Source organism: Dyadobacter sp. 676, from assembly GCF_040448675.1.
Classification (GTDB): domain Bacteria; phylum Bacteroidota; class Bacteroidia; order Cytophagales; family Spirosomataceae; genus Dyadobacter.
Genome location: NZ_CP159289.1, coordinates 2,419,087 through 2,475,238, shown reverse-complemented (window position 1 = coordinate 2,475,238; position 56,152 = coordinate 2,419,087). Strand labels below are relative to the sequence as shown.

General features: G+C 49.0%; 63 protein-coding genes and 2 pseudogenes (2 of these 65 running past the window's edge). 53 read left to right on the top strand and 12 right to left on the bottom strand.

What is annotated here, in order from left to right:
* The 32 genes from rplB to ABV298_RS10965 all read left to right on the top strand — a co-directional run.
* Positions 1–426 carry the 3' portion of a 50S ribosomal protein L2 gene (gene rplB, locus ABV298_RS11120; protein ID WP_353722176.1) on the top strand. The gene continues 399 nt to the left of window position 1, outside the view, so only the last 426 of its 825 coding nucleotides appear in the window; the start codon falls outside the window, past its left edge; it ends in the stop codon at positions 424–426.
* A gap of 10 nt (positions 427–436) precedes the next feature.
* Positions 437–715 carry a 30S ribosomal protein S19 gene (rpsS, locus tag ABV298_RS11115; RefSeq protein WP_353722175.1) on the top strand — a complete coding sequence of 93 codons (279 nt, stop codon included), beginning with the start codon at positions 437–439 and terminating at the stop codon, positions 713–715.
* 50 nt (positions 716–765) lie between these two features.
* Positions 766–1,140 carry a 50S ribosomal protein L22 gene (rplV, locus tag ABV298_RS11110; protein ID WP_090152025.1) on the top strand — a complete coding sequence of 125 codons (375 nt, stop codon included), beginning with the start codon at positions 766–768 and terminating at the stop codon, positions 1,138–1,140.
* Between the two features lie 19 nt (positions 1,141–1,159).
* The gene (gene rpsC / locus ABV298_RS11105) at positions 1,160–1,987 is read left to right on the top strand and encodes a 30S ribosomal protein S3 (RefSeq protein WP_353722174.1); all 828 of its coding nucleotides are present in this window, start codon (positions 1,160–1,162) and stop codon (positions 1,985–1,987) included.
* A 44-nt stretch (positions 1,988–2,031) separates the two neighbouring features.
* Positions 2,032–2,460 carry a 50S ribosomal protein L16 gene (gene rplP, locus ABV298_RS11100; protein WP_015813795.1) on the top strand — a complete coding sequence of 143 codons (429 nt, stop codon included), beginning with the start codon at positions 2,032–2,034 and terminating at the stop codon, positions 2,458–2,460.
* Between the two features lie 39 nt (positions 2,461–2,499).
* Positions 2,500–2,694: a 50S ribosomal protein L29 gene (gene rpmC / locus ABV298_RS11095; RefSeq protein ID WP_015813796.1), complete on the top strand. Its 195-nt coding sequence runs from the start codon at positions 2,500–2,502 to the stop codon at positions 2,692–2,694.
* Between the two features lie 14 nt (positions 2,695–2,708).
* Positions 2,709–2,972, top strand: coding sequence for a 30S ribosomal protein S17 (gene rpsQ, locus ABV298_RS11090; protein ID WP_353722173.1), 264 nt, complete (start codon positions 2,709–2,711; stop codon positions 2,970–2,972).
* 2 nt (positions 2,973–2,974) lie between these two features.
* Positions 2,975–3,343 carry a 50S ribosomal protein L14 gene (gene rplN, locus ABV298_RS11085; RefSeq protein WP_015813798.1) on the top strand — a complete coding sequence of 123 codons (369 nt, stop codon included), beginning with the start codon at positions 2,975–2,977 and terminating at the stop codon, positions 3,341–3,343.
* Positions 3,344–3,384: 41 nt separating this feature from the next.
* Entirely contained in the window at positions 3,385–3,726 is a 342-nt protein-coding gene (gene rplX, locus ABV298_RS11080; protein WP_353722172.1) for a 50S ribosomal protein L24, read from the top strand.
* A gap of 72 nt (positions 3,727–3,798) precedes the next feature.
* Positions 3,799–4,353 carry a 50S ribosomal protein L5 gene (gene rplE, locus ABV298_RS11075; protein WP_353722171.1) on the top strand — a complete coding sequence of 185 codons (555 nt, stop codon included), beginning with the start codon at positions 3,799–3,801 and terminating at the stop codon, positions 4,351–4,353.
* A gap of 29 nt (positions 4,354–4,382) precedes the next feature.
* Positions 4,383–4,652, top strand: a complete 270-nt coding sequence (rpsN, locus tag ABV298_RS11070) for a 30S ribosomal protein S14 (RefSeq protein WP_015813801.1) — start codon at positions 4,383–4,385, stop codon at positions 4,650–4,652.
* Positions 4,653–4,729: 77 nt separating this feature from the next.
* Positions 4,730–5,128 carry a 30S ribosomal protein S8 gene (gene rpsH / locus ABV298_RS11065; protein WP_026350532.1) on the top strand — a complete coding sequence of 133 codons (399 nt, stop codon included), beginning with the start codon at positions 4,730–4,732 and terminating at the stop codon, positions 5,126–5,128.
* Positions 5,129–5,149: 21 nt separating this feature from the next.
* Positions 5,150–5,707 carry a 50S ribosomal protein L6 gene (gene rplF / locus ABV298_RS11060; protein ID WP_353722170.1) on the top strand — a complete coding sequence of 186 codons (558 nt, stop codon included), beginning with the start codon at positions 5,150–5,152 and terminating at the stop codon, positions 5,705–5,707.
* 47 nt (positions 5,708–5,754) lie between these two features.
* Positions 5,755–6,108 carry a 50S ribosomal protein L18 gene (rplR, locus tag ABV298_RS11055; RefSeq protein ID WP_353722169.1) on the top strand — a complete coding sequence of 118 codons (354 nt, stop codon included), beginning with the start codon at positions 5,755–5,757 and terminating at the stop codon, positions 6,106–6,108.
* Positions 6,109–6,122: 14 nt separating this feature from the next.
* Positions 6,123–6,638: a 30S ribosomal protein S5 gene (gene rpsE, locus ABV298_RS11050; protein WP_015813805.1), complete on the top strand. Its 516-nt coding sequence runs from the start codon at positions 6,123–6,125 to the stop codon at positions 6,636–6,638.
* A gap of 33 nt (positions 6,639–6,671) precedes the next feature.
* The gene (gene rpmD / locus ABV298_RS11045; protein ID WP_015813806.1) at positions 6,672–6,851 is read left to right on the top strand and encodes a 50S ribosomal protein L30; all 180 of its coding nucleotides are present in this window, start codon (positions 6,672–6,674) and stop codon (positions 6,849–6,851) included.
* A 12-nt stretch (positions 6,852–6,863) separates the two neighbouring features.
* Positions 6,864–7,310 (top strand): 50S ribosomal protein L15, encoded by a 447-nt coding sequence (gene rplO / locus ABV298_RS11040; RefSeq protein ID WP_353722168.1) that lies wholly within the window; start codon positions 6,864–6,866, stop codon positions 7,308–7,310.
* 60 nt (positions 7,311–7,370) lie between these two features.
* Positions 7,371–8,684: a preprotein translocase subunit SecY gene (secY, locus tag ABV298_RS11035; protein ID WP_353722167.1), complete on the top strand. Its 1,314-nt coding sequence runs from the start codon at positions 7,371–7,373 to the stop codon at positions 8,682–8,684.
* 2 nt (positions 8,685–8,686) lie between these two features.
* Positions 8,687–9,484 carry a type I methionyl aminopeptidase gene (gene map, locus ABV298_RS11030; RefSeq protein WP_353722166.1) on the top strand — a complete coding sequence of 266 codons (798 nt, stop codon included), beginning with the start codon at positions 8,687–8,689 and terminating at the stop codon, positions 9,482–9,484.
* Positions 9,485–9,497: 13 nt separating this feature from the next.
* Positions 9,498–9,716: a translation initiation factor IF-1 gene (gene infA / locus ABV298_RS11025; protein ID WP_015813810.1), complete on the top strand. Its 219-nt coding sequence runs from the start codon at positions 9,498–9,500 to the stop codon at positions 9,714–9,716.
* Positions 9,717–9,755: 39 nt separating this feature from the next.
* Complete coding sequence (gene ykgO / locus ABV298_RS11020) at positions 9,756–9,872, top strand: type B 50S ribosomal protein L36 (RefSeq protein WP_015813811.1); 117 nt, start codon at positions 9,756–9,758, stop codon at positions 9,870–9,872.
* 5 nt (positions 9,873–9,877) lie between these two features.
* On the top strand, positions 9,878–10,255 hold the full coding sequence (gene rpsM, locus ABV298_RS11015) for a 30S ribosomal protein S13 (RefSeq protein ID WP_353722165.1): 378 nt from the start codon (positions 9,878–9,880) through the stop codon (positions 10,253–10,255).
* Between the two features lie 41 nt (positions 10,256–10,296).
* Positions 10,297–10,692: a 30S ribosomal protein S11 gene (gene rpsK / locus ABV298_RS11010; protein WP_015813813.1), complete on the top strand. Its 396-nt coding sequence runs from the start codon at positions 10,297–10,299 to the stop codon at positions 10,690–10,692.
* An 87-nt stretch (positions 10,693–10,779) separates the two neighbouring features.
* Entirely contained in the window at positions 10,780–11,385 is a 606-nt protein-coding gene (gene rpsD / locus ABV298_RS11005) for a 30S ribosomal protein S4 (RefSeq protein WP_353722164.1), read from the top strand.
* A gap of 134 nt (positions 11,386–11,519) precedes the next feature.
* Positions 11,520–12,509: a DNA-directed RNA polymerase subunit alpha gene (locus tag ABV298_RS11000; protein WP_019941751.1), complete on the top strand. Its 990-nt coding sequence runs from the start codon at positions 11,520–11,522 to the stop codon at positions 12,507–12,509.
* Between the two features lie 70 nt (positions 12,510–12,579).
* The gene (gene rplQ / locus ABV298_RS10995; protein ID WP_353722163.1) at positions 12,580–13,134 is read left to right on the top strand and encodes a 50S ribosomal protein L17; all 555 of its coding nucleotides are present in this window, start codon (positions 12,580–12,582) and stop codon (positions 13,132–13,134) included.
* 151 nt (positions 13,135–13,285) lie between these two features.
* Positions 13,286–14,392, top strand: a complete 1,107-nt coding sequence (gene carA / locus ABV298_RS10990; protein WP_353722162.1) for a glutamine-hydrolyzing carbamoyl-phosphate synthase small subunit — start codon at positions 13,286–13,288, stop codon at positions 14,390–14,392.
* Between the two features lie 167 nt (positions 14,393–14,559).
* On the top strand, positions 14,560–15,831 hold the full coding sequence (eno, locus tag ABV298_RS10985) for a phosphopyruvate hydratase (RefSeq protein WP_353722161.1): 1,272 nt from the start codon (positions 14,560–14,562) through the stop codon (positions 15,829–15,831).
* Between the two features lie 59 nt (positions 15,832–15,890).
* Positions 15,891–16,223 (top strand): septum formation initiator family protein, encoded by a 333-nt coding sequence (locus ABV298_RS10980; RefSeq protein ID WP_353722160.1) that lies wholly within the window; start codon positions 15,891–15,893, stop codon positions 16,221–16,223.
* A 39-nt stretch (positions 16,224–16,262) separates the two neighbouring features.
* Positions 16,263–17,795 (top strand): 2,3-bisphosphoglycerate-independent phosphoglycerate mutase, encoded by a 1,533-nt coding sequence (gene gpmI / locus ABV298_RS10975; RefSeq protein WP_353722159.1) that lies wholly within the window; start codon positions 16,263–16,265, stop codon positions 17,793–17,795.
* Positions 17,796–17,871: 76 nt separating this feature from the next.
* Positions 17,872–18,447, top strand: a complete 576-nt coding sequence (locus ABV298_RS10970) for a hypothetical protein (RefSeq protein WP_353722158.1) — start codon at positions 17,872–17,874, stop codon at positions 18,445–18,447.
* A 330-nt stretch (positions 18,448–18,777) separates the two neighbouring features.
* A complete protein-coding gene (locus ABV298_RS10965) occupies positions 18,778–19,731 on the top strand; it encodes a hypothetical protein (protein WP_353722157.1) in 954 nt (317 codons plus the stop codon).
* A gap of 63 nt (positions 19,732–19,794) precedes the next feature.
* Here the strand turns inward: ABV298_RS10965 and ABV298_RS10960 are convergent, their stop codons facing one another.
* The 4 genes from ABV298_RS10960 to ABV298_RS10945 form a co-directional block, all read right to left on the bottom strand.
* The gene (locus ABV298_RS10960) at positions 19,795–20,688 is read right to left on the bottom strand and encodes a polyphosphate kinase 2 family protein (protein WP_353722156.1); all 894 of its coding nucleotides are present in this window, start codon (positions 20,686–20,688) and stop codon (positions 19,795–19,797) included.
* Between the two features lie 30 nt (positions 20,689–20,718).
* Positions 20,719–21,294, bottom strand: a complete 576-nt coding sequence (locus tag ABV298_RS10955) for a non-canonical purine NTP diphosphatase (protein ID WP_353722155.1) — start codon at positions 21,292–21,294, stop codon at positions 20,719–20,721.
* A gap of 131 nt (positions 21,295–21,425) precedes the next feature.
* Positions 21,426–22,334: an FKBP-type peptidyl-prolyl cis-trans isomerase gene (locus tag ABV298_RS10950; RefSeq protein ID WP_353722154.1), complete on the bottom strand. Its 909-nt coding sequence runs from the start codon at positions 22,332–22,334 to the stop codon at positions 21,426–21,428.
* Positions 22,335–22,381: 47 nt separating this feature from the next.
* Complete coding sequence (locus ABV298_RS10945) at positions 22,382–23,416, bottom strand: bifunctional oligoribonuclease/PAP phosphatase NrnA (protein WP_353722153.1); 1,035 nt, start codon at positions 23,414–23,416, stop codon at positions 22,382–22,384.
* 205 nt (positions 23,417–23,621) lie between these two features.
* Between ABV298_RS10945 and ABV298_RS10940 the strand changes: the two genes are divergently transcribed.
* Positions 23,622–24,041: a nucleoside-diphosphate kinase gene (locus ABV298_RS10940; RefSeq protein WP_353722152.1), complete on the top strand. Its 420-nt coding sequence runs from the start codon at positions 23,622–23,624 to the stop codon at positions 24,039–24,041.
* Positions 24,042–24,116: 75 nt separating this feature from the next.
* On the opposite strand, the gene ABV298_RS10935 is transcribed toward ABV298_RS10940, so the two are convergent.
* On the bottom strand, positions 24,117–24,695 hold the full coding sequence (locus ABV298_RS10935) for a fasciclin domain-containing protein (RefSeq protein WP_353722151.1): 579 nt from the start codon (positions 24,693–24,695) through the stop codon (positions 24,117–24,119).
* Positions 24,696–24,724: 29 nt separating this feature from the next.
* Between ABV298_RS10935 and ABV298_RS10930 the strand changes: the two genes are divergently transcribed.
* The 10 genes and pseudogenes from ABV298_RS10930 (at position 24,725) to ABV298_RS10885 (ending at position 37,482) form a co-directional block, all read left to right on the top strand.
* On the top strand, positions 24,725–25,360 hold the full coding sequence (locus ABV298_RS10930; RefSeq protein ID WP_353722150.1) for a DUF1080 domain-containing protein: 636 nt from the start codon (positions 24,725–24,727) through the stop codon (positions 25,358–25,360).
* 128 nt (positions 25,361–25,488) lie between these two features.
* Positions 25,489–27,648, top strand: a complete 2,160-nt coding sequence (locus ABV298_RS10925; RefSeq protein WP_353722149.1) for a TonB-dependent receptor — start codon at positions 25,489–25,491, stop codon at positions 27,646–27,648.
* Positions 27,649–27,683: 35 nt separating this feature from the next.
* The gene (locus ABV298_RS10920; protein ID WP_353722148.1) at positions 27,684–28,340 is read left to right on the top strand and encodes a hypothetical protein; all 657 of its coding nucleotides are present in this window, start codon (positions 27,684–27,686) and stop codon (positions 28,338–28,340) included.
* Positions 28,341–28,394: 54 nt separating this feature from the next.
* On the top strand, positions 28,395–29,813 hold the full coding sequence (locus tag ABV298_RS10915) for a histidine kinase (protein WP_353722147.1): 1,419 nt from the start codon (positions 28,395–28,397) through the stop codon (positions 29,811–29,813).
* A complete protein-coding gene (locus ABV298_RS10910; RefSeq protein WP_353722146.1) occupies positions 29,797–30,579 on the top strand; it encodes a response regulator in 783 nt (260 codons plus the stop codon). The genes ABV298_RS10915 and ABV298_RS10910 overlap by 17 nt, the downstream gene beginning before the upstream one ends.
* A 317-nt stretch (positions 30,580–30,896) precedes the next feature.
* A pseudogene (locus ABV298_RS10905) lies at positions 30,897–31,650 on the top strand (isoprenyl transferase).
* An 84-nt stretch (positions 31,651–31,734) separates the two neighbouring features.
* Positions 31,735–34,256: pseudogene (bamA, locus tag ABV298_RS10900) on the top strand (outer membrane protein assembly factor BamA).
* Positions 34,257–34,310: 54 nt separating this feature from the next.
* On the top strand, positions 34,311–34,946 hold the full coding sequence (locus ABV298_RS10895; RefSeq protein WP_353722145.1) for an OmpH family outer membrane protein: 636 nt from the start codon (positions 34,311–34,313) through the stop codon (positions 34,944–34,946).
* An 11-nt stretch (positions 34,947–34,957) separates the two neighbouring features.
* Positions 34,958–35,602, top strand: coding sequence for an OmpH family outer membrane protein (locus ABV298_RS10890; protein WP_353722144.1), 645 nt, complete (start codon positions 34,958–34,960; stop codon positions 35,600–35,602).
* Positions 35,603–35,880: 278 nt separating this feature from the next.
* A complete protein-coding gene (locus ABV298_RS10885; protein ID WP_353722143.1) occupies positions 35,881–37,482 on the top strand; it encodes a hypothetical protein in 1,602 nt (533 codons plus the stop codon).
* Here the strand turns inward: ABV298_RS10885 and ABV298_RS10880 are convergent.
* Together ABV298_RS10880 and ABV298_RS10875 are read right to left on the bottom strand one after the other, a co-directional pair.
* A complete protein-coding gene (locus tag ABV298_RS10880; protein WP_353722142.1) occupies positions 37,445–38,266 on the bottom strand; it encodes a lipoprotein signal peptidase in 822 nt (273 codons plus the stop codon). The two genes, ABV298_RS10885 and ABV298_RS10880, sit on opposite strands and share 38 nt — an antisense overlap.
* 51 nt (positions 38,267–38,317) lie before the next feature.
* On the bottom strand, positions 38,318–39,520 hold the full coding sequence (locus tag ABV298_RS10875; RefSeq protein WP_353722141.1) for a proline dehydrogenase family protein: 1,203 nt from the start codon (positions 39,518–39,520) through the stop codon (positions 38,318–38,320).
* A 188-nt stretch (positions 39,521–39,708) separates the two neighbouring features.
* Here ABV298_RS10875 and ABV298_RS10870 point away from each other — a divergent pair, with 188 nt between their 5' ends.
* Positions 39,709–40,803 (top strand): chorismate mutase, encoded by a 1,095-nt coding sequence (locus tag ABV298_RS10870; RefSeq protein ID WP_353722140.1) that lies wholly within the window; start codon positions 39,709–39,711, stop codon positions 40,801–40,803.
* A 74-nt stretch (positions 40,804–40,877) separates the two neighbouring features.
* On the opposite strand, the gene ABV298_RS10865 is transcribed toward ABV298_RS10870, so the two are convergent.
* Both ABV298_RS10865 and ABV298_RS10860 read right to left on the bottom strand, forming a co-directional pair.
* A complete protein-coding gene (locus tag ABV298_RS10865; RefSeq protein ID WP_353722139.1) occupies positions 40,878–41,519 on the bottom strand; it encodes a GDSL-type esterase/lipase family protein in 642 nt (213 codons plus the stop codon).
* On the bottom strand, positions 41,516–42,121 hold the full coding sequence (locus tag ABV298_RS10860; RefSeq protein ID WP_353722138.1) for a thymidine kinase: 606 nt from the start codon (positions 42,119–42,121) through the stop codon (positions 41,516–41,518). Before ABV298_RS10860 ends, ABV298_RS10865 begins: the two co-directional genes overlap by 4 nt.
* A gap of 103 nt (positions 42,122–42,224) precedes the next feature.
* Between ABV298_RS10860 and ABV298_RS10855 the strand changes: the two genes are divergently transcribed.
* Positions 42,225–43,340, top strand: a complete 1,116-nt coding sequence (locus ABV298_RS10855; RefSeq protein ID WP_353722137.1) for a hypothetical protein — start codon at positions 42,225–42,227, stop codon at positions 43,338–43,340.
* A 57-nt stretch (positions 43,341–43,397) separates the two neighbouring features.
* On the opposite strand, the gene ABV298_RS10850 is transcribed toward ABV298_RS10855, so the two are convergent.
* Complete coding sequence (locus tag ABV298_RS10850) at positions 43,398–44,243, bottom strand: hydroxymethylglutaryl-CoA lyase (RefSeq protein WP_353722136.1); 846 nt, start codon at positions 44,241–44,243, stop codon at positions 43,398–43,400.
* 494 nt (positions 44,244–44,737) lie between these two features.
* Positions 44,738–45,799 (bottom strand): NAD-dependent epimerase/dehydratase family protein, encoded by a 1,062-nt coding sequence (locus tag ABV298_RS10845; RefSeq protein ID WP_353722135.1) that lies wholly within the window; start codon positions 45,797–45,799, stop codon positions 44,738–44,740.
* Between the two features lie 239 nt (positions 45,800–46,038).
* On the opposite strand from ABV298_RS10845, the gene ABV298_RS10840 reads away from it, so the two are divergent.
* Genes ABV298_RS10840 through ABV298_RS10815 form a run of 6 tightly spaced genes read left to right on the top strand, consistent with a single transcriptional unit; the run spans position 46,039 to position 54,301 of the window.
* Positions 46,039–46,767, top strand: coding sequence for a hypothetical protein (locus ABV298_RS10840; RefSeq protein ID WP_353722134.1), 729 nt, complete (start codon positions 46,039–46,041; stop codon positions 46,765–46,767).
* Positions 46,764–49,535, top strand: a complete 2,772-nt coding sequence (locus ABV298_RS10835) for a TonB-dependent receptor (protein WP_353722133.1) — start codon at positions 46,764–46,766, stop codon at positions 49,533–49,535. Before ABV298_RS10840 ends, ABV298_RS10835 begins: the two co-directional genes overlap by 4 nt.
* Before the next feature lie 15 nt (positions 49,536–49,550).
* On the top strand, positions 49,551–49,886 hold the full coding sequence (locus ABV298_RS10830; protein WP_353722132.1) for a DUF4249 family protein: 336 nt from the start codon (positions 49,551–49,553) through the stop codon (positions 49,884–49,886).
* Positions 49,876–50,682 carry a DUF4249 domain-containing protein gene (locus ABV298_RS10825; RefSeq protein WP_353722131.1) on the top strand — a complete coding sequence of 269 codons (807 nt, stop codon included), beginning with the start codon at positions 49,876–49,878 and terminating at the stop codon, positions 50,680–50,682. The genes ABV298_RS10830 and ABV298_RS10825 overlap by 11 nt, the downstream gene beginning before the upstream one ends.
* A gap of 14 nt (positions 50,683–50,696) precedes the next feature.
* A complete protein-coding gene (locus tag ABV298_RS10820; protein WP_353723171.1) occupies positions 50,697–51,872 on the top strand; it encodes a DUF4249 domain-containing protein in 1,176 nt (391 codons plus the stop codon).
* Positions 51,873–51,898: 26 nt separating this feature from the next.
* Positions 51,899–54,301: a hypothetical protein gene (locus ABV298_RS10815; protein WP_353722130.1), complete on the top strand. Its 2,403-nt coding sequence runs from the start codon at positions 51,899–51,901 to the stop codon at positions 54,299–54,301.
* On the opposite strand, the gene ABV298_RS10810 is transcribed toward ABV298_RS10815, so the two are convergent.
* The gene (locus ABV298_RS10810; RefSeq protein WP_106594330.1) at positions 54,298–54,759 is read right to left on the bottom strand and encodes an Lrp/AsnC family transcriptional regulator; all 462 of its coding nucleotides are present in this window, start codon (positions 54,757–54,759) and stop codon (positions 54,298–54,300) included. The two genes, ABV298_RS10815 and ABV298_RS10810, sit on opposite strands and share 4 nt — an antisense overlap.
* A 172-nt stretch (positions 54,760–54,931) precedes the next feature.
* On the opposite strand from ABV298_RS10810, the gene ABV298_RS10805 reads away from it, so the two are divergent.
* Positions 54,932–55,885: an NAD-dependent epimerase/dehydratase family protein gene (locus ABV298_RS10805; RefSeq protein WP_353722129.1), complete on the top strand. Its 954-nt coding sequence runs from the start codon at positions 54,932–54,934 to the stop codon at positions 55,883–55,885.
* A gap of 134 nt (positions 55,886–56,019) precedes the next feature.
* A protein-coding gene (gene kbl, locus ABV298_RS10800; RefSeq protein ID WP_353722128.1) for a glycine C-acetyltransferase crosses the window boundary here: on the top strand, positions 56,020–56,152 show its 5' portion. It continues 1,055 nt past the right edge of the window; the window shows 133 of its 1,188 coding nt (coding positions 1–133); it begins with the start codon at positions 56,020–56,022; its stop codon lies beyond the right edge, outside the window.

Sequence of the window (56,152 nt, the reverse complement as noted above, 5' to 3'; positions counted from 1 at the left end):
GCGATGCCAATCGGTACGATCGTACACAATATCGAATTGACGCCTGGTAAAGGTGGTCAGTTTGCAAGAAGCGCCGGTGCTTACGCGCAGCTGGTTGCAAGAGAAGGTAAATATGCGGTACTGAAAATGCCATCGGGCGAAATGCGCATGGTACTTTCAACCTGTATCGCAACGGTTGGAGTTGTTTCCAATGCTAGCCACATGAACGTTTCGCTTGGGAAAGCGGGTCGCAGAAGATGGTTGGGACGTCGTCCACGCGTACGTGGTGTTGCTATGAACCCTGTTGATCACCCGATGGGTGGTGGTGAGGGCCGTTCGTCAGGAGGTCAGCCTCGTTCTAGAAATGGTCAGTTCGCGAAAGGTCTCAAGACACGTAACCGCAACAAGCATTCTGAGAAATTGATTATCAGCCGTCGTAAAAAATAAGCAGTAAAACATGGCACGCTCATTAAAAAAAGGACCATATATCGACTTCCGTCTTGAAGCCAAAGTTGAAGCGATGAACAACTCTTCGCGTAAATCGGTGATCAAGACATGGTCGCGGCGCTCAATGATTTCGCCTGATTTTATCGGGCACACATTCGCAGTTCATAACGGGAACAAGTTCATCCCGGTTTATGTGACTGAAAACATGGTAGGACACAAACTGGGCGAGTTCTCTCCAACCCGTAACTTCCGTGGCCACACCGCAAAAAAAGATAAAGGAAGAAAATAATTTGTCGACGTAGCTGGTCCTAACGGACGAGCCGATATCTGAAAAGAAACATGGAAGCAAGAGCTATATTAAAGGATGTGCCTACTTCTCCTCGTAAGATGAGATTGGTGGCCGACATGATTCGCGGACAGAAGGTCAGCAAAGCGTTGGCACTTTTGAAATTCCAACCGAGAGCTTCATCGCCGGTTTTGCACAAAGTGCTTCTTTCGGCTGTTGCCAACTGGCAGCAACTGAACGAGGGAGCGAAACTGGAAGACGCTGACCTGATCGTTAAAACCGTATTCATCGACGGTGGACGTATGTTGAAGCGTTTGCGCCCTGCACCTCAGGGAAGAGCACACAGAATCCGTAAGCGTTCCAACCACATCACAATCGTGGTGGACGACGCGTCGGTGTCAGTAAATGAAGCAGTAATCGAATCATAAGTAAAACGATCTATTTCGAATGGGACAAAAGGTTAATCCGATAGGTCTGAGACTAGGAATTGTTAGAGGATGGGAATCTAGCTGGTACGGAGGAAAAGACTTCTCTGACAAACTGGTTGAAGACGAGAAAATCCGTAACTACATCAAAGCACGTATCCCGAAAGGATCGATTTCAAAAGTAGTTATTGAACGTACATTGAAACGCATCACATTGACGATCCACACTGCCCGTCCGGGTATCGTGATCGGAAAAGGTGGTAGCGAAGTTGATAAAATCAAAGAAGAGCTTAAAAAGATTACAGGCAAGGATGTTCAGATCAACATCTACGAAATCAAACGCCCTGAAATCGATGCGAAACTGGTAGGTGAAGCTATCGCTCAGCAATTGCAGGCTCGTATTTCTTACCGTCGTGCGATGAAGCAATCGATCGCTTCTGCAATGCGTGTAGGAACACAAGGAATCAAAATCCGTTTGGCAGGTCGTCTGGGTGGTGCTGAAATGGCCCGTACAGAAGAATACAAAGAAGGACGTATTCCTTTGCATACATTGAGAGCGGACATCGATTACGCTATCTCCGAAGCACAAACTATCTACGGTAAGATCGGTATTAAAGTATGGATCTTCAAAGGTGAATTGTACGGAAAGCGTGACCTTACTCCAAGTGCAGCAACCGCAGCATCAGACAGAGCTGAAAGAAGCGCGCAAGGTGGCGACCGTGGCGGTAACGACCGTGGCGGACGTGGCGACAGAAGAGGTGGTCGTGACAGAAACGACGGTGCTCCACGTGGGGAAGGCGGTGGCGGAGACGCAGATCGTCGCAAACGCAACAAGAACAAGAAGAAGTAATCAGATACTTTCCGGTATCACACCGGTTCAAATAGATTAGAATCATGTTACAGCCGAAAAGGACAAAATTTCGCAAACAACAGAAGAACAAAGGTTCGCATCGTGGTCTGGCGACCCGCGGACATGAGATCGCTTTTGGATCGTTTGCAATAAAAGCACTGGAACCAGGTTGGTTGACTGCCCGTCAGATCGAAGCAGCTCGTATCTCGGTAACACGTGCGATGAAACGCGAAGGTCAGGTATGGATCCGTGTATTCCCTGACAAGCCGATTACCAAAAAACCTGCTGAGGTTCGTATGGGTAAAGGTAAAGGTGCGCCTGAGTATTGGGTAGCTCCTGTTAAGCCTGGAACTATCATTTTCGAAGCGACTGGTGTAGCGCTGGATACTGCAAACGAAGCATTGCGTTTGGCTGCACAAAAGTTGCCAATCAAGACAAGGTTCGTCGTACGCCGGGATTATCAGGAAGCATAATAGTCCGAACGTATTTAGAACCGCTAATTATCAAAAGCAATGACTAGTAAAGAAATAAAGAATCTGTCGCAGGATCAGCTTAAAGAGCAGATCGCCCAAGAGAGAGAGCGCTTACTCCGGTTGAAATTTGCGCATGCTATTTCTCCAATTGAGAACCCTCTGCGTATTCGCGCCTCACGTAAGGAAATTGCAAGACTCTTAACCGAGCTGTCGGCTAAATCTAACCAACAGTAAACAGTTTAGAAATTATGGAGGCAACAGTAAGAAATTTACGTAAAGAGAGAATTGGCAAAGTGGTGAGCAACAAAATGGACAAGTCCTGCGTGATCACCGTAGTGCGTAAAGTGAAGCACGAGAAGTATGGTAAGTTTATGACTAAAACTACCAAACTGATGGTTCACGACGAAACAAACGATGTGGGTATTGGCGACACTATCCGTGTAATGGAAACTCGTCCGCTTAGCAAAAACAAGCGTTGGAGAGTAGTAGAAATCCTTGAAAGAGCGAAGTAATCATGGTACAACAAGAATCAAGACTGTCAGTAGCCGATAACAGTGGCGCGAAAGAAGTACTCGTAATCCGGGTATTGGGCGGAACTGGAAAGCGTTATGCTTCGGTGGGCGATAAGATCGTCGTGACGGTGAAATCCGCTCTGTCTTCGAGCAACATGAAAAAAGGAACGGTTTCCAAAGCCGTGGTTGTACGTACTAAAAAAGAGGTACGTCGCAAAGATGGAACTTACATCCGGTTTGAAGATAATGCGGCAGTTTTATTGAACAACAACGATGAGCCACGCGGTTCACGTATTTTCGGACCGGTTGCCCGCGAATTGCGCGAGAAGCAGTTCATGAAGATCGTATCGCTGGCACCAGAAGTGTTGTAAGAAACATCAGTATTTCTTTAAACTGTTAAGAGAATACCTCAATGGAAAGTACAAATAAAAAGGCACCGGCCAAATTGCACGTTCGCAAAGGTGATACCGTGAAAGTGATTTCAGGTAACGCAAAAGGCGAAACAGGCGTAATCACCAAAGTGCTTGTAGAAAAACAGAGAGCAACCGTGGAAGGTGTGAATATGATCACCAAGCACATTAAGCCAAATGCGCAAAATCCACAGGGAAGCATCGAAAAACGCGAAGGCGCTATTCACATCAGCAACCTGATGGTAGTGGACCCTAAAACAGGAGAAGCTTCAAGAACAGGCCGCAAAGCGAACGACAAAGGAAAACTGCAGCGCTATTCGAAAAAATCCGGAAACCTTTTATAATCCGGATTTTCAAGAAAGCTGCCGAATTTATATAAGCCAGTGGGTCGGCAATCCACATAATCACTTTCAAACATGGCAACGCCCAGATTAAAAGAGAAATACGTTAGCGAAATCGTTTCGCAATTGAAGGGGAAATTCCAGTACAAATCAAGCATGCAGGTTCCCCGCCTGACAAAGATTGTAATCAATAAGGGAATCGGAGCTGCTGTTGCAGATAAGAAACTTGTTGACACCGGTGTGGAAGAACTTAGCCTCATTACAGGACAGAAAGCGGTAGCTACACTTTCCAAAAAGGCGGTTTCTAACTTTAAGTTGCGTGAGAATATGCCAATCGGAGCGAAAGTAACGCTTCGCGGCGACCGGATGTACGAATTCCTTGACCGCCTTACTACCGTTGCAATGCCACGTGTACGTGACTTCAAAGGTATCAGCGATAAAGGATTCGATGGACGTGGAAATTATACTTTCGGTGTGAAAGAGCAGATTATTTTCCCTGAAATCAGCATCGAGAAAGTAAGCAAGATCAGCGGTATGGACATCACCTTCGTGACATCCACCGACTCTGACGAAGAGAGCTACGAATTGCTGAAAGCATTAGGAATGCCTTTCACCAACGCGAATAAATAAGAAAATACTACAAAGATTATTTACCGACAATGGCAAAAGAATCAGTAAAAGCACGGGAGAGAAAAAGACAAGCGCTAGTAGAGCGCTACGCTGAAAAACGTAGCAAGTTGAAAGCTGCCGGTGACTGGGTTGGTCTTGACAAGTTACCACGTAACTCTTCTCCTGTACGCCTGCACAACCGGTGCAAAATCACCGGAAGACCTCGCGGTTATATGCGTAAATTCGGAATTTCCCGGGTACTCTTCCGCGATATGGCGTCAGATGGAAAAATTCCAGGAGTTACAAAATCAAGTTGGTAAGAATACTTTCAATTCTGATTTCAATTACTTAACTTTGCACTCCCGTTTAAAAGGGGGTGTTTAAACTTGGCATAAACATGTTAACGGATCCCATAGCAGACTATCTGACGAGACTCAGAAACGCTATCAAAGCGAAGCACCGGGTTGTTGAGATACCTGCATCCAACATAAAAAAAGAGATTACAAAGGTACTTTTTGACAAGGGGTACATTCAAAGCTATAAATTCGACGAGGTTGGCCCTCAGGGAGTTATCAAGATCGCTTTGAAATACAATCCTGTGACAAAGCAATCTGCAATTGTAAAATTGGAGAGGGTTAGTAAGCCTGGACTACGTAAATATTCAGGTTCATCAACATTGCCACGTGTATTGGGCGGCTTAGGAACAGTGATTATCTCTACATCGAAAGGTGTAATGACAGATAAGGAAGCTAAGACACTGAATGTGGGTGGTGAAGTGTTATGTTTCGTGTATTAATATTTAAAAGTTATTCAGGAAATGTCACGAATAGGAAATAAAGTTATCACTTTGCCCGCGGGAGTATCCGTAACGGTTGCAGAAGATAACGTAGTATCTGTAAAAGGCCCGAAAGGCACACTTACCCAGGCTGTTGACAGCGACATCACTGTTGAGGTTGAAGGAAGCGAGCTGAAAGTAAAGCGCCCTACAGAACAGAAGCGTCATAAAGCATTACACGGCCTGTACCGTTCCCTGTTGAACAACATGGTGATCGGTGTAGGCGAAGGTTACAAGCGTGAGCTTGAAATTATCGGGGTAGGTTACAAAGCGAGCTCGACGAACAATGTTCTCGAACTTCAATTGGGTTACTCACACAATATTTTCATGGCGATCCCGTCAGAGATCAAGGTTTCTACGACTTCGGAAAAAGGTCAGAATCCTAAGGTGATCCTCGAAGGTATCGACAAGGAACTGATAGGTGCAGTAGCAGCGAAAATCAAATCCCTTCGTAAAGTTGAGCCTTACAAAGGAAAAGGTATCCGTTTTGTTGGTGAAGTGGTCCGTCGTAAGGCAGGTAAGTCTGCTTCTAAGAAATAGTGCGTAGCCACCGATCAATGTTATAAACAAGTAAGATAAGATTAAAGATGGCTAACGTAAAAGCAGATAGAAGACAGCGCCTGAAACTTCACATCCGTAAAAGAGTGAAGGGAAGCGCGGAGCGCCCGAGACTTTCGGTCTTCCGTTCCAACACAAGCATCTACGCACAGATTATCGACGATATCAAAGGGATTACCCTGGTAAGTGCGTCGTCGGTAGAGCTGGGAGGCAGAAAAGAGAATGCAAATATTGCTGTTGCTGCCCAGGTAGGTAAGAAAATCGCTGAAAAAGCGCAGGAAGCAGGTATCCAGGCAGTAGTTTTTGACCGTAACGGATATTTGTATCATGGTAAGGTAAAAGCATTGGCCGACGGAGCTCGTGAGGGTGGCCTGAAATTCTAAGTATAACAAAGACTATGTCTACAAATACAAGACCTTCAAAGGTTAACGAATCTGACCTGAAAGAGCGCGTTGTAGCGATCAACCGGGTAGCAAAAGTAGTAAAAGGTGGTCGCCGTTTCTCCTTCTCTGCCATCGTGGTAGTGGGAGACGGAAACGGAGTTGTAGGTTACGGATTGGGCAAAGCCAACGAGGTAACCGACGCGATTGCCAAAGGAATTGACGATGCTAAGAAAAACCTGATCCAAATTCCGATGCTTAAACATACCGTTCCACACGAAATGGAAGGTAAGTTCAGCGGTGGTTTCGTTCTGATCAAGCCGGCTGCTCCTGGTACGGGAGTACTGGCTGGTGGCCCGATGCGCGCAGTGCTGGAAAGCGCAGGTATCAAAGACGTACTTGCGAAATCCAAAGGTTCATCGAACCCGCACAACGTAATCAAGGCTACAATTGACGCTCTTTTGAAAATGAGAGCTCCGCATCAGGTTGCTTTCCAACGCAGCGTTAAATTGGAAAAAGTATTCAACGGATAATCCTTCGGGATTATCCTCAATCTGAGAGTAATCATGTCAAAAGTACGTATTACACAAGTTAAGAGCACAATTGACCGCCCTGAGAAGCAAAAACTGACGATCAAAGCGTTGGGTCTTGGTAAACTGAACCGGTCTGTTGAGAAAGAAAACAGCGATGCCATCGCGGGAATGATCCGCAAGGTAAGCCACTTGGTTAAAGTTGAAGAAATTTAATATACGAATAGTATGAATTTAAGTTCATTAAAACCGGCTGCTGGTTCCGTTAAGGTAGGAAAGCGGGTTGGACGTGGCCAGGGCTCCGGTAAAGGAGGCACTGCTGCACGTGGACACAAAGGAGCGCAGTCGCGTTCAGGTTACAGCCGCAAGCTGGGCTTCGAAGGTGGTCAGATGCCTCTGCAAAGACGTTTGCCTAAATTCGGTTTCAATAACATCAACCGCGTTGAATATAAGGCGTTGAACCTGGATGCGATCCAGGCGTTAGTTGAGAAAACCGGAGCTGCGGTAGTAACGTTGGATCTGATTCGTGAAAATGGTCTCAGCGCAAAGAACGACCTGGTTAAGATCCTTAACAGAGGTCAGATCACTTCTGCGGTTGAAGTTCAGGCTCATGGGTTTTCCGCTTCGGCTATCGAGTCGATCGAGAAGGCAGGTGGTAAAGCAGTTAAATTGTAATTTAGCTGCGATACCCGACAGAATTTGTTTACTTTGAACAGAGCGTTGTAAGCCCAGAAGATGAAACGATTTTTAGAGACTATAAAACACATATTTGCGATTGAGGAGTTGAGAACACGTATTCTCAACACTCTTTTGTTTATAACGATCTTCCGGTTGGGGTCTTACGTTGCGTTGCCAGGTGTAGAACCTGATCAAATGAATGTATCCTCCGCAGGGTTGTTGGGGTTGCTGGATACTTTCTTAGGTGGCGCTTTTAGCAAAGCGTCCATTTTTGCGTTGGGTATCATGCCTTACATCTCCGCTTCCATTGCGATCCAGCTGTTGACTATGGCGCTGCCATATTTCCAGAAGATGCAGAAGGAGGGGGAATCAGGCCGTAAAAAGCTGAACCAGATTACCCGGGTTCTGACTATCGTTGTTACACTTGTTCAAGGTACTGCTTATTTGAATACGACCGTACCTGACGAGGCTCTTCTGGTTTCCAGAAGCATGTTCACCGTTTCGTCGGTATTCGTGCTGACGGCGGGTACAATGTTCTGTATGTGGCTCGGTGAGAGAATCACGGACAAGGGTATCGGTAACGGTATTTCGATGCTGATCATGATCGGTATCGTTTCGCGTTTCCCGGGTGCGATCTACAAGGAATTCGTATCAAGGGGTAGTGGTCAGATCCTATTGTTCGTATTGGAAATCGTTGCCCTTTACTTTGTAATTATGGGCGCGGTAATGTTGACCCAGGCCGTTCGCCGGATTCCTATTCAGTATGCGAAGCAGGTGGTAGGTAACCGCGTGATGGGTGGTCAGCGTCAATATTTGCCATTGAAATTGAATGCGGCAGGTGTAATGCCGATCATTTTTGCGCAGGCTTTGATGTTCATCCCTTCACTGGGTGCATCTTATTTCGCTGAGAAAAGTGACTTCGCCAGCAACGTAGCAACGATTTTCGCTAATTACACGACCTGGCAATACAATCTCCTGTTCGCAGTATTGATTATTGTATTTACGTTCTTCTATACCGCGATCTCGGTAAACCCTCAGCAGATTGCTGATGATATGAAGCGTGGAGGCGGGTTTATCCCGGGTGTGAAACCAGGTCAGCAGACATCTGAGTATATCAGCTCTGTGCTCGACCGTATCACCTTCCCTGGTGCATTGATGCTGGCAGTAGTGGCTACTTTGCCTGCATTCGCAAGCCTTCTGGGTATCTCGACCGACTTCGCTCACTTCTTCGGAGGAACTTCGTTGCTGATCATGGTAGGGGTGGTTCTGGATACCTTGCAACAGGTTGAAAGCTACCTGCTGATGCGCCGCTACGAAGGTTTGATGAAGTCGGGACGTGTAAAAGGACGTACCGAGAGCGTAGCAATCTGATAATGATTTATCTTAAAACAGAAGAGGAAATCAACCTGATAAAGGTTAGTGCTCAACTGCTCGGCAAAGCACATGCGGAAGTAGCTACCTGGGTAAAGCCGGGAGTTACAACCGGGAAGTTGGATGCGGTTGCCGAGGAATATATCAGAGATAACGGTGGAATCCCTTCGTTCAAGGGATTCAACAAATTTCCGGCCTCTCTTTGTATATCGGTCAATGAAGTAGTAGTCCACGGGATTCCCGGGGGCTACGTGCTAAAAGAGGGGGACATCGTTTCCATCGATTGCGGGGTTAAGCTGAATGGCTATCACAGCGACAGCGCGTACACTTACCCGGTAGGTGAAGTTTCCAAAGAGGTGATGAACCTCCTCACGGCCACCAAACGTTCGCTTTACAAGGGAATCGAACAGGCGGTAGACGGACTTCGGATCGGGGACATTGGCCATGCGGTACAAAGCTATGTCGAGGAACGCGGTTACACTGTAGTAAGAGAGCTCGTTGGGCACGGAGTAGGAAGAGATTTGCACGAAGCGCCAGAGGTACCCAACTATGGAAAGCGTGGAAAGGGGATCCGGTTGAGAGAAGGCATGGTTCTTGCTATCGAGCCGATGATTAACCTGGGAGCGAAAGCAGTAGTGCAGGAGCGCGACGGCTGGACGATCCGGACTAACGACAGAAAGTATTCCGCGCATTTCGAACATACCGTGGTAGTGAGAAAGGGAAAGGCAGAGATTCTGACAACATTCGATTACATTGAAAAAGTGACGGCCAACACCAGCCTTATGGTTGAAGTACAGTAACAGAAAGCTACGAATGGCAAAACAAGCATCAATCGAACAAGACGGAGTAATTCTCGAAGCATTGTCAAACGCAATGTTTCGTGTTGTATTAGAGAACAAGCATGAAGTGATAGCGCACATCTCGGGTAAAATGAGAATGCACTATATCAAAATATTGCCGGGTGACAGAGTAAAGCTGGAAATGTCTCCTTACGACCTATCGAAAGCCCGGATTACATATCGGTACAAGTAAGGGGATCGATTACCTTAAATTAACACTTAGTTTAATCAGATGAAAGTCAAAGCATCAGTAAAGAAACGCAGCGAGGACTGCAAGGTTATCCGCCGGAAGGGTAAAGTGTACGTTATTAACAAGAAGAACCCACGGTATAAACAAAGACAAGGATAATAATTATGGCACGTATTGCAGGAGTAGACATTCCAGATCGCAAAAGAGGCGAAATCTCATTGACTTATATTTTCGGGATCGGCCGTAGCTCGGCTAAGAAAATCCTCGAAAAGGCGGGTGTTGATTTGAATAAAAAAGTGATCGACTGGACCGACGAAGAGTCTGGTGCGATCCGTGGGGTTATTGCCGGGGAATACAAAGTAGAAGGCGCTCTTAAGTCTGAGGTTCAGTTGAGCATTAAGCGTCTTATGGATATCGCTTGTTATCGTGGCCTCCGTCACCGTAAAGGATTGCCTTTGCGTGGTCAGAGAACGAAAAACAACTCACGTACTCGTAAGGGTAAACGCAAAACAATCGCTAACAAGAAAAAGGCTACTAAATAAATAGTGAGCGGTGGAGTGATCCACTACTTATTCGAAGAGCAATGGCACAGAATAAAAGAAAAGATAAAGCAAAAAAGAGAGTGGTTGTTGTCGAGCCTGTTGGTCAGGTTCACATCAAGGCTTCTTTCAATAATATCATCATCTCGATTACCAACAGCAACGGGCAAGTTATCTCCTGGGGTTCTGCCGGTAAAATGGGATTCCGTGGTTCTAAAAAGAACACACCATACGCAGCGCAAACTGCTGCACAGAGCGCAGCTCAGGTTGCGTTCGACCTCGGAATGCGTAAAGCTGAGGTTTTCGTAAAAGGACCGGGATCGGGCCGTGAGTCGGCGATCCGTACCATCCAGAATGCAGGTATCGAAGTGACCACTATCCGTGACATCACTCCGCTTCCGCACAACGGATGCCGTCCTCCAAAACGTCGTAGAGTATAGTAGTTAGTACCGTAACGGTACCCATTCGTAATTTGGACACTGGGGTTACAGAATGGTTTTTATCAATTTAGTAAACAAATAGTTTTAATGGCACGTTATACAGGTCCCAAAACCAAAGTCGCAAGACGTTACGGAGAGCCCATCATGGGCCCAAGCAAGGCGCTTGCAAAGAAAAATTACCCTCCTGGAATGCACGGAAAGGGTCGTCGGTCAAAGAAATCGGAGTACGCTCTGCAATTGGCTGAGAAACAAAAAGTGAAATTCATCTACGGTATCCTCGAAAGACAATTCCGTAGCCTGTTTGAGAAAGCTTCTGTAAAAGACGGAATCACCGGTGAAAACCTTTTGAAATTCTGTGAAGCCCGTCTGGATAATACAGTTTACCGTTTGGGTATCGCTCCTACACGTCGTGCTGCCCGCCAGCTCGTGTCGCACAAGCATATCCTGGTTGACGGTGAAGTGGTGAACATCCCTTCTTACTCATTGCGTCCAGGACAGGTTGTTACCGTTCGTGAGAAATCAAAATCGCTCGAAGCTGTAACAGATAGCCTGGCAGGACATAGTTCCAAAGGTTTTAACTGGTTGGAATGGGACGGTCAGCAATTGTCTGGCAAGTTCGTTACATTCCCTGACCGCGAGTCAATTCCGGAAAACATCAACGAGCAGCTGATCGTTGAATTGTATTCTAAATAATAATCTTCATATTACATGCACTCCCCGAATATTCGGGGTAGTGCTTTTTTGCTGGCAACAGCACAATTTTTGCGATCGCAAAGGTAAGGTAGCGTGATCAACTATCATTTACTACTATAAAAGGAGCAAGGACTATGTCAATATTAGCTTTCCAAATGCCTGATAAGGTCGTCATGGAGAAAGCAGACGACTTTCACGGGTTGTTTGAGTTTAAGCCTTTAGAGAAAGGATACGGCGTAACCATTGGTAATGCGTTGCGTAGAATTCTCCTTTCGTCTTTGGAAGGCTATGCCATCACGAGTGTGAAGTTCCCAGGCGTGCTTCACGAATTTTCTTCTATCGAAGGTATAGTTGAGGATGTTACGGAAATCATCCTGAACCTGAAAATGGTTCGTTTTAAAAAAGTTTCTGACCTGAGTGAAAGTAGGATAGTTGTAAACCTCAAAAATGTATCGGTAATCACTGCCGGGGACATTGGCAAGTTTACAAGTGCATTCGAGGTTTTGAACCCGGATCTGGTCATTTGCCACATAGATGATCAAAAGGAGTTCGAAATGGAACTTCTCTTGGATAAAGGTAGAGGTTACGTACCGGCAGACGAGCCACGGGCCAATGAGCTTCCGTTCGGCTACATCGCGGTAGACTCGATTTATACGCCTATTAAAAATGTGAAATACAGCGTTGAAAACACGCGTGTTGAACAGCGTACCGACTACGAACGTCTTTTGATCGACATTCAGACCGATGGTTCCATCCACCCGGAGGATGCGTTGAAAGGCGCTGCCAATATTCTGATCCAACACTTCATGCTGTTCTCTGACCAAACGATGACGTTTGAGAAGCAGAAAGCTGAGGAAGACAATCAGGTTGATGAGGAAATGCTGCGTATGAGAAAACTGTTGAAGACGTCATTGTCCGAACTGGATCTCTCGGTACGCGCTTACAACTGTTTGAAATCCGCTGACGTGAAAACGCTGGGTGATCTGGTAAGACTTGAAATTTCGGATATGATGAAATTCCGGAACTTCGGTAAGAAATCGCTCACCGAGCTGGAACAACTCGTGGCCGACAAACAGCTCACTTTTGGAATGGACGTGTCAAAGTACCGTCTGGACGAGGATTAATTAAATTCCATCATAAGTATGTATTCTGTAGCGCGCCAGTCGCAGCTCGAAGCAACTAAACAACAAAACAATGAGACACGGTAAAAAGGACAATCACCTGGGAAGAACCGCATCACACCGCAAGGCGATGCTTTCAAACATGGCTTCCTCGTTGATCCTTCACAAAAGAATTGAAACAACCCTCGCAAAGGCGAAAGAACTCCGCAAGTTCGTTGAGCCTCTGCTGACTCGTGCGAAAGAAGATACTACTCACAACAGAAGGGTAGCATTCTCTTACCTGAACGACAAAGAATCTACAAAAGAGCTTTTCGGTGTCGTTTCTGATAAAATCGCATCCCGCCCCGGTGGTTACACCCGTATCATCAAACTCGGTAACCGTTTGGGTGACGCGGCTGAAACCGCATTGATCGAGCTGGTTGATTTCAATGATGCACTGTTGCTTGCCAACGCCGATAAACCTGCCAAGACTCGTCGCAGCAGAAGAGGCGGCAAGAAAGCCGAGGGCGCCGTGGAAGCTGCTCCGGTGAAAAAAGAAGATCATCCGATCGTAGCGGAAACTGAGGCTCCGGCTGAGGAAGAAGCTTCGAAAACAGAAGAAACACCAGGCGAAACTGAAAAGGAATAGTTTTGGTAATCGGAAATTGAAATATATGAAAGGGTTGAACGGTCTCGTTTAACCCTTTTTTTATGAGTGAAAAATCGTATTTTTGCACCAAAATTGAACCGGCCGCCTCGAAATATCGCAAAACGGCCCGGAAAACAGATTAAACCATAATATGAATCAGAAAAAGGAAGCTCTGTTGTTGCTAGAAGACGGAACAGCATACAAAGGACTCGCTTTGGGTAAAAGTGGAACCACAGGTGGCGAAATTTGCTTTAATACGGGCATGACCGGCTACCAGGAAATTTACACAGACCCTTCCTATTACGGTCAGATCATCGTGAATACCAACTCGCACATCGGTAACTACGGCGTGCAGCTGGAAGACGAGGAGGAATCTGGCTCGGTTAAGATCCGCGGGATGGTTTGTAACACTTTCTCACAGATCTATTCACGCGACACCGCTGATTTCTCTCTGCAAGAGTATTTCGAAAGGGCTAATATCGTCGGCATCAGCAACGTGGACACACGTCACCTCGTGCGTCACGTGCGCGAGAAGGGAGTAATGAACGCCATTATCTCGACCGAGATCCTCGACGAGGTGGAGCTCATGAAAGAACTGAAGAAAATCCCTTCGATGGATGGATTGGAGCTTTCATCGGAAGTAACAACGGAGGAGCCTTACTATATGGGCGATGAGGCTACCGCCAAATGGCGCGTTGCCGTAATGGATTATGGTATTAAAAAGAGCATTCTGCTCAACCTGACTTCAAGAGGTTGCTACTGTAAGGTCTTCCCTGCCAAAACACCTTATGAAGAGGTAATGAAATGGAACCCCGATGGCTTCTTCATCTCGAATGGTCCGGGCGATCCCGCGGCGATGCCTTATGCGGTTGAGAACGTATCTCAAATGGTGGAAACGGCCAAGCCGCTTTTCGGTATCTGTCTTGGCCACCAGTTACTCGCATTGTCAAGTGGAATCAATACTTACAAAATGCATCACGGCCACCGCGGTTTGAACCATCCGGTGAAGAACCTGATTACGGGGCTTTGCGAGATTACTTCACAAAACCACGGCTTTGCGGTAAAGCCCGACGAGATCGAAAGCCACCCGGACATCGAGGTTACACACATTAACCTGAACGACAAGACCATCGAAGGTATCCGTAGAAAGGATTATCCGGCATTTTCGGTGCAATACCACCCGGAAGCGTCGCCCGGCCCGCACGATTCGCGGTACTTGTTCGACGAGTTTATCAAATTGCTAAGCGAAGCGAAATAAGAATATATTAAATCCCTCTGCCTGAGCGCGGAGGGATTTTCTTTTGGCAAGACTTAACGCATTGTTGATCCACCGAAAATCAAGGGGAGTCTATGGATGACGATTTTTTTTGCGTTATTTTGTACCGTTAACCATATTCCAATTTTTAATCAAACCACAAGCTGCAAATGAGTACGATTCAGTCAGTACATGCAAGACAAATTCTGGATTCAAGAGGAAACCCCACAATAGAAGTTGATATTCGTACCGAGAATGGTTATCTGGGACGTGCTGCTGTCCCTTCCGGAGCTTCAACCGGTAAGCACGAGGCCGTTGAGCTTCGCGATAACGACAAGAGCGTTTACGTTGGAAAAGGAGTTTTGAAAGCGGTTGAGAATGTAAACGACATCATTTTCCCTGAACTGATCGGTTGCTCCGTATTCGAGCAGAACCTTATCGATAAAATTATGCTGGAACTGGATGGTACGCCTAACAAAGGTAAGTTGGGTGCGAATGCTATCCTTGGTGTTTCACTGGCTGCTGCGAAAGCCGCCGCACAGGAAGCAAACCTTCCATTGTACCGCTATGTAGGTGGTACTAATGCCAACACATTGCCCGTACCGATGATGAACATCCTCAATGGCGGTAGCCACGCGGACAATTCCATCGACTTCCAGGAATTCATGATCATGCCTGCCAAAGCGGATACATTCTCGCAGGCATTGCGCATGGGCGTGGAGGTTTTCCATACTTTGAAAACCGTACTGAAAAGCAAAGGCTACTCGACCAACGTAGGTGACGAAGGTGGTTTTGCTCCCAATATCAAATCCAACGAAGAGGCTATCGAGGTTGTGCTTCAGGCGATCGAAAAAGCAGGCTACAAGCCAGGTGAAGAAATCTTCATCGCGATGGACGCCGCCGTTTCGGAATTCTACGAAGACGGTCTGTACCACTTCAAAAAATCGGACGGCCGCAAGCTGAGCTCCGACGAAATGGCTGACTACTGGACTCAGTGGGTAGCTAAATATCCTATCATCTCGATCGAAGACGGTATGGACGAAGACGACTGGGCCGGCTGGAAGACTTTGACAGATTCGATCGGCAAAAAATGCCAGCTGGTGGGCGACGATTTGTTCGTAACCAACGTAAACCGTCTGCAACAAGGCATCGAATCTCAAATCGCGAACGCGGTATTGGTGAAAGTAAACCAGATCGGTTCTCTGACGGAGACAATCGATACGGTAAACCTTGCAAAACGCAACAGCTACAAGAGCATCATGTCGCACCGCTCAGGTGAAACGGAAGATGCGACCATCGCTGACCTCGCGGTTGCATTGAACACCGGCCAGATCAAAACCGGCTCGGCTTCACGTTCCGACCGTATGGCGAAATACAACCAGCTTCTCCGCATCGAAGAAGAACTGGGTGAAAGCGCATACTTCCCAGGATTGAAATTCTAATTCAAACCATATAAGAGCCGGAGCCCAGTGCTCCGGTTCTCGTTTCAGGGCATTTCGAGATGAAAAACCACTCATTCTGGTCTCTGCACACATTAAAGAACTTCTATATCGCTACGTTCGTCGTGTGGCTCGTATGGGTATTGTTCCTCGACAACAACAATATCCGGATCGTGATGGCGAACCGCATGAAGATGAAAGACCTCGAAAAGGAGAAGGCGATTCTTCAGGAAAAGATCCGCGAGGTCAAAAAAGAGCGGAACGAAGTTTTCGGAAATCCGAAAATGCTTGAAAAATGGGCGCGCGAAAAATTTATGATGCGCCGGCCCAACGAAGAAGTATATGTGATTGTGGACGAAAACAATCAGCCTGTCGAAAGTAAAAAGGAAGAGTAGCGCATTACTCTTTGAAATAACATCTTAATTACGAATACATTGAGCAAGAAAGTCATCCTCATTATTATGGACGGCTGGGGGATCGCCAAAGCAGGCGAGGAAAACCGTTCCGCGATTCTAGCGGCAAAAACCCCATTCTACGATTCCATTCTTCAAAAATACCCGCATAGCAAACTCGAAGCGAGTGGCCTGGCGGTGGGTTTGCCCGACGGACAAATGGGTAATTCCGAAGTTGGCCATACCAACCTCGGCGCAGGTCGGGTAGTTTATCAGGATCTGGTAAAAATCAACCTGGCCGTATCCGAGGGCACACTCGCGCAGGAGCCCGTGCTCACGCAGGCGCTCGACTACGCGGAAGCCGAAGGAAAGAAGGTCCATTTCATTGGTCTGGTGTCGGATGGCGGCGTGCATTCGCATATCGATCATTTGAAAGGCCTTTGCAAAATCGCGGCAGACCGCGGCCTTAGCAATGTATTCGTCCACGCATTCACCGACGGCCGCGATACCGATCCGAAAAGCGGGTTGGGATTCCTGACCGAACTGAACGAGTCGATGGCGCAAAGCACGGGACGCATTGCCAGCATTACCGGCCGCTATTATGCAATGGACCGCGATAAGCGCTGGGAACGCGTGAAGCTCGCCTACGACGCGATGGTACACGGCGAAGGCAAGCATGTGCCTGCGGCCGATGTATTGAAAGCCGTACAGGCTTCGTATGAAGAAGGTGTTACCGATGAGTTCATTACACCTATCATCGCCACCAATGCGGACGGTTCGCCGCTTGCATTGATCCAGAACGGCGATGTGGTGCTTTGCTTCAACTTCCGTACCGACCGCGGCCGCGAAATCACCCAGGCGCTTACCCAGCAGGATTTCCACGAGCAGAATATGCATAAGCTGAATTTGAAATACATCACCATGACCAATTATGATGATACTTTCAAAGGCGTGGATGTGATTTTTGATAAAGACAATCTGAACAATACGCTCGGCGAAGTGCTCGAATCGGCTGGTAAAAAGCAGATCCGCATCGCTGAAACCGAGAAATACCCGCACGTTACATTCTTTTTCTCGGGCGGCCGCGAGAAGCCTTTCGAAGGTGAGAGCCGCTTGCTTTGCCCTTCCCCGAAAGTGGCGACTTACGATTTGCAACCAGAAATGTCGGCGTTCGACATCCGCGACGCGATCGTCCCCGAACTGGAAAAGGAAGAAGTGGATTTTGTGTGCCTCAATTTCGCTAACCCTGACATGGTAGGCCATACGGGCGTTTTCGAAGCGGCTGTAAAAGCTTGCGAAACGGTGGATCAATGTGTGGAGGCTGTGGTAACAACCGGCTTGAAGCACGGCTATTCGTCGATTATCATTGCGGACCACGGTAACTCCGATTACATGATGAATGACGACGGCTCGCCGAACACCGCGCATTCGCTGAACCTCGTTCCCTGCGTCCTGGTGGATAACGAATACCGGAAGCCCATCAGAAATGGAAAGCTCGCCGACGTAGCGCCGACCATTCTGGCATTGATGGGCATTGCGCAGCCGGCGGAAATGACAGGAACGAGCATTCTGTAAAACTTTCATACATCGATTGATGTTAACCGACAGAGGGCCCGCGGGCTCTCTGTTTTTTTAGCCACATCCGAAATCCATGCATTACCGATTCTCTACGATCGTCGCAACCGCACTGTTCCTTTCTTTGATTTCCTGTACACCGGAAAAGTCGGGTGACGATGCGCCCGGATTATATTACGATTTAAAAGGCTTTATCGAAAACCAGATCGTGTATTTGAACGATAAAAGGCCGGAGGTAAATAAAACGGCGGTTTTGGGTAGTAAGCGCGAAATTTCGAAAACACGGGAAGTGGATTGGGAAAAAGAGCTCGAACTTTTCTTACAAGCCGACATCAATAAACCTTCTTACCGGCAGAGTTACGAAATAGTACAAAACGGTCCGGTACGTTATGAATACCACCTCAAATCAGGCAACGATCTGCCTGTGGCCTATCTGAAAATCGAAACCGATTCGGTTTTGAAGCAGCCGCTATATGTCGAGGCATTGCTTCGCGCGAAGAACAAGATATACGATTCCGAGAAAAAGATAGTGCTCAGGTCTGTAAAACGCGACAATCTGCTGGAAGTAAGCAGCTATGAGATAGACGGCTATCAGAAACTTATTTTTGTGGAGAAGAAACTATTTGATATTCGCGGGCAAATAGGATTTTAACAGGATAATTGCATTATTTTCTCTGTACCCTTACACCATATTTTGTGGTAACATTACCCAATTTCCCAACCGCAAGTTTGAGATAGCCAGCGGTTTGAAAGAATTTTCAAATTCCGGAAATACCATTCTGAAAGAGCCAAATTTGTGAAAATGAGGCTCTTTTTTTGTATTTCAGGAGGATGCGCCGAATGTGACGGCCTACCGGGATAGTGCCGTTGATATCGAGCGGCACAGAATTGTTTGATGTGAAACCAGAATTACATGTAGACCCGGATTTGATTTTTAACCTGTCTCATGAGAAACTAAATCACACAAGTAAACTTAATATCAATGCAACAAGAACAGAAAAATAAGCAGAGCATAGCCTGGGCAATGGTAGTTGTCCTGGGGCTTGCGACAGCCATGTTTGGCTACCTGTTTACAACTCAGAAACAGGAGTTGACGCAACAAGAAGCGATGGTGGTCGAAAAGGCAAGAGAGTTGGCTGTAACCAAAACTAAACTGGATTCTATTTCGACCGTATTGGATGCGAAAATTGCGGAAGTTGAGAAATTGGGCGGCGACATTACCGAGCTGACCAAGATGAAGGAAAAACTTGAAGCTGACAAGGTAGCGTTCAGCCGCAGCAGAAGAGTGGAAACCAACAAGTATCTGACGAAAATCAAGGAATATGAAAAATTCCTGACCGAGAAGGACGAGATGATCGCGCAGCTGAAAGCTGAAAACGAACAACTGGTGGCTACCAATGACTCCCTGCACACACACGTAGGAGCGCTTACCAGCGAACGCGAGAGACTGGTGCAACGCCAGGCCGAGTTGACGGACTCCGTGGTAACATTTACCGCCGCCAACAAGGAACTGAGCGCAAAAGTGAATAAAGCTGCCGCTTTGAAAGCACAGAACCTGAAAATCCTGACAGTAAACTCACGTGGCAAAACCAAAGAGAAAGACGAATACAAAGCCAGCCGCGTAGACAAACTGAAACTGGTTTTCAACCTTCCTGAAAACGAGCTGACTGCCCAGGAGCCAAAAGATATCTATGTGCGGGTGCTGGATCCGGACGGTGCGGTTGTAGCTGACGATGCTACCGGTTCAGGCGAGTTTGAGATTGATGGCGCGCCATCCAAATTTACAACCCGTGAATCTATCGCTTATCAAAACAACAACCAGAAAGTGGAATTGTTGTACGATAACACAGGCAAGTTCCGACCAGGAAAGTATAATGTGGAGCTGTATGCGGAAGGATATAAAATTGGTGGCGGTAACTTCACCATCAAAAAGTAAGATATAACTTCACACCATGCATAGCTATAAGGCCGCCGATCGTCGATCGGCGGCCTTCCTTTTTCAGGGCTGTTTGGTTTGCTCGTTGATGATATCGATGAAATGGCGCAGCTCTTCGGTCCGCTCGGGGCCGGATTCAGGGTATGTCATTTTCATCTTTTTCAATTCTTCGGCGATGATCTTGGCAACGGTAAGGCGAAGGTTCTTTTTATCGTCGGCCGGAATTACATACCATGGTGCCTTTTTCGTGGCGGTAGCATTGATGCAATCCTCGTAAGCCTGCATGTATTCGGCCCATTTGTCGCGTACTTTCACGTCCTGCTCTTCGAATTTCCAGTTTTTGGAAGGATCTTCGATGCGTTCGATCAGTCGTTCGGCCTGCTCTTCTTTCGAAACATTCAGAAAGAATTTGATAACCCGGATGCCGTTTCGGTAAAGGTATTTTTCCAGGTTCCGGATATCGGAATAGCGGTGTTTCCAGAGCTTATCCAAATCCTCCGTCAGCTCGGCAGGCAGGCGCTGCGATTGGGTCAGGATTTCGGGCTGGACTTTTACAACCAATACTTCTTCGTAATAGCTGCGGTTAAAAATCGTGATTGTGCCGCGCTGAGGCAGTACCAGATTGGTCCGCCAGAGGAAATCATGGCCTAGTTCCGTTTCGGTAGGCCGTTTAAACGAATGAATTTTCACGCCCACCGGGTTCACGCCCGAAAGTACATGCTTGATCGTGCCATCCTTTCCCGCCGCGTCCATTGCCTGAAAAATAACCAGTAACCCGTACCGGTTATGCGCGTACATCATGCTTTGCAGCTCATCCAGCTCTTTGGCCGACTCTTCCTGCATGGCCTCGTATTCGGCTTTGTCGGCATAAATGTCCTTGAAGCGGGTTTTGGCCTTACTAATGTCAAATTTCTTGCTACCGTCGTAGCGATAATCATCCGAATTAAAGTCCGACATGTCCGTACGATTTAAATGGTGGATAAAAGCTTATTGTTCTTTCAGGAATGCGACCAGCTTCGCGAATGCACGGCCGCGGTGGCTCAGCGCCGATTTTTCCTGCATGGACATTTCGGCGAACGTACGCGAATGCCCTTCCGGCACGAACACCGGGTCATAGCCAAAGCCATTGGTGCCGCGTTTCTCATCGATAATGACGCCTTCCACCGTACCTTCGAATTGGTGGTATCGGCCTTTCCAGGAAAGGGTAATGACAGTCAGGAAGCGGGCGGCCTTGTTTTCCTTGTCTGAAAGGTTTTTAAGAAGCAGGTCGATATTGTCGTTGGAATCGCGCTGCTCACCCGCGTAACGTGCAGATTTGACGCCCGGCTCGCCGTTCAATGCGTCCACGACCAGGCCGGTGTCGTCGGCGAAGCAATCTATCCCGAAGTTATCCTTTACGAATCGGGCTTTTTCGCGGGAGTTTTCGGCGATGGTGTCGAATGGCTCGGGAATGTCGGTGTTGCAACCGATGTCGCTTAATGTAAGCAGCTCGAACTGGTCTCCGAGCAATGCCTGTATTTCTTCGAGTTTATGCCGGTTGTTGGTGGCGAAGCAAAGTTTCATGGGTTGAGTTTCAGATGGGAATGCATTTTACAGAAAAAATGGCTAGGGTTAAATGCCACGAAGGCACGAATTATTCACGAAGCATATTCGTGAAGATTCGTGCCTTCGTGGCATTTAAAATTATGGTGACCTTATTTCGCAGGAGCTGGCGCAGGTAGCGCAGGGCCAGCAGGCTTGGTGCCTTTGGTAATATCGAGCAATTCCATTTCAAACTGCAGCACCGAGTTACCCGGGATTGGTCCGTATTGCTCAGGCCCGTAAGCGAGGCCCGAAGGGATCAGCAACAAGCCTTTTTCACCTTTTTTCATCAACGTAAGACCTTCGTCCCAACCCTGGATCACCATTCCGGCGCCTACCTGCATATCGAGCGGCTTGCCCTGGTTTTTAGAGCTGTCGAATTCCTTGCCATCCAGGAACTTGCCGGTGTAATGTACTTTCACATTGTCGCCGGGAGCAGGACTTGCGCCTGTTCCTTCGGTTTGCGGTACGTAAACCAGGCCGGAAGCTGTTTTTCTGGCTTTCGCTTTCAGGTTATTTTTAACCAGATATTCGTCGATAATCTTCGCATCGATTTCCTTCTGCTTTTTACCGGCTTCCGCCTGTTGCTTCTGGAACTCCTCCGAAGTAAGCACGCTCACCACTTTCACCGTAAAACTCAGCTCCGATCCTTTTTTGATCATCGGTGGCATTGGCTGGCCGATTTTCGCGAACAATGTATCCGCATTGACCAGGAATTTGGCGCTGTCGCCCGTTGCAAGCATGGTAAGGCCTTCCTCGAAGCTGCCCTTGTAAGGCGGTGCCTGCAATACCATTTTTACCGGATTTTTTTCTTTATATGTATCGCGGAGCGTAGAGTCGGAACCATTCTTCAACACCAGGTGGAAGGTCATGATATCCCCCAGTTTGGCTTTTCTTGCATCGTCTTCGTGTTCGAAAAGCGTGTATTTGAGGCCGCTTTCGGTAACCTGCTCACGATGCTGATTGCAAGCGGCTGCGAGAATAGTTATGCCCATCGCATAACCGATTGTTTTTAAATTCATTGGGACGTGTTTATTAGAAGATATTTTAGTGAAGTTAGAATTCAAGTTTAGTCAACGCTTAAAAGTTCTTCCTGGTATGAAGGAAGTATGCTTAAAAATCTTGCAACGGTTTCATTCACTGATTGTTCCGAACGGCCACCCGATGCATTCTTATGTCCGCCGCCGCTGAAATGCGTGCTGGCCAGGTCTCTTACCGAGAATGGTCCCACCGACCGGAACGAGATCTTCACCTCGCCCTTACGCTCGATGAACATGGCCGACATCACCACATTTTCAACTTGCAGGCCGTAGTTCACAATTCCCTCCGTTTCGCCGGAAGCAGAGTTGAATTTTTGTAATTCAGCCTCGGTCAGGACCATGTAAGCTGTGCGATATTCCGGCAATACGGTCAGTTTGTTGCAAAGCACGTATCCCAGGAATTGCAGGCGCGAAAGGGGCGCATTATCGTAGATCAGCCGGTGCACACGACTGGAATCAAAGCCGGTACGCATTAAGTCGGCTACCGCGAGGTGCACCGCGGGCGTTACGTTACCGTGCCTGAACGAGCCGGTGTCGGTCATAATGCCTGCATACAGGCATTCGGCCATGGGGATGTCGAAGATCCGTTCGGCAGGCAGGCCGCCTTCCATTTCTTTGACCAATTCATAGACCAGTTGCGCCGTAGCCGCAGCCGTGGTATCCCAAACCATCCATTTCGCAAAATGCTCCGGTTCGAGGTGATGATCGATCATCATTTTGGGCGCCGCAGCGTCCTTAACAACCCTTCCGAGGTCCTTCAACCGCGATAGGGCCGAGAAATCCAGGCAGCAAATCAACGTCGCCTGTTCGATCTTCCTTTTGCATTTGCCCTGCTCCGAAGGTTTCTCATAAACCAGCACGCGGTCCATTCCCGAGAGCCAACGAAGGTTCGCCGCATAGTCGGTAGGGCTGATAACCGTTACTTCATGTCCTTTTTTGAGTAAATAACTGGCCCAGCCCAGGGACGAACCCAATGCATCGGCATCCGGATCCCGGTGCGTTGTGATAACAATTTTTTGGGGTTGGGATAAAAAAGAGCGCAGCTCTTCAATGGATTGATTCACAGTAACTTAGTTCAAAAGAGGAATTTCCTGGTTGCTTAGAGCCCACAAAATTAACAAAACTGTTGGGATTTGCTTCATCGGAAGCGGTAAAGGCTGGCAATCAGGCGTTGATTTAATATAAGGCGGGGCTTGCAGTGCGAAAGGTTCGGGGATATAGGCTGAAATATAGTAGCTTTACGGCCAGTATCAATTTAGCCAAGTACGTATGCCAACTAATAAGACATTTACCATGATCAAACCGGATGCTGTGCGGGATGGTCATTCGGGTTCAATCATCAAAATGATCGAAGCAGCAGGATTCCGGATTGTGGCCCTGAAAAAAACGCAGCTTACGCCCGAACGCGCGGGAGAGTTTTACGCCGTGCATAAGGAGCGTCCCTTCTACATCGACCTTTGCAAGTATATGTCGTCGGGGGCGATCGTTCCGATGATCCTCGAAAAGGAGAATGCGGTGGCTGATTTTCGTGCGCTGATTGGTGCTACCAATCCGGCAAATGCAGAAGAAGGTACCATCCGTAAATTGTATGCAAAATCGATCGAGGCCAATGCGATCCACGGTTCCGATTCGGATGAGAATGCGGAGATCGAAGGGAATTTCTTCTTCTCCCATGTGGAGCAGTTCTGAGCAGAAAACTGATAAAAAAGAAAAACCCCGGAGTTTCGAAACTTCGGGGTTCTTCTTTTTTATCAGGTATTGTCACTATTTAACTTTCACATATACACTGTCGATTACCTGAATGAGCCCGTTAGCGGCCGAGACATTCTTCTTGGTAATCTCCGCATTGTTCACATTTATGACGTTGTCCTGTTTTACAAACTTGATCTTCTTACCACTGACTGTCGACACGCTGTCTGTCGGGAGTGTGTTATCCACATTATAGACGCCTTTGATGACGAAAGATTTAAGGAATTCTTTTGCGGTAGTGTCGGTCATACCTGAGGTAGCCGTGCCGGGAATATTTGCTTTCTGAAAAGCTGCATTGTCGGGCAGGAAAAAAGTCGCATCCTGTGATCTTAGGGCATCACTTTGTTTTGCAATATCCATGATTTCTTTTAGCCTGCTGAACTCCGGATTTTCACGAATAATATCCGTCACCGCTTTGTTTTTTACAATGTCGTCGCTGCTTTCCTTACAAGAAATCAAAATCGTTGAAAATAGCCCTGCTGCCAAAAAAAATGTAGCCCAATGCCCCCCAAAACGGTTTTTTTTCATAGCTTTCCAAGTGGTTAATTTTCGTAAAACTAATGCAAAATGTAGTTTGAAGGAATTGGTAACCATAAATTTTTAATCCTAATCCTTAACAAACCATGCTTAAACTTAGACGATTGATCGTCGCCGGAGCGGCCGTTCTGATGCTCAACTCGGCGTTTTTCGCGCTCAACGGGCCGGCCGCCGATCCGCTGAAAAAGCCCGTCAAATTATTCAACGGGAAGGACCTCAAAGGCTGGACCGTTCACGGTACCGAGAAATGGTACGTCGAAAATGGCGAGCTCATCTGCGAGAGCGGCCCCGACAAAAAGTACGGCTACCTCACCACCGACAAGTTTTATAAAAACTTCGATCTCTCCCTCAAATTTAAACAGGAGGCCAACGGCAACAGCGGGGTATTCTTTCGCTCGACGGTGACCGGCACCAAAGTTTCGGGCTGGCAGGTGGAGGTGGCGCCGCCTAACCACGACACCGGCGGCATTTACGAATCCTATGGTCGTAACTGGCTCGTACAGATTCCGGACGAGAAAGAGGGCTTCCTCAAAATGGGCGAATGGAACACCCTGCGCATCCGCGCGGTAGGCGACCGCACACAAACCTGGCTCAACGGGCACGAAATGGTGGACCTCACCGACGCGAAAATCGGGGCGGGCGAAGGCTCCATCGCATTGCAAATCCATGACGGCGGCGGTATTAAAGTACGCTGGAAGGATATTGTGCTGGAAGAGCTCTAATCCGGGCTGTTTTCACTCCGTCAGCGCGGGATTTCATCCGTCTGAAACCGGCACTCGTCGGAAATCACTTACCAAAGGGCTTCATGGCCAATAGATTTGTGTCAGCAGTTACACATAATCTGTTAGCCATGAAGCTTTTTTATTGTCTGTTACTATTCGTCACGCCCGCCGTTTTTGCCCAAAAAAGCATTCAGGGCAAGGTGACCGATCGCAAAGGAAATGCATTGCCCGGCGCGAATGTGTTCCTGAAAGGCACCTACGATGGCGGTACCACCGACACGAACGGTGTTTTCGCATTCCGGACGTCGGAGTCCGACACGGCTACCATTGTGGCCAGCTATGTAGGTTTTGAGGTTTTTGAAAATAAGATTGATCTGAAAGAAGGCATTCCGGCAATGACTATCAAACTTGAAGAACTGGCCAACGAACTGAATACCGTCGTAATTACCGCAGGGGCATTCGAAGCGTCGGACGAGAAGCGGATGGCGATGCTGAAACCGCTCGATATCGTAACCACGGCGGGCGCCGCGGCGGATATTACCGGTGCCATGCAATTCCTCCCGGGTGCGCAACGGGTAGGGGAGCAGGAGGGGCTATTTGTAAGAGGCGGCTCCGGGCAGGAAACGAAGATCGTAATCGACGGAATGATCGTACAGAACCCGTTTTTCAGTTCGCTGCCCGATGTGCAGTCGCGGGGGCGGTTCAATCCATTTATGTTTAAAGGCACTTCATTCAGCACGGGCGGCTATTCGGCGCAGTATGGGCAGGCATTGTCGTCGGTACTGCTGCTGAATACCACCGATAAAGTCAGCAATAATGGGTTGGGCATCAGTTTGAACCTGGCTAATGCGGGTTTGAATTATGACTATGCCAACAAAAACCAGTCGGTGTCGGCGGTGGTGTACTATGGCAATCTGCGGCCGCTATTCAAGCTCGTGAAGCAAAATGTAGAATGGCTGCACGCGCCGGAGTTCAAAGGCTCTTCATTGACCTATCGCTGGAAACCAACCAAAAACGGTGTACTGAAAGTCTACGGCATGTATTCCGACAGCCACCTGAGCATGAATAGCAACGACCCTTCGTCGGATTCGGGTAAAATGCGTCTGGTTTTGAAAAACAAAAATGCATTCACCACCAGCACCTACACCGATTCCTGGGCCGACGGCCGCTGGACATTGAATTCGGGATTTTCGTACAGCCGTAACAAGGACGACATGACCTACGACGGCGTCAATTTCGACCGTTTCGACGAGCGCACGCAGGCGCGCATCGTGCTCACGCGCTTGCTCACGGGGAACAATACCGTTCTTTTCGGTGCAGAGGCGCATGCAATCAATATCGGCAACGGCGTGGATGGTACATTATATAGGTTGAAAGACCGTTACGCCGCCGCGTTCGTGGAGTCGGAGATATACATTACTCGCGCATTGGCGGCGAGGATCGGCGTTCGGAGCGAGTATTCGTCGGTGATCAGCCGTGCCAACATTGCCCCGAGGCTGTCTTTTGCCTATAAAACAGGGCGGTACAGCCAGGTTTCGCTGGCCGCGGGGCAGTTTTACCAAAACCCCGATTACAGGTTTTTGTATCTGAATAGATCCCTGAAATACGAGCGCGCCGACCATCTGATCCTCAACTATCAAATTATCAAAAACCAGCGCACATTCCGCGTCGAGACGTTTTATAAGAATTACGCGCAGCTCGTCCGGGAGTTCACCGGGCTGAAATACGATGCCGATCCCTACCGGTTCCCGTGGGGCACGACCAACAACGGCGGCGACGGTTACGCCCGCGGTTTCGACTTCTTCTGGCGAGATCAGAAATCCATCAAAAACCTCGATTACTGGGTAACTTACAGCTTTGTGGACTCAGAAAGACTTTTTCAGCAGTATGCGCAATCGGCCACACCTACATTCATTTCAAATCATAACATCAGCCTGATCACCAAAAAATGGTTTGAAAAAGCCAAAACCAACCTCAGCGCGACTTACGCGTACACCAGCGGCCGGCCTTATTATAACCCCAACAACGACGAATTCCTGAAAGACCGCACGCCGGCGGTCCATAATGTGAGCATTCAGGCCAGCAAGTTGCAGAGCATCAAGGGAAACCTCGTGATTTTCTACGCCACGGTCGATAATATCCTCAACACCCGCAATGTATTCACTTACCGCTACACACCCGACGGCCGTACGCGCTACGCCGTGGGCCCGCAGAGTTACCGGAGTTTCTTCGTGGGTATGCAGATCATGCTTTCGAAGAAGGCCAAAGTGGAGAAAGACGATTTTTAAACATTAATAATTCATATTTTAAAGCAAACAAAACAATGAAAAAGCTATTCACAATCGCATTACTGTTCATGTTCGCAACCGGAATGGTGTGGGCGCAGAACGAAAAGTACACGCAAGCCATGAGCGACGGTATCAAAGCCTTGAACAGCATCGATCGCGAAAAACCGGACCCGAAAACCCTGGTGGACATCGCTAATCGTTTCGAACGTATCGCCGCCGCCGAGCCGAAAGAATGGCTGCCGAAATATTACGCGGCCTACGCCAACGTGCTTTTGGGCTTTGTGGCGCCAACCCTGACCGAAAAAGACCAGTATCTGGATAAAGCCAATGCCTTATTGAAAGACGCGGAGGGCATTGCCGGCAAGCCAAACGATGAAATCGAGATTTTGAAAGCCTACCAATCGCAAATTCACCTCGCCGCCGACCCGATGAACCGCTGGCAAGCGGATGGGGAGAAATTCCAGGGGTTCCTGCAATCGGCCAAGGCCTTGAACGCCGAGAATCCGCGGATTTATTACCTCGAAGGTTCGAGCCTCTTTTTTACACCGGAGGAATATGGCGGCGGGAAAAAGGTGGCTAAGCCGATACTCGAAAAAGCGCAACAGAAATTCAGCACCTTCAAACCGGAGACTGCTATTCATCCGGATTGGGGCAAAATGGAAACCGAATGGATGCTCTCTCAGACAAACTGATATTAACGTTTAGGGTTTAGTAGCATGGATGACAACAAGACGAAGCCGTTGCGTATGACAGCCTCATCGCTGGACGGAAGGGATTTCAGTAATATGGATCTGGAAAATGCGGATTTCAGCTTTTCGAGTTTGAAGGACATCAACTTCGACGGGGCCAATCTGCGCAATGCAAAACTTCGTTTCTCGGCCCTCGACCGGACGACCTTCCGGAACGCCGATCTGCGGAATGCGGATTTGAGTTTCAGTAGTCTTTCGGACGTGGACCTGACAGGCGCAAAGGTAGAGGGGGCTAATTTCAGTTTTACTTCACAGGAGAAATCGTTCAACTGGCAGGATTTCAGCCTGATCGCCATTATTCAGAACCAGGGTTGGATAGGCACATTGGTAGCGGCGATCCTGGGGGCCGTGATATTGTACGGGTTCAACGCAATCGCCTATTTTACGGCAGAGCTGTCGTTTACCGAGGAGCCGGTCCGGCTCGCTTTTTACAAATACCTGGTGTTGCTCAACATTGCAACGGGTGTTTGCACGATCCTTATCACGCAGGGGCTCACTACCTGGCTCGATATGGTTGTAAAGAGTTTGCTTGCCAGGCATATTATCCTCTCCATCGTTGTGTTTCTATTTGATGGCCTGCTGGGATTGGGAATGCACCAGATGTTCGCTACCGATATTGTGAACGACTACATCGCACGTTATCCGGCGGAACCCTCGCAGAATGCACCCTGGTACTGGTATGCGTGGGCGCCCGTGGTAATCGCCAATGTTTTTTACTTCCTGAGCCGGGAAGGCCGCCAGATCTCGCGCAAGATTTCCGATCAGGAATATCAGCTTTTAAATCTGGAGAAACTGAAAACCCGCGCCGAACTCGATGCATTGCAGGCGCGCATTAATCCGCATTTTTTGTACAACTCCCTGAACAGCATCGCCAGCCTCGTGCACGAAAACCCCGACAAAGCCGAGGAAATGACGCTGCTGCTTTCCAAGCTCTTCAGATACACCACCGGCCGGAAAACGAGCGATTATTTCGATACCATCGAAAACGAGCTGGAAATGGTCGAAACCTATTTGCAAGTCGAGAAAGTGCGGTTTGGCGATCGCCTGCGGTTTACGGTAGAGGTGGAGGAAGACTCTTTGAAAAACCTGCAGGTGCCCAAATTTATTTTGCAGCCGATTGTAGAGAATGCGATCAAGCACGGCATTTCGCGGATGGCCGATCAGGGGAACATCGTGGTGAAAATTTATGAAAAAGACCAATGGCTGCATTTGTGCGTGCACGACAACGGCCCGGCCTTTTCCGAAACCCTGGGAGCAGGCTATGGCATGCGCAGCATTCAGGACAAGCTGAAATTGCTTTATGGTGACAATGCCCGCCTCGAATTGCTGAACGAGCCGCATAAATCGGTTAATATTGCCATCCAGAAATCCGCTATCGAAGAACATCAACAATCCAGTCATGCTTTTTCCGCTTAAAACCATCCTGATCGACGACGAGCAGCTTGCATTGAGCCGCCTCAGAAGACTGCTCGAAAAACATCCCGAGACTTTCGACATTGTGTCGGAAGCCAGAAACGGCGCGGAAGGGTTGGTCGAAATAGACAAACACCATCCCGATGTTATTTTTCTGGACATCGAAATGCCGCTTCTGAATGGTTTCGAAATGCTTTCGAAACTCACCAAAATGCCTTTGGTAGTGTTTTCGACGGCCTATGACCAGTATGCGATCCGGGCATTTGAGGAAAATTCGGTGGACTATCTGCTGAAACCGGTGGAGAACGACCGGCTTTTGAAGACGATCGACAAGATCAAAAACATCACCCAGGCGGCAAACGGGCATTCGGGCAGCTTTAACCCTTATTCAGAAAACCTGCTGAGGCTGCTGGAAGAAATGAAGCCGAAAAAGGAGATATTTTCACTATCGGTGAAATCCGGCGACCGCATTCTGCTGATCCCGATGACGGAGATCACGCATTTCGAAGCGGAGGAAAAATACGTTTTCCTGAACACGCTCGACGGCCAGAAGTACCTGCTCAACTACACGCTTACCTCGCTCGAAGAGAAGCTGCCCAAGCATTACCTGCGCGTGAGCCGGGCGGGTATCGTCAACTCCCACCATATCAAGGAAATCCAGAAACACTTCAACGGCAAGTACGTGATCGTGATGCGCGACCGCAAGGCTTCGCAAATCACCAGCGGCAGTACGTACGGCGACGCCATCCGTCATCTTCTTGATAATTAATCGAATTACACCCCGATTGTACCGGAATATTCATTTTGTAGACCTGATTCTTATTCCTAAATTGCGCCCTCGTTTAAATTTCCATTGTTATTTTGGAGGTTAATGCGTTGTCCGTCAGGAGCTTCTGATTGGCTACGTAAGGGGACAGGAATGAATTGTGCGGATTTTCGGCACACATTGACAGGTTGCTGCGTATTTGTTTACTGGCAAAGTGATTCCTGAAATAACCCGGAGCGGCTGAAAATCATTGCCGACGGCAAGCGCTTCGATGACGTTGTTTTTGTTTTGTTAAAAAAGGTTAAAAGGAATCAGGAGTAATGAAGGAGCTCATTGATAGGGGCAATCTGCCAAAACACATAGCCGTTATCATGGACGGTAACGGGCGATGGGCCCAGAACCAGGGAGCGGCACGTGTGTTTGGTCATCGCAATGCGATCAAGGCGGTAAGGGAAGTGACGGAGGGATGTGCGGAGCTCGGGGTTTCTTTTTTTGACATTGTACGCTTTTTCGACCGAAAACTGGGCGCGTCCCGAGTTTGAAGTAAAGGCGCTGATGGAGCTGCTCGTGCAATCGATAGGTAACGAGCTGCCCACAATGATGAAGAACAATGTCAGGCTCGATACGATCGGTAATACGACAAGCCTGCCGCGTAATTGCCAGAACCAGCTTGCAAAGGCAATCGAAGAGACACGCAATAATACTGGGCTAAATCTCATCCTGGCATTGGGTTACAGCGGCAAATGGGACATTACCCAGGCAACACGCAAAATCGCCGAGGACATTCGCAGCGGCGCTTTGCTGCCCGAAGAAGTTAACGAAGAAGTAGTGGCAGGCAACCTGTCGACGGGCAGCCGCCCCGAAGTGGACCTGATGCTGCGGACCGGCGGCGACCACCGGATCAGCAATTTCCTGCTTTGGCAACTGGCATATTCTGAACTGTATTTTTATGAAGATCTTTTCTGGCCCGATTTCCGCCGGGAGCATTTGTACGAGGCGATCATTTCGTACCAGAACCGCGAAAGACGCTTCGGCAAAACGGGTGAACAAATCAAAGCGAATGGTGCTAAGTAGAATTATATGAACCCAGTGAAAAATTTGAATAAATCATTAGCACATCTCAAGGGCTTTTCCGCATTACTCCTGTTGTGCTGCTGCATGTCGGTACAGGCGCAGCGTGTAGGTCTCGGCGGTGCTAAACCCGCTGCCCCCGCAGCGAACCTGGGGATCGACCCCGCCAATCCCAAAGAGTATACGATCGCCGAGGTAACGGTGTCGGGAACCCAGTTCCTCGACCCGAATTCGATGATTTCCATTTCCGGTTTGAAGCCCGGAGACAAAATCCGCATTCCCGGCCCCGCGGTGACGTCTTCCATCAAAAAAATGATGGATTTCGGCACGCTCGACGATGTGGAGATCATGGCTACCAAGATTGAGGGAGAGAAAGTCTGGCTGAATATCCATATTAAAGAACGTCCGAGGCTTTACAAAGTATCGTTCTCGGGCATACGCAAAGGAGAGCGCGAAACGCTGAACGACAAGGTGAAGCTGATCAAAGGCCGCGTAATCACGCCGACGATCATCAAGAATACCCAGCTGGTAATCAAGAAATATTATCAGGACAAGGGTTTCTACAACACCAAGGTAAAAGTCCTGCAAATCCCGGACTCGACCCGTGGACAAGCTACACTGAACTTCACCATTACCAAGGGCAAAAAAGTAAAAATCCAGAAAATCAATATCGAAGGAAATACGGCTATCAGTGACAAAACGCTGAAACGCAAAATGAAGGGTACAAAACAGAAACGCATAGGCCGCCTTTTCAACCCTTCCAAATACATTCCTAAAAAATACGACGAGGATAAGGAAAAACTGATCGCCTACTATCGCAAAAACGGTTACCGGGATGCTGTCATCGAGTTTGATACGATTAAAAACGGCGACGAAACGATCAGCATCGATATGAAAATCGATGAAGGCCGGAAGTACTATTATCGTAACATCACGTGGTCGGGTAATTACCTGTACACATCACAGTACCTGAGCGATCGCCTGGGCGTAAAAAAGGGCGATGTGTACAACCCGGAAGAACTGGACAAGAAGATCAACGGCATTCCGGGCCAGGACGTCAGTTCGATCTATATGGACGACGGTTACCTTTATTTCCGTATCGATCAGGTCGAAAGAGCTGTTGAGGGCGATTCGATCGACATGGAGCTCCGCATTTTCGAAGGTAAGCAGGCGACGATCAATCGCATTCTTCTGAACGGTAACACCAAAACCAGTGACCGCGTGGTATTGCGTGAACTCTTTACATTGCCTGGCCAGAAATTCAGCAAGACAGAGATTATCAACACCCAACGCCAATTGTCGCAAATGGGTTATTTCGACCCCGAGAAAATTCAGATCAACCCGATCCCTAATCAGGCGGATGGTACCGTGGACATTGAATACACCGTCGAGGAAAAGCCTTCCGATCAGATCGAGCTTTCCGGCGGTTGGGGAGGTTACATCGGGTTTGTGGGAACGCTGGGCTTGGTTTTCAATAACTTTTCCATCAAGAATATCCCGAACCGCGAAACATGGCGCCCATTGCCATCCGGCGACGGACAGAAACTCTCCCTGCGTTTTCAGGCGAACGGTAAGCAATATCAAACCTATTCGCTGGCATTCAGCGAACCCTGGCTGGGAGGTAAGAAGCCGATCAACTTCGGGGTCTCGTTCCAGCGCACGGTTTACCGTATGACCGACCTGAGCTCTTATTATGGCTACAACACCGGAGTAGCTTCCGGCAGGCTCAATTACAGGGGAGGATATTATAACAATGGGATAACTGTTTCACTCGGCCGTCGTCTGGAAGGAGCCCGACCGTAACCTCGTGATGACGCACTCGCTGTCGTACCAGCGGTACCGTCTCGACGACCTCGATATCTTCCGGATCGGTTATAGCAACGGTATTTCGAACAACATTTCATTCAATACCACGATTTCACGGAATACATTAAGCGACTTCCAGTTCCCGAGAAGCGGCAGCAATATTTCATTGAGTGCTACTTTCACGCCTCCCTATTCGGTTTTCAGGAACAAGAAATTTTCGGACAAAACCGACACATACCGTTGGGTGGAATACCACAAATGGATGTTCGATGCGAGCTACTATGCCACGATCGTCGGAAAGCTGGTGTTGAGCACCCGCGCGCACATGGGCTTCCTCGGCGCGTATGGAAGCAAGGTAGGTTACAGTCCGTTCGGTCGTTTCATCCTTGGCGGATCGGGGCTTGCCGGACAGGGTACATTCTCGCTGGCCGATCAGGATATTATCGGTCTTCGCGGTTACCAGGATCAGAAAGTTGGGCCACTGGCTGCTAACGGTTATCCTGCGTCGGGCGGAGGTATTGTTTATAACAAATATGTAATGGAACTTCGCTACCCTGTTTCACTTAACCCGCAGGCAACGATCTTCGTGCTCGGTTTTGCGGAAGGCGGTAACAACTGGGGTACTTACAGTGAGTTCAACCCGTTCGATCTGAAACGTTCTGCGGGTATAGGCGCGCGGATCTTTATGCCCGCATTCGGTTTGCTGGGTATCGACTGGGGGTACGGGTTTGATAAAATTCAGGGACAGACTACCCGGAGCCGGGCCGCAGTTCCACTTTACAATCGGTCAGCAAATCAGATAATATTCTGATCCGGGCATTCGTTAAGAGGTTTGCAAATTATATTAGCAGCTTGGCATGAAGAACATTTTTATTTTACTAGTTTTGTCAATTCTATGCAGTTCAGCACTATATGCCCAGAAGATCGGGTATACGGACATGGAATTCATCACCAGTAAAATGCCCGAATACCAGGCTGCGCAGACGGAGATGAAGAAGTTTTCCGACAAATGGGCGAAAGAAATCCAGGACAAGTACGCGGAAATCGATCGCATGCAGCGGGCCTACATGGCCGAGGAAATTCTCCTCACCGACGAACTAAAACGGAAGAGGCAGAACGAGATAAAGGAAAAGGAACTCGAAGCGGGCGAATACAACAGCAAGATATTCGGCGTGGAAGGGTTGATGTTCCAGAAGAAAAAGGAACTGATGAAGCCTGTGCTCGAAAAAGTACAGCGCGCGGTGACCAAGGTTTGCAGCCAGCGCAGGCTCGATTTTATGTTCGATAAATCCAGCGATGTGGGCATGCTTTACACCAATCCCAAGCACGACTATTCCGATTATGTAATGGAAGAGCTCGGTATTGATCCGAAAGGGAATAAGGCAGGTACCAGCGATAAGAATGCAAAGCCGGAACAGCCCGCACAGCAGCAACCGGCAACGCCTGCACAGAACTCACCAAAACAAAAAAGTACAACCAGTAAACTTAAATAAGTAACAAAGCAATGAAACAAAAACTGATGGCTATTCTGGTCGTGATGACCATAATCACCACCCCTCTCTTAGCCCAGACTACCCCGGCAGGCGGGCCAACTAAAATCGGTTATACCAATGTTGACTATATAATCGGCAAATTGCCGGAAGCAAAAGTAATGCAAAACCAGCTGGAAGTAACCAAAGCACAGCTGGATAAGGCTATCGGGGAGACATACAAAGAGGCTCAGGAGAAATACGAAGCATATCAGAAAAACGGGGCGAACATGACGGACGTCATCCGTGCAGATAAAGAGAAAGAGCTGCAAAGCCTTTCTACCCGCATCGAGGAAATGCGTGCCAATGCACAAACCTCCCTGCAAACCAAGCAGCAGCAGTTACTGGAACCGATCCTTACAAAGGTGAATAACGCAATCCAGGAAGTAGGTAAGGAAAACGGCTTCCTGTATATCCTGAATATGGACGCAGGTGCCGGTACGACACCTATTATCCTGTTCGCCGCATCGGAAGAGAACAATGCGACGAACCTGATCCTGAAAAAACTGGGCGTTGACCCCGATAAAGTAGAAGCCGCGGCACCAGCTGCAACGACGCCGGCAAAACCTGCTACGACAGCGCCTGCTACTACTCCGGCGGCCACCCCAAAGAAAAAATAATAAGGTAAATATTGAACTTTAAAAACCGGAGCGCAGTCTTAAAAAGGATTGCGTTCCGGTTTTTGCTTTGGGCGCCGGACCACTTTGGACTTGCTTTTATCATAAACCCTCGCAGTGCGTTGTATTTGAAAAGTGCAAATTGATTTTCAGCGTAACGGACCGTTTCCGTCGATTTCAATTTTACAACTAATCACAGCGCTTTCTATACAGGATTTACTAGTTTTGCGTTAAGATCAAAGTATTCTTTCACCCATGGAATTAATTATATTTTTGATGTCATGCTAACCAGAAAAATTCATAAAATACTGATACTTCTGATACCCGTTTTTATTACATTGAGGGTGCAGGGACAGGATAATATGAAGAACAATACCTCAACGGGCCCTCTGCAACTTGTTTTTCCGGCGGAACCGGAATGGAACGTTCTGTACGAGGGAAAAGAGATCAATTTTCACTTGCAAACCAGAGGAGGAAAGAGCGATTCGGTAAGATATTCGATAGGAAGCGGGCTGTTGAAGGATATGAAGTTCGATTCTACCGGCCATTTCGTGTGGACGCCCGGCTTCGATATCGCCGACCGGATCAACACGACCAAGAATTTTCCCGTCGTGTTCGAAGCGCAGAATGCAGCCGGCGAAAATGCGTCGCGCGAGATAGTTTTCAAAGTGAACCACGTGAACCGGCCGCCGCAGGTGGATGAGTTGCAACCATTCTATGTTCAGTACAAGACGCAGAATGTGTATAAGATCGATATGGGCTCGGTCCGCGACCTGGACGGCGACCCGATCGTGTTCGTACCCATTCTGGAAGAAATGCCTGAGGGAATGAAATTATCGGCCGCGGGCGAGATTACCTGGGACCCTTCGGTGACCCAGTTCGGTATTCTCAAAAAAGGGCCTCGCTACATGGAGTTTTACGTCGAGGACCAGCCGTCCAAAGCTCGGACGAAAGGGCGTTTGAAACTCGATATTACACAGATGGATCTTGCGCCGGACTTCACCATTATCCCGCAGCAATCGGTAATTCGCAGTGCCGAGAATAATCGCATTAACCTGCGCTTTACCTTGTCAGATCCAAACGGGGAGGATGACATTACCGCATTCAACTTCATTTCAGAAAATAAGAAGGTCCCGCAGAGTGCACTGGTGAAAAATACCGCCACCAGCTACGAGTTCATTTGGGAGCCGGGTTACGACTTTGTAAAGGACCCGTTTGATACGCTGGCGTTTAATATCACATTCTACGTCCTCGACAAGGCGCAGAACAAAAAAGAGCGCACGGTTAAGTTTGTAATCAAGAACACGGTGGACGAAAGCCTGCGCGATACGTATGTCTACAACCTGTACAGGGGCGCGCTCGTGAATGCGTGGGGGCTGATCGAGCAAATGACGGAGAAGGAGCAGGAACTCAAAAAGGCGTATTCCCGCGCCAAGAAAGGTAAGCGGAGCAGATCATTGCTCAATGCTTCGCTGGGTGCAACAACCGGACTTGCGCCCGTAATCGCCAAATCAAACCAGGATACACGCGGTTACATTACCACGATCGGCGGAACGACGGTGGCAACGGTGGGAACGCTAGAAGCGACGGAGGTGATCGGAAAGTCGGTAAACGGCTTGCTCGACCGTTTCAATTATGTAATGCAGAAGAAAAACGAGTTGCAGAATAAGGGCGACGTGTTCGCCCGCGAATATGGACAGAAATCGTCCCGCCGCCAGCCGGATTTCATCAAAAAGCTCGACGAATTCAAGGCATTGATGAACCTGAGCGGCCTCGTGGCATTGGAACTAGATGCTAACTGGGAGAATAAAAAAGAAGCAACCGACGCCGCGATTAAAAAGACATTCAAGGATTTTGTCCCATATACCAAAGACGAAAATTAACCATCGGGCATGGCCACAATAAGGGGAGCTTTAAATGCTCTCCTTTTTTGTTTTCGTCCTCTTCCGTAGTAGTGGGTGTCGAGGTATCGTTCTGCGGATTCGTGTCCACCGTCGTTTCAGCAGAAGGAGGCCCATGTAAACCACCATCTCCTTCTTCCCTTTCCTCCTTTTCTCCATCCTCCCTCTCTCCATCTTCCGGCGCGTGTGAATGGAAGCTCCCCTGGAATATCAGAATACTGCAAACACCGAGAAAAATGCAGGAATCCGCAATGTTGAAAATCGGCGTGGAGTAATATTGGCCGCCCCAGATTGGAACCCAATCGGGAATGAAACCTTCCCAGAAATCGACGAAGATCATGTCGATTACCTGCCCGTGAAACCACGGGGTGGGAGAACCATAAGGGGCATTTCCGAGCAGTACGCCATAGAAGGTACTATCGATTACATTCCCTACCGCGCCGGCGAGGATCATTGCCAATGCCCAAAGCAGGCCTTTGGAAGCACCCGCTCTGGCGAGGTGAATCATATAGCCGCCGATAGCAACCATGGCCACGAGCCGGAACAATGTCAGGAACAATTTACCATATTCATGCCCGAGCTGCATGCCGAAGGCCATGCCGGGATTCAATACATAATGCAGTTTCAACCAATCCCCGATGAGCGCGATCTGGCCGGAAAATCCGGGTTGCATGTATTTATGAACCAGAAGTTTGGAAGCCTGATCTATCCCGATAAGGAGCACGCTGAAAAGTAAATAGGGGGCTGGGTTTCTGGATTGGTTCATTCGGTTTTTAATACAATTGACAAATTTCGGAATGCGAAAGTAATAACTTACTTATAAAGAACCGATTCCTCTTCTCTTCAATTCACTTTTAACGAGCAAAAACTCGCGGCTGCTCTGGCCGGCAATGGAAGTGTTTTCTTCGGCCCTGCGGATGAGATAGGGCAATACCGCATCGATAGGGCCATATGGGACATATTTGGCCACATTATAGCCTGCCTTCGCGAGATTATAGGAAATGTTATCGCTCATACCGAGCAACTGCGCGAACCAGATACGGTCGTCGTTGCGGGGAATGCCGAGCTTTTGCATTTTGAGAGCGCAATATTGGGAGCTGTATTCGTTGTGTGTTCCAAGACAAATCGAAATGTGTTCGAGGCGGTCCAGGCAGAAGTCGATGGCGAGATTATAGTCTGTATCGGTTGCTTCTTTGGAAGTGTGGATGGGGTTGAAGTACTCCTGCTCGCGGGCGCGCAATCTTTCCTTTTCCATATAAGCCCCGCGCACGAGCTTGCTGCCGAGGTAGTAGCCTTTCTGCCGGGCAGTCAGGAAAGCGTTTTTCAATGCTTCGAGCGTTTCGTGGCGGTAGAGCTGGTAGGTATTGTAAACGATCGGCCGCTCGCGGTTGAACTGCTGCATCATTTCATACGCGAGGTCGTCGATCACACCCTGGATCCAGCTTTCTTCGGCGTCGATGAAAATGCGGACGTTCCGTTCGTGCGCGTGTGCGCACAGGCGTTGCACGCGCTCCCGTGCGCGCTCGTATGCGGCCGATTCCGCTTCCGAGAGCTCGTCCTTCCGCTGAACTTTTTCCAGCAGGTCGGAAGAAGCTACGCCGGTCACTTTAAATACGGAAAAAGGAATGGTATCCGAGCCCGCCGCCTTGTCGATCGTCTTGAGGATTTCGGCCGTGGTGGCGTCGAAACTGGCTTCTTTATCTTCTCCTTCAACGGAATAATCCAGAATCGTTCCAATGCCCGACTGGCGTAGGGATGCAATGGTAGCGTCGCAGTCGTTAATCGTCTCACCGCCACAGAATTGTTCAAAAATCGTGACCCGAATGAGATTTTTTATAGGTAAGTTGAGTTTTAGCGCGAGCTTTATAAAAAAAGTGCCTAAATTTACGACTCGAGCCTGATTCATAAGGCTGAATAGCCAGTATGTCTTCCTGAGTTTGGCGTCTGATTTGGATGCGAAGGCAACGGAAGTATCTTCAAAAAATACAGGTATTTGGTCGTTTGGTGACGGATATGCCATTTTTGATGTACGTTTTTCCTGAGTAACTGTTTAACAATTCATTATCGAACCACAGGAAGAAAGTAATACACGTTAAGAAGTTGATTGACTTTTGTGGGGTCAAATGTACGGGCATTCGAAGAAATACGCATAATACCGGATCAAAATATTACAATTATCAATTTTTTATTAAGGACAAGTTTTTGAGTATGAATGCTTCTTTAGATATCCTTCCGCTTAGCAGTTGGATCAATACCGAAGGAAAGCCTTTGGTAATCGCCGGGCCTTGCAGCGCAGAGACCGAGGAACAAATGTTAGAAACCGCAACCCAGATCAAAGAGGAAGGATTTGCGCACGTGGTACGTGCAGGGGTGTGGAAACCGAGAACTCGTCCAGGCAGCTTTGAAGGCATGGGAGAGGCAGCTTTGCCATGGTTGCAAGCGGTGAAACAGCAAACAGGCCTGCCTGTGGCTGTGGAAGTGGCTACGCCTCAGCATATCGAACTGGCATTGAAACACGGCGTTGATATTCTTTGGGTAGGAGCACGTACAACCGTGAACCCGTTCAACGTACAGGAACTTGCAGATGCCCTGAAAGGAATTGATGTACCTGTATTGGTTAAAAACCCTGTAAACCCCGACCTGCAATTGTGGGTAGGGGCCCTGGAACGTCTGAATCAGGCCGGCGTGAAAAAAATCGGTGCGATCCACCGCGGTTTTTCGAACGCACAGGAGCACAAATACCGCAACTCGCCGATGTGGAACATCGCGATCGAGTTGAAAACGATTTTCCCGCAATTGCCGGTAATCGGCGATCCTAGCCACATGGCCGGAAAGCGTGCTTACCTGTACGAAATCGCTCAGCGCGCGCTCGACCTGCATTATGATGGTCTGATCATCGAATCGCACCGCGATCCGGACAAAGCATGGTCCGACGCTGCGCAACAGCTGACACCTGCCGCACTGGGCCAAATGCTGCACGACCTGCACGTACGCAAAGAATCGTACGGCAGCGATTACCAGTCTCAACTGGAAATTATCCGTGGAAAAATCGATAACCTCGACCGCGAATTACTCGAAACGCTGGCAAACCGCATGGCCCTGGTTGAGAAACTGGCCGAATACAAACGCGATAACAACGTAGCCGCTTACCAGGTCGACCGTTTCCGTGAAGTACTTGAAACCCGCGCCGGATGGGGCCGCAGCCTGAATCTGTATCCAAATCTGGTGGACGAGCTGTTTAAACTCGTTCACATGGAATCGATCCGCAAGCAAACCGAGGTGATGAACCAGGTGAATGCATAAGATCGGGATTGATTATAAATATGGAAAGCCGCTCAGTAATGGGCGGCTTTCATTGTTTTAAGCTCAATGTATTTTCAAATACCCTTCTCTTTTAAAACCCTGCTGATTTCCTTCGCCCAGATTTCGTAGGCTTTTGTATTCAAATGCGTTTTATCGACCGCATATTCGGCACGCAAGCCGGTGGAATCGGAGATATAGCGGTTCAAATCGATATAGGTAATGTTGTTTTGGTTACAAAAAGAAATCAGGAATGCGTTCAATGCATCGACCTCCTTTTTGCTTGAAGGGTCGTGCTGCTCGTAGACCGTCAGCGTCACCACCGGCGTAATGCCGTTTCGCATCAGCATTTCGAGCATAGTTTTAAAATTAGCCTGAATGCGCTCCTGCGCCACTCCGACGGTAATGTCGTTGATACCACCCTTGATAAAGCAGACTTTTGGATGCAGGTCGATGACATGCGATTGGAGTAGTTGAAGAAAATGATAGGTTGTCTGGCCGGGTAGTCCGTTGTTCATCACATCGGTCCTCCCGAGCAATTCCACCCATTTCCCCTGGGCGGTAATGGAGTTACCGTACATGACGATCGTCGGGTTACCTTTCATTTGCACGAAGCGCTGGGCGATTTTATCCCGGTAAATATAGCCGAATACCAGAAAGGTCGCGATCAGGACCGCATTCAATGCAAGTGAAAAGATCAGCAACCTTCGTCGTTTCATTTCGAAAATAAATCGTGGGCTCTCTCGCCGAGGTTGAAACATCTGCGGCAACGGGCTTCGTACAGATCCGCTTCGCCGAGCAGCACGCGCTCATTCGATGGCGAAAGGCGGTAGGAGTGCGAAGCAACTTCCCCACAAACCATGCATACGGCGTGCACTTTGGTGACATATTCGGCAATCGCGGTCAGTTGCGGCACACAGCCGAAGGGCTTGCCCATATAGTCCATATCGAGCCCGGCGATGATCACGCGTTTGCCGGTATTGGCCAGTTCGTCGCATACGGCCACGATTCCTTCGTCGAAAAACTGGGCTTCGTCGATGCCTATTACTTCATAGTTTTGAGCGAGGTCTGATATTTGCCGGGGTGTTTGTACGGGTATCGAGGGAATTGAATTGTCGTTGTGGGAAACAATGTTCTCTTCGTGGTATCGTTTATCAAGCGCAGGTTTGAAAATCTGTATTCTTTGCCGGGCAATTTTGGCGCGGTTGAGCCTGCGGATCAGTTCTTCGGTTTTGCCGGAAAACATGCAGCCGCAAATGACCTCGATCCAGCCGGTACGGGGATTTTGAAATTCTCTTCTGTGGGATGGTTCTACAAACATACTTTGATGCCGAACCGACCGATTGAAAGGTCGATTTTTATTTTATATTTACAAATCAAACATATTTTTCCCAACACTACGTTACTCAAAGCGCTTATTCGTTATGCCGGATAATCTGAATTCAATCGCACTCAACCAGTACGCTGCACGGTTCACAACAACAGTTCTGAACGAAGTGTACAGGTCGCAGGACGTCGTTACCGGTGCCGGATTATTAAAACTGACACCCGTACGGCAGGTCAACCTGGGAATCCTCAACCGCCTGTTCGAAGAATGGAAAAACAACGCCGAAGCCTTCCGCAGCCCTTATTTTGATTTTTCCAATGAAGAAGTAAAAAGTGCGCTGGAAGAATTCATGAACACGGCCTCGCAGCACATTGCCGTGAAACGCGCCGACCTCGAACCGTTGCTGTCCGATTCGGTAAAAGATTCACTGAAACTGCTCCTGACGCCTGCCACTTATTTTGAAGATAAAATCAGAGCTGTCGCTGATGCCGAGTTTACGCACGCGAAAGCCGAACAGCTCGTGAAATACACGCATATCCACCGCGGCATTGCCCAGGCATTGCTCGGTCGCCTGACCGACAGCGGGTCCGACTCGGTATATCAAACACAGGCGGTGAGCTGGTTGTACGAGTTCAAGGACAATGCCGATCTGATCGACGACGTTGAACAGCATTTAGTACAATTCGCGGAAGTATTCCCTATCAACGTCGGCGAGTTGAAAATTCAGGAGACTGGTAAAGCAGCAGCCGAGAAACAGCACAAGCATGAATCCTTTTTCGATTCGGCATTCAGCCAGTTGGAGCCAAGCACCGCCCGCCCGGTAGCGCCCCGCGCCGAACCGGCTTCCGCGGTAATCGGCGAGATTGTGGCGAAAGCCAATGCCCAGCCGACCCCTGAAAGGGACTCATTGAACAACCGCTTCAAGGTCGATTTGCCGAAACCTTCCGAGGATAAATCCTATGGCAGCGTGCCCGTACGCGTGGAAAGCATTGCCGGCAGCATTCCGCTGGGGCAGCGTTTTATGTTCGTCAACCAGCTTTTCGATCGTAACAGCGAGCATTTCGATAAAGCTATTTATGAGCTCGACCGCGTGAAAAGCTTCGAGGAAGCCGAAAATCTGATCTGGCATCGGTATGCTTCCAAATATGCATGGGATGTGAATGGAGAGGCAGTGACCGCGTTACTGGCGATTGTTAAGCGGAAATTTGCTTAAAAAACGCATTTGATATTGATCCCCATGCGCCGGAAGCCCCCTTTCGGCGCATTTTATTTACCCGACGATTTGCTGGAACATTATCCGTGCCTTTTGCAATTCACCGGTATCGATACAGAGTAATTCTCTTTGTTCCCTCGCGAAGTCCACCAGTCGTTCGGTAGGCATATTTCCCACCAGATCGTCCTGCGCCATCGGGCAGCCACCGTAGCCCAGCAATGCGCCATCGAAACGGCGGCAGCCGGCGTCGTAAGCAGCCTGTATTTTCGGCCGCCAGTCGTCGGGCCGTGTGTGAAAATGCGCACCGAATTCCAGTTCCGGATAATGGGGGATCAATGCCGTGAAAAGCCATCCTATGTCGCTCGGCTGCGCCACACCGACAGTATCGGCGAGCGAAAAGGTGCTCGTGCCTAGTTTCGAGAGTTTTTCCACCCATTCCATCACAATCTCCGGCGCCCAGGGGTCGCCATACGGATTGCCAAATCCCATTGAAATATAGATTACCAGCTCCTTCCTGTGTTTTTGGCATAAATCGGCGATGCGCTTTACCCGCTCGAAGGATTCCTCTACGGTTGCCTGCGTGTTCCGCATTTGAAACGTTTCCGAAATGGAGAACGGATAACCGAGCTGACCGATCTGCTCAAACGCACAGGCGTCGGTCGCGCCGCGCTCGTTGGCGACAATTGCAAGCAGGCTGGTGTTGCTGCCGGTCAATTCGAGCCGTTCGGTAATCCAGGCTGTATCCTGCATTTGCGGCATGGCCTTGGGTGACACAAAGCTGCCGAAGTCGATCGTCTCGAAACCGACCCGGATAAGCTGGTTGAGGTATTCCAGCTTGATCTCCGACGGGATGAAGGGGTGAAAGCCTTGCCAGGCGTCGCGGGGGCATTCGATGAGCTTCATATGTTTAATGATTGAATGATCGAATGATTGAATGAGTGAATGTCTGAACGGGTTTGACCTTCTCTGACAACTACTTGGCTACTTCCTGACCTTTTGACTAATGAACCGCTTTGCTAATGTGCCCGGAGCGGAACTAAAAAACAAAGACTGCGATCAGGTAGTTCTTTGGAGCTACGTGATTGCAGTCGGTGTTGCGTTATTATTTCTGTTGTTGCACCCCTGACGGGGTTTTGGCATTATCGTTGTGGGGAGTTGCTACCAATGTTACATCGCTACGCGATTTGAAATGCGGTTAGACTTATAACGTTCGTAGCAAAATTCGTTTATTCAACTACCCGCAAGTACCGTCAGGCTGTCACAGCGCTGTTACATTGCGATTTGAAATGCCGTCAGGCATATAACATTGGTAGCAAATTTGTATTTATGCGGTTTCGACAAATGCCGTTAGGCATGTGACAACGATCGCAAACGATTTTTGCCTTAATGCAAAGCCGCTATTTCAAAATCGGGGCAAGGTCGGCTTCGTTTTCAGCCAGCCAGGCGGTGATTTCTTCGACGATCTGGTGGATTCCTATTTTAGGCTCCCAACCCGTCAATGCGGTGACTTTGCTGTTGTCGGTTACATAAAGGCGAATGTCGGCAGTCCGGTTTTCGGGAACGACTTTAATCGGGATGGTCTTACCGGTTACCTCCTGGCAGATTCTGGTCAATTCCTGCAATGATGCGCTGCTTTGGAGGCCGCCGCCGGCATTCAGGATTTCGCCGTTTACCTTGTCGAGGTTGTGCAGTTGCCAGTCGATCAGGTTATAAAGATCGGCTACGTGCAGCATGTCGCGGATCTGCTTGCCGGTGCCGCCGTATCCGAAATAACCGAGTTGCTGTCCGAAATAATGCTTGGCGATCCAAAGCACCATTACGCCCTGATCTACCTTGCCCATTTGCCACGGGCCAGTGATCACGCCGCAACGGTTGATAACCGTCTTGAGGTTGTAAAACTCGTTGTATTCCTGGATGATCAGCTCCGAAGCCAGTTTCGTAGTTCCGTAAAGCGAACGCGCGCCGTTCAGCGGGAAATCCTCGGCGATGCCTTTGGATGAGACCCCCGGTACCGTCTGCTCGTCCGACAACGCGAAGCGGGTTGTTTCTTCCACGAAATTCAACTCCTCGATCGTTTTGATCGGGTACACGCGGCTCGTGGAAAGGAATATGAACCCGGCTTTATGTTTCAGTGCATAATTGAGGCAGTTCACGGTCCCCACCAGGTTGGTATTGATCAGATAGTCGGGCGTACCGTCCAGGCCGGCCAATACCGATGGTTCCGCAGAGGCTTCGATTACCGTATCGACGGCCGGAATCGAGTCAAAGTCTTCCTTATTACGGATATCGCCATGCACAAACTCCACACCTGCTTTTTTCAGACGGGGGATATTTAGCTCCGAACCGCGCCTTTTCAGGTTGTCCAGTGTGTAAACCTGGTAGTCGGGATAGTTTGTTTTCAGGGCTATGGCCAGCGAAGAGCCGACAAAACCGGCTCCACCAGTGATCAGGATTCTCATAAAAGGTAAGTGAAATGTGTGGTACGTATAAAAGGCCAAAGTTAGGGGATTCGCCGGAACCGGCGCTTATGCATTAGATAAATAGCATTTGATTCTTTTGTGATTTAATTTAATGATTCGAATAAAATATTTAAATTACATTTGAAGTATGTAACTTATGAGCACTTCTATAAGTACAAGCCCCGGTACTGCAACATTTCGATAGCCTTTACAAGTATTGCATAAAATCAACTGCGTAGATGCGTATTTTTACCACTGCATTATTTCTTTATGCCCTGTTTCCGGGGAAAAGCAATGCCCAGGGCTCATTGGCCGAAGCGTCTTCGGCCAGGGAAGTTGCGGCTTATCCGGTGTCGCTTTACAAAAACGCGACTTCCGTTTCCCAGAATTTGTATAATGGGCGGCAATATTATGTATACGACGCCCGCATGGAAGAACACCAGTTTTTTCATCAGCGCCGCTGGCTCAATGGTACGGTGCTTTACGACGGCCAGCAGTTCGACAGTATCCCGATGCTCTACGATATTTTCAGGGACGAGGTCGTGATCCGGCACTTCAATGGCGACCATGTGCTGTTACAGACGGTTAAGGTGGATTCTTTTATTATCGACAACCACCATTTCGCGAGACTCGAAGCGGGTAAGGACATTAACCCCCAGATGCGAACCGGTTTTTACGACATCATATACGGCGGCAAGTCGCGCACGCTCGTGCGCAGGACCAAGTCGCGGCAGGAAAAGATCGTTGAAAAGAAAGTAATCGCCTATTATCCCGAAAAGAATTTCTTCTATGTGTTCAAGGATGGCCGGTACCATCCTGTGCATACGAAGAAATCGGCGCTGGAACTGTTTCCGGACCGCAAGCGGGAGTTACGCAGGGTGCTGCGGGAAAACAAGATCAAGTTCCGTAAAAACCGTGAAATGGCCATTGCGAAGATGGTCGAAACCTACGACCAATTAGCCAGATGAAAATACTTTTACCTTTAACCCTATTTATTTGCGGCTTCTTTGTTACTCCGTTTGTGCACGGCCAGAGCGTGCCGGAGAAAAAGATCACGATGAAGCTGGATTCGGCACGATTCGACCAGTTTGTGAAGCAGGTGGAGGAGCAAACCGGCTACTATTTCTATTATGACGCTGCGAAGTTCGATAGCCTTACACTCGACCTCAATGTGAACAACCTCTCGCTGCGCGAAGTGCTCGACCAGGTTTTCCGCGGTTCCGAATTCGAATATGCCATCGACGGGCAAAAGCGTATCTTCATTACCCAAGGGCAGAAAATCATTACTCAGCTCGTTCCAGGGCTTTTTAACCCGGAACGCGCGGGCGAAACCGATTCCATCGCCTATGCCGGCCCCGATAGCGACGTCAAGGAAAAGCTGCTATCGACTGCCGAAAGCAAGGTGCATGAAATTGGAATACGGAAACACAGGATAACACCCGGCAATTCGACGATTACAGGCTACGTCAGAAACGCCGTCACTGGTGAGCCGGTGATCGGCGCGGCGGTATTCATTACCTCGCCGTCCATCGGGGTCACCACGGATGCGCTCGGGCAATACGCGCTCACGATCCCGCGCGGGAAGCATGTAGTGCGTATCAAAAGCACGGGCATGCGCGAAACACAGCGGCAGGTTGTACTTTATTCCGACGGCAAGCTGGATATCGAAATGCGCGAAAGCGTGATTGCCCTGAAAGAAGTATCCGTTAAGGCGGGTATGGACAAGAACGTGGTAGGTACGCAAATGGGGACGGTGAAGCTGACCATCAAAAACCTGAAACAGGTCCCAACCGTATTTGGCGAGACCGACCTCTTACGCACCATACTTACCCTGCCGGGAATCAAATCGGTGGGTGAAAACAGCACGGGGCTCAATGTGCGCGGCGGCTCGGTGGACCAAAACCTCATACAATATAACGATGCGGTGATTTACAATCCGTCACACCTTTTCGGTTTCTTTTCGGCATTCAACCCCGACGTGTTGAAGGATGTGGAACTCTACAAAAGCACGATTCCGTCCCGTTTCGGAGGGCGTTTGGCCTCGGTACTCGACATTAACAGCCGGGATGGTAATAAGAAGAAGTTCGTTGCTTCGGGCGGTATCGGGCTGGTAACGGGAAGGGTTACACTGGAAGGGCCGCTGGTGAAAGACAAAGCGTCGTTCCTGCTAGGCGGGCGTTCGACCTATTCAAACTGGGTGATCAGGGCTTTGGATAACGAGAATTACAACAGGAGCTCCGCATCGTTTTATGACGTCAACCTGCATTTGAACTATGAAATCAATGAAAAGAACAGCCTCTCGCTGACCGGTTACGTCAGCGACGACCGGTTCAGGTTGTATGGCGATACATTATATGCGTATCAGAACCGGCTGGGTTCCGTTAAATGGAAACATACTTTCAATTCGCGGTTGTACGGCGCATTCACCGCCTCGCATAGCAAGTACCAGTACGCGATGGAAGCGGAAGGTCTTCCGCTCAATTCGTTCGATCTGAAATTTGATATTAACCAATCCAACTTCAAGGCCGATTTCAGCTACGTTCTGCATCCGAAGCACACGCTGGAATTTGGTTTGAGTACCATCTACTATAAGCTTCACCCGGGCACATTTAAGCCCCGTGGCGGCGAGTCGCTCATCATGCCCGACGAGCTGGAACCCGAACAGGCTACGGAAAGTGCGCTATACCTGGAAGACAAATGGGAAGTGAGCCCGCGGTTGTCCATTTCGGGCGGATTGCGCTGGTCGTTCTTCCAGTATCTGGGACCGAAAACGGTGAATACCTATCTGCCTGGTTTCCCGATCGATCACATTTATCAGGAAGGAGTGCAGGAATATAAATCGGGTAAAAAGATCAAGTCTTACGGAGGGCCGGAATACCGGGCGTCGGTGCGGTACAGCCTGTTCGATAACCTTTCGATTAAAGCGAGCTACAACACTCTGCGGCAGTATATTCACCTGCTGACGAACACCATGACGGTTTCGCCGACCGACATCTGGAAGCTCAGCGACCCGTACATCAAACCGCAGATCGGCGACCAGCTTTCACTGGGATTGTACCGGAATTTCAGGGGGAATAAAATAGAGGTTTCGCTGGAAGGTTACTATAAAAACATCCGGAACTTCCTTGATTACAAAGGCGGCGACTCGCTGATCATGAACCATAATATCGAAGCCGCGGTGATCAATACCAAAGCGAAAGCGTACGGAGTGGAATTCATGATCAAGAAAATGACCGGAAAGCTGAACGGCTGGGTGGGTTACACGTATGCGCGGACGCTGCTGCGCGCCGTCGACCGTGATTCGCCCGACGCGCCTAACGACGGTAATTTCTATCCGAGCAACTATGATAAACCGCACGATTTTACACTGATCTCGAATTACCGGTTCTCGCACCGTTTCAGCGTGTCGTTCAACTTTACGTACAGCACCGGCCGGCCCTACACGCCGCCGATCGGTAAGTACGTGATCGATGGCTCGCAAAGGGTCTATTATGCCGATCGTAACCAGTTTCGTATCCCCGATTATTACCGGACGGACGTAGCGATGAACATCGAAGGTAATCACCGGATCAAAAAACTGGCGCACAGCTCGTGGACACTCGCGGTTTACAACCTTTTCGGAAGGAAGAACCCGACGTCGGTTTATTTCCAGACGGTCGGTGGCCGGGTGAACGGCTATCAGCTTTCCATTTTCGGCCAGCCGATCCCGACGGTAACCTACAATTTCAGATTCTAAAAAGAGGTGCGGGTAATGAGATACTGGTTATTAAAAATAGGCTTTTTTGCATTACTGCTGATCGTTGACAGCTGTGTCGAACCGTTTTCCCCACCGGAGACCAACTCGGACGAGAACTACCTGGTGATCGACGGTTTCCTGAATGTCGGTGGTACCGATTCGACGCGCATCGAACTCCGCAGGACCCAGAACGTCAACGCGAGCGCCGCGCCGGCCATCGAAACCGGCGCGCAATTGTGGGTGGAGGAAGAAAACGGCGAAACGTCGCCGCTGAGCGAATCGGGGTGGGGGCTTTACACATTGCCGCCCAGGCAGTTCAACCGGGGGGGGCAAGTACAGGTTGAGGATTAAAACAAAGGATGGGCAGGAATACCTGTCCGAGTACGTGGCGGTTACTATCACCCCTGCGATCGACAGCGTTACCTATAAAGTAGATCCCGTGCTGAATGCGGCCGTGTTTTATGTAAATACCCACGACACGCAGGGCAAAACACAGTTTTATCGCTGGAAATTCGAGGAAACCTGGGAATACGAAGCGGCTTACTATTCCGCATTGATGGTCAGGAACGATTCCGTGGTTACCAGGCGGGACAATATTAACAGATGTTGGGGGAAACTGAAATCGGGCAGTATATTGCTGGGCAGCACCATCAAGCTGAGCAGCGATGTGATTAAGGACCTGCCGATTAACCGTGTGCCTATTTCAACCAACAAGCTTTTTATCAAATACAGCATCCTGGTAAAACAATATGGCTTGTCGCGGCAGGCGTTCGAATACTGGACCGACCTTGCCAAAACAACCCAGGGTACCGGAAGCCTTTTCGATGTGCTTCCGTCGCAGGTGACAGGTAACATCCGTAATGTCGCCGACCAGCGGATATTGGCATTCGGTTATTTCAGCGCGGCGACGGAGGAAACCCGCAGATTCACCATCTCGCCGAGGCTGGGCATGTTTCCGCGCTGTATCGAGCCGGACACCATTCCGATCCGGTGCTCGTCACGCGACGCCGACGAATGCGCTTTGAACACGGCTAAATTGCTCCTGACTTACTGGGGGCCGCGTTCGGACTCTGTTCTGGTGGCGGCGCATTCCTGCGCCGACTGCCGTCTGCAAGGTGGTACCACCGAAAAACCCTCGTATTGGTAACGAATCTGTCGGTAATGATCGTGAAAAAGACAAACTTCATCAAAGAACTGAAAAGTGGCGGTTTCAGAAAAAGGCGCATGGGGCGATGGTGGTCGTTGGGGCTGGCCGTGGGATGGGCTGTTAACGGCTGTATCGAACCGTTCTCGCCGCCGGAAGTAAGCGATCCTGAAACTTACCTCGTAGTGGACGGATTTCTGAATGTAAACGGCGATACCAGTACCATTCTTTTAAGCCATACACAAGCCACCAACGACGACAAAGCGGTGGAAAAGGAAACAGGTGCGTCCATTGTCGTGGATGCGGAAAACGGAGAGAGCTACGCGTTCCAGGATATGGGAGACGGTTCCTACAAGCTGCCGCCGTCGTCATTCAACCAGGATACAAAATACAGGCTTCGGATTCGGAGGAGCGACGGGCGCCAGTACGAGTCGGCATACGTGGTAGTAAGCAAGACGCCGCCGATCGACAGCATCAGCCATCGGGTAGATCCGGTGCGGAATGCGATGCTAATTTATGTAAATACCCACGACGCAACGAATGCGACGCGTTTTTACAGGTGGAGTTTCGAAGAAACTTACGAATACCGGATGCCCTATTATTCCAGCCTGACCCGCGATTATAAAGCGGGGCAAATCGTTTCGCGGAAGGATAATATCAATGTCTGCTGGCGAACACTGGCATCCAGGGATATCAAACTCGGTTCGACGATCAAGCTTAGTCAGGACATCATCAGGGAGTTGCCGGTCAACATCGTGGACATTGCTTCCAACAAGCTGTATTTCGGTTATACCATTCTTGTAAAACAGTACGGGCTTACCCGCGAAGCATTTGAATACTGGACGGATCTCGCCAAAACCACCCAGGGGACCGGCAGCCTTTTCGATCCCCAGCCATCGCAGGTAACCGGCAACATCCGGAACGTATCCGATGCGAAAGAGCTGGTTTTTGGTTATTTCAGCGCAGCACAGGAGCAGAAACAGCGGGTTTTTATCCGCGAACGGCTAGGCGCGTATCCCCGCTGCCAGGCCCCCGATACACTTGATTTTAACGAAGCATTCAACGGGGCGGCGGTGTTGCTCTATTTTTATCAGGGCTTGCCGAAAAGCGGTTACCTGGGGACATCGGAGTCGTGTGCCGACTGCCGGTCGCAGGGAGGGACTACCACCAAGCCATCATTTTGGGACGAGTGATAATTTTTATTGTCTGAAAATATACAATGAAACTCAGGACATTAATTTGCGGTTTGCTGGCATTGGCATTATACGGGCCTTTGCGTGCGCAGGACGACGCCATGCTGGCGTCCATGCAACAGCGCTTCGGGCTTTACACAGAGCGGGCCGTGCAGGAAAAAATGTATGTGCATATCGACCGGCCATTCTACCTGGTGGGGGAGACGATCTGGTTCAAGGCATACAACCTTAACGGGGCCACGCACCGCTTTCTTGACCTGAGCAAAGTGGGTTATCTGGAAGTACTGGACACGGAGAATAACCCGGTCGTGCAGACCAAATTCGCGTTGGCCGATGGTCGTGGGAATGGCTCAGCACAAGTGCCTTCTACGCTCGTAAGCGGGAAATATAAATTGCGCTGCTACACCAGCTGGATGAAGAACTTCGCCGCCGAGAGTTACTTCGAAACATCCATCTCCATCCTGAACCCGTTCGTGCGATTCGATCCGGACAAGGCCTCGAAGGAGGAAACGCACTACGACGTACAGTTTTTTCCCGAGGGCGGGCACTGGGTGAATGGCATCGAGAGTAAGGTCGCATTCCGCGCGGTAGGCGTCGATGGCAAGGGAATCCGGTTTAAAGGGAGCATTTTGAATCAGCGGAATGAAACGGTCCTGGAATTTGAACCGGAATTGAACGGGATTGGCTATTTCACGATGAAACCTGCGGAAGGCGATACCTACAAGGCGGCCATTACCGACACCAAAGGTAAACGGTTCGAGTACGAATTACCGAAAGCGGAGCCGTTGGGTTACGTCATGGAGGTGAAGGATTCGACGTCGGCACTCGTGAAAATAACGGTTGCCGCACGCCTTCAGAGTGACGCTCCCGCGAATGTGTACATACTCACGCACACGCGCCAGGCCAATGCCCTGTTTGGAAAAAAGGCGTTGAGCAATGGAAAGGCGGTTTTTGTATTGGAAAAGGCTAAGCTGGGCGAAGGCATCTCCCAGATCACCATATTCAATGAAAAGCTGAAACCGGTTTGTGAAAGGCTGTATTTCAAAAGGCCCGAAAAGCAGCTGACCATCGAGGCGCAGCTCGGGAAAAGCTTCATTACCCGGGAAAAAGTGGCGGTGAACCTCCTGGCAGGGACAGGACAGGGGTTGCCGGCCTGGAGTAGCCTGTCGGTGGCGGTGTACCTCGATGATTCCATTCAATATCAGCCGCAACACGATATCCACAGCTATTTGTGGCTTACAGCCGATTTGAAAGGTGATATTGAAAATCCCGGGTACTATTTGCAGAACACCGGCAAGTACGCCGACCGCCAGCTCGATAACCTGATGCTGACCCACGGCTGGCGTCGTTTGAAATGGGACAAGGTGTTTGGAGGCCAGCTTGTTACCTTCGAACATTTGCCTGAATACGACGGACATTTTATCCATGCACGCCTGCTCAACAAATCCGACGGAATGCCTGCTAAAAACAAGGATGCGTTCCTGGCTTCGCTGGACGTTCCGGCGCGGTTGTACGTCGACAGAAGCGATGATAACGGCCGGGTGAAATTCGAAGTAAGACAATTTACAGGCCCGAAGGAAATCACGCTGCAAACGGACCTTGCCAATGACACAACCTGCCGTTTCGAGGTGGCAAGCCCGTTTTCAAGGCAATTCTCGACTACGCACACCGCATCTTTCTATTTTGACAAGAACCTGGAAAACCAGCTGCTGACGCGGTCCATCAACATGCAAACCGCCAATGCGTACCTGCCGAGAATTTACACCGAGAAAAAAGCGGTGCTTACCGACTCGTTACCGTTCTTCGGGATGCCTGACGAGAAGTATTTCCTCGACGATTTTACCCGCTTTCCTACTATGGAGGAGGTTTTAAGGGAATATGTGAAGGGTGTCCTCGTGCGCAGGAGGCAAAAAGAGTTTCATCTGCGAATGATCGACAAGCTGCTTCCGAACACTTACTACACCACCGACCCGCTGATGCTTCTGGATGGCATTCCAATCTTCGATGCCGATAAAATCATAGAAATGGATCCTTTGAAAGTTAAAAAAATAGAGCTGCTGAGCTCGCGCTATTTTCTGGGGCCGATGACTTTTACCGGTATTGTCAGCTTCTCGACTTACCGCGGCGACCTCGGTGGTTTTGAACTCGACCCGAAAGTGCTGGTGATGCCTTACGAGGGCGTTCAGGCACAGAGAGAGTTCTATGCCCCGAAATACGATAGCAACAATGCCAACAGCCGCATAGCCGACTTCCGGAACCTTCTGCATTGGGCGCCGAATGTGACGACCGGCAAAGACGGCAAAGCGACGGTCGAATTTTATACTTCCGACCAGACGGGCCGTTACAATGTGGTGATCCAGGGCATTACCCCCGATGGTACGGCAGGCAGCAAAACCGTTTCATTTGACGTCAAGAAACGCAGCCTTTAAATATAAAACTCCGAGGTGTGCTTGATTTCCTTTAATACGAAGGTACTGTTGAGCACGCCTATGTTGTCTATTTTAGACAGCTTGTATTTCACGAAATCGTGGTACTCGTCGAGGCTGGCGACATTGATTTTCAGCAAAAAATCGACCTGCCCGGCCATGTGATAGCATTCCTGCACTTCATGAAGGTTCTGTATCTCCTGTTCGAACTTTTCGATAAATGCCTCGTTATGGTAGCGCATCGATACCTGGCAGATGGTCGTCACCTGCCTGTTGATGAGCTTTTTATCCAAAATAGCTACATATTGTTTGATGTAGCCCAAACTTTCCAGTCTTCTTATCCGCTCGTACACCGGTGACACGGTTAGGTTAAGCATCGTCGCGATTTCCTTGGTCGTTTTCTTCGCGTCCTTTTGCAGGATACGAAGGATTTTGGTATCGATTTTGTCCAACTGTTCCATGGGGCAATAATATTTACTGGTACCGCTTTCGAATTGAACGTTAAAAAGTAAATTTTGCTTCAAAATTCAAATAGTGTGGTAATCTTTCCTGTAAAATAGGGTGTTTGTTGAAAATAATTTTCGCAAATGGGAAATTGCAAGTGATTTATGCTTTACCCAAAAGTGGTTTTTTATGAAAACGGACTGCGTTTTAGTAATAGGAGCAAACGGGCAGATCGGATCCGTTCTGGTGGAATATCTGAGGGAAATTTACGGACTGGGGAAAGTGGTGGCAACGGACATCCGCATGCCCGAATCCCCGGCCGGAATTTTTGAGCAGCTCGACGCGACCAACGCCGGTGAAATGGGAGCTATCGTGCGGAAATACGGCGTTACGCAAATCTATCATCTCGCCGCCATCCTCTCGGCAAAAGGCGAGCAGGACCCGCTCCGGACGTGGCACATCAACATGCAAACGTATTTCAACGTACTCGAAGTAGCGCGAGAGAACGGGGTAAGAAAGGTTTTTTACCCGAGTTCCATTGCCGTTTTCGGTGACCGTGTGGATACCTTGGCCGAGCAATGGTCATACCTTGATCCGTCGACGGTTTATGGCATCAGTAAGGCGGCGGGTGAGAATTGGTCGAATTACTATTTCAAACGGTACGGTGTCGATATCCGCTCGCTACGTTATCCCGGCATTGTCGGCTATCAGTCGATGCCGGGTGGCGGTACCACCGATTACGCGGTCGATATTTATCACAAGGCGGTGAAAGGCGAAGCATTCGAATGCTTTTTGAAACCCGAAACGACCTTGCCGATGATCTACATCAGTGACGCGATGGACGCCACAGTCCGACTGATGGAAGCGCCTGCCGAAAAAATCTCCGTGCGAACGTCTTACAACCTCGCTGGAATGAGTTTTTCGCCCGCAGAAATCGCCCAAAGCATTCAAAAAATTATCCCCGATTTCGACATAACTTACAAACCAGACTTCCGCCAGGCCATCGCCGATTCCTGGCCGAAGGAAATCGACGACACCCAGGCGAGAAAAGACTGGGGTTGGCGGCCAAGCTACTCGCTCGATAAGATGACGGAAGAGATGATCAGCGAGTTGCGGAAGAAGTATCAAGTCGTTAATAAATGAGTGAATGAGTGAATGACAGAATGGTCAAGTGTGGTCATTCATAGTCAAGAGTGGTCATTAAAATTGTTCAAATTCACTCATTCAAATTCACTCATTCACTCATTTAAAATTCACTCAATTCAAAATTCATCACAATGTACGGTACCATCCAAAAAGAGCTTCAATCCGAACTGGAAGCAATCCGCTCGGCGGGGTTATATAAGAAGGAGCGCGTGATTACGACCCCGCAAGCTGCGCATATCGCTACTACCGATGGTGTGGATGTGC

Coding starts and splice junctions, on each gene's coding strand:
- rpsS (WP_353722175.1), top strand. CDS start 437: ATGGCACGCTCATTAAAAAAAGGACCATATATCGACTTCCGTCTTGAA.
- rplV (WP_090152025.1), top strand. CDS start 766: ATGGAAGCAAGAGCTATATTAAAGGATGTGCCTACTTCTCCTCGTAAG.
- rpsC (WP_353722174.1), top strand. CDS start 1,160: ATGGGACAAAAGGTTAATCCGATAGGTCTGAGACTAGGAATTGTTAGA.
- rplP (WP_015813795.1), top strand. CDS start 2,032: ATGTTACAGCCGAAAAGGACAAAATTTCGCAAACAACAGAAGAACAAA.
- rpmC (WP_015813796.1), top strand. CDS start 2,500: ATGACTAGTAAAGAAATAAAGAATCTGTCGCAGGATCAGCTTAAAGAG.
- rpsQ (WP_353722173.1), top strand. CDS start 2,709: ATGGAGGCAACAGTAAGAAATTTACGTAAAGAGAGAATTGGCAAAGTG.
- rplN (WP_015813798.1), top strand. CDS start 2,975: ATGGTACAACAAGAATCAAGACTGTCAGTAGCCGATAACAGTGGCGCG.
- rplX (WP_353722172.1), top strand. CDS start 3,385: ATGGAAAGTACAAATAAAAAGGCACCGGCCAAATTGCACGTTCGCAAA.
- rplE (WP_353722171.1), top strand. CDS start 3,799: ATGGCAACGCCCAGATTAAAAGAGAAATACGTTAGCGAAATCGTTTCG.
- rpsN (WP_015813801.1), top strand. CDS start 4,383: ATGGCAAAAGAATCAGTAAAAGCACGGGAGAGAAAAAGACAAGCGCTA.
- rpsH (WP_026350532.1), top strand. CDS start 4,730: ATGTTAACGGATCCCATAGCAGACTATCTGACGAGACTCAGAAACGCT.
- rplF (WP_353722170.1), top strand. CDS start 5,150: ATGTCACGAATAGGAAATAAAGTTATCACTTTGCCCGCGGGAGTATCC.
- rplR (WP_353722169.1), top strand. CDS start 5,755: ATGGCTAACGTAAAAGCAGATAGAAGACAGCGCCTGAAACTTCACATC.
- rpsE (WP_015813805.1), top strand. CDS start 6,123: ATGTCTACAAATACAAGACCTTCAAAGGTTAACGAATCTGACCTGAAA.
- rpmD (WP_015813806.1), top strand. CDS start 6,672: ATGTCAAAAGTACGTATTACACAAGTTAAGAGCACAATTGACCGCCCT.
- rplO (WP_353722168.1), top strand. CDS start 6,864: ATGAATTTAAGTTCATTAAAACCGGCTGCTGGTTCCGTTAAGGTAGGA.
- secY (WP_353722167.1), top strand. CDS start 7,371: ATGAAACGATTTTTAGAGACTATAAAACACATATTTGCGATTGAGGAG.
- map (WP_353722166.1), top strand. CDS start 8,687: ATGATTTATCTTAAAACAGAAGAGGAAATCAACCTGATAAAGGTTAGT.
- infA (WP_015813810.1), top strand. CDS start 9,498: ATGGCAAAACAAGCATCAATCGAACAAGACGGAGTAATTCTCGAAGCA.
- ykgO (WP_015813811.1), top strand. CDS start 9,756: ATGAAAGTCAAAGCATCAGTAAAGAAACGCAGCGAGGACTGCAAGGTT.
- rpsM (WP_353722165.1), top strand. CDS start 9,878: ATGGCACGTATTGCAGGAGTAGACATTCCAGATCGCAAAAGAGGCGAA.
- rpsK (WP_015813813.1), top strand. CDS start 10,297: ATGGCACAGAATAAAAGAAAAGATAAAGCAAAAAAGAGAGTGGTTGTT.
- rpsD (WP_353722164.1), top strand. CDS start 10,780: ATGGCACGTTATACAGGTCCCAAAACCAAAGTCGCAAGACGTTACGGA.
- ABV298_RS11000 (WP_019941751.1), top strand. CDS start 11,520: ATGTCAATATTAGCTTTCCAAATGCCTGATAAGGTCGTCATGGAGAAA.
- rplQ (WP_353722163.1), top strand. CDS start 12,580: ATGAGACACGGTAAAAAGGACAATCACCTGGGAAGAACCGCATCACAC.
- carA (WP_353722162.1), top strand. CDS start 13,286: ATGAATCAGAAAAAGGAAGCTCTGTTGTTGCTAGAAGACGGAACAGCA.
- eno (WP_353722161.1), top strand. CDS start 14,560: ATGAGTACGATTCAGTCAGTACATGCAAGACAAATTCTGGATTCAAGA.
- ABV298_RS10980 (WP_353722160.1), top strand. CDS start 15,891: ATGAAAAACCACTCATTCTGGTCTCTGCACACATTAAAGAACTTCTAT.
- ABV298_RS10970 (WP_353722158.1), top strand. CDS start 17,872: ATGCATTACCGATTCTCTACGATCGTCGCAACCGCACTGTTCCTTTCT.
- ABV298_RS10965 (WP_353722157.1), top strand. CDS start 18,778: ATGCAACAAGAACAGAAAAATAAGCAGAGCATAGCCTGGGCAATGGTA.
- ABV298_RS10960 (WP_353722156.1), bottom strand. CDS start 20,688: ATGTCGGACTTTAATTCGGATGATTATCGCTACGACGGTAGCAAGAAA.
- ABV298_RS10955 (WP_353722155.1), bottom strand. CDS start 21,294: ATGAAACTTTGCTTCGCCACCAACAACCGGCATAAACTCGAAGAAATA.
- ABV298_RS10950 (WP_353722154.1), bottom strand. CDS start 22,334: ATGAATTTAAAAACAATCGGTTATGCGATGGGCATAACTATTCTCGCA.
- ABV298_RS10940 (WP_353722152.1), top strand. CDS start 23,622: ATGCCAACTAATAAGACATTTACCATGATCAAACCGGATGCTGTGCGG.
- ABV298_RS10935 (WP_353722151.1), bottom strand. CDS start 24,695: ATGGTTACCAATTCCTTCAAACTACATTTTGCATTAGTTTTACGAAAA.
- ABV298_RS10930 (WP_353722150.1), top strand. CDS start 24,725: ATGCTTAAACTTAGACGATTGATCGTCGCCGGAGCGGCCGTTCTGATG.
- ABV298_RS10925 (WP_353722149.1), top strand. CDS start 25,489: ATGAAGCTTTTTTATTGTCTGTTACTATTCGTCACGCCCGCCGTTTTT.
- ABV298_RS10920 (WP_353722148.1), top strand. CDS start 27,684: ATGAAAAAGCTATTCACAATCGCATTACTGTTCATGTTCGCAACCGGA.
- ABV298_RS10915 (WP_353722147.1), top strand. CDS start 28,395: ATGACAGCCTCATCGCTGGACGGAAGGGATTTCAGTAATATGGATCTG.
- ABV298_RS10910 (WP_353722146.1), top strand. CDS start 29,797: ATGCTTTTTCCGCTTAAAACCATCCTGATCGACGACGAGCAGCTTGCA.
- ABV298_RS10895 (WP_353722145.1), top strand. CDS start 34,311: ATGAAGAACATTTTTATTTTACTAGTTTTGTCAATTCTATGCAGTTCA.
- ABV298_RS10890 (WP_353722144.1), top strand. CDS start 34,958: ATGAAACAAAAACTGATGGCTATTCTGGTCGTGATGACCATAATCACC.
- ABV298_RS10885 (WP_353722143.1), top strand. CDS start 35,881: ATGCTAACCAGAAAAATTCATAAAATACTGATACTTCTGATACCCGTT.
- ABV298_RS10880 (WP_353722142.1), bottom strand. CDS start 38,266: ATGAACCAATCCAGAAACCCAGCCCCCTATTTACTTTTCAGCGTGCTC.
- ABV298_RS10875 (WP_353722141.1), bottom strand. CDS start 39,520: ATGGCATATCCGTCACCAAACGACCAAATACCTGTATTTTTTGAAGAT.
- ABV298_RS10870 (WP_353722140.1), top strand. CDS start 39,709: ATGAATGCTTCTTTAGATATCCTTCCGCTTAGCAGTTGGATCAATACC.
- ABV298_RS10865 (WP_353722139.1), bottom strand. CDS start 41,519: ATGAAACGACGAAGGTTGCTGATCTTTTCACTTGCATTGAATGCGGTC.
- ABV298_RS10860 (WP_353722138.1), bottom strand. CDS start 42,121: ATGTTTGTAGAACCATCCCACAGAAGAGAATTTCAAAATCCCCGTACC.
- ABV298_RS10855 (WP_353722137.1), top strand. CDS start 42,225: ATGCCGGATAATCTGAATTCAATCGCACTCAACCAGTACGCTGCACGG.
- ABV298_RS10850 (WP_353722136.1), bottom strand. CDS start 44,243: ATGAAGCTCATCGAATGCCCCCGCGACGCCTGGCAAGGCTTTCACCCC.
- ABV298_RS10845 (WP_353722135.1), bottom strand. CDS start 45,799: ATGAGAATCCTGATCACTGGTGGAGCCGGTTTTGTCGGCTCTTCGCTG.
- ABV298_RS10840 (WP_353722134.1), top strand. CDS start 46,039: ATGCGTATTTTTACCACTGCATTATTTCTTTATGCCCTGTTTCCGGGG.
- ABV298_RS10835 (WP_353722133.1), top strand. CDS start 46,764: ATGAAAATACTTTTACCTTTAACCCTATTTATTTGCGGCTTCTTTGTT.
- ABV298_RS10830 (WP_353722132.1), top strand. CDS start 49,551: ATGAGATACTGGTTATTAAAAATAGGCTTTTTTGCATTACTGCTGATC.
- ABV298_RS10820 (WP_353723171.1), top strand. CDS start 50,697: ATGATCGTGAAAAAGACAAACTTCATCAAAGAACTGAAAAGTGGCGGT.
- ABV298_RS10815 (WP_353722130.1), top strand. CDS start 51,899: ATGAAACTCAGGACATTAATTTGCGGTTTGCTGGCATTGGCATTATAC.
- ABV298_RS10810 (WP_106594330.1), bottom strand. CDS start 54,759: ATGGAACAGTTGGACAAAATCGATACCAAAATCCTTCGTATCCTGCAA.
- ABV298_RS10805 (WP_353722129.1), top strand. CDS start 54,932: ATGAAAACGGACTGCGTTTTAGTAATAGGAGCAAACGGGCAGATCGGA.